At 63.4% G+C, this 57,671-nt stretch carries 50 protein-coding genes and 1 pseudogene (2 of these 51 only partly in view); 35 read left to right on the forward strand and 16 right to left on the reverse strand.

Annotated elements, in window-relative coordinates; translation table 11 throughout:
- On the forward strand, window positions 1-398 hold the 3' end of the coding sequence (locus tag OKW52_RS15680) for a molybdopterin-binding protein (protein ID WP_264506539.1). The gene continues 592 nt to the left of window position 1, outside the view; only the last 398 of its 990 coding nucleotides appear in the window; the start codon falls outside the window, past its left edge; it ends in the stop codon at window positions 396-398.
- 153 nt (window positions 399-551) lie between these two features.
- Here the strand turns inward: OKW52_RS15680 and OKW52_RS15685 are convergent, their stop codons facing one another.
- Complete coding sequence (locus tag OKW52_RS15685) at window positions 552-1,049, reverse strand: YciE/YciF ferroxidase family protein (RefSeq protein ID WP_264506540.1); 498 nt, start codon at window positions 1,047-1,049, stop codon at window positions 552-554.
- A 233-nt stretch (window positions 1,050-1,282) separates the two neighbouring features.
- Here OKW52_RS15685 and OKW52_RS15690 point away from each other — a divergent pair, with 233 nt between their 5' ends.
- The 5 genes from OKW52_RS15690 to OKW52_RS15710 all read left to right on the forward strand — a co-directional run bounded on the left by OKW52_RS15690 (window position 1,283) and on the right by OKW52_RS15710 (window position 5,656).
- Window positions 1,283-1,471 (forward strand): DUF3008 family protein, encoded by a 189-nt coding sequence (locus OKW52_RS15690; RefSeq protein WP_264506541.1) that lies wholly within the window; start codon window positions 1,283-1,285, stop codon window positions 1,469-1,471.
- 20 nt (window positions 1,472-1,491) lie between these two features.
- Window positions 1,492-1,851 carry a hypothetical protein gene (locus OKW52_RS15695; protein WP_264506542.1) on the forward strand — a complete coding sequence of 120 codons (360 nt, stop codon included), beginning with the start codon at window positions 1,492-1,494 and terminating at the stop codon, window positions 1,849-1,851.
- A gap of 135 nt (window positions 1,852-1,986) precedes the next feature.
- Window positions 1,987-2,502, forward strand: a complete 516-nt coding sequence (locus OKW52_RS15700) for a 2Fe-2S iron-sulfur cluster-binding protein (protein ID WP_264506543.1) — start codon at window positions 1,987-1,989, stop codon at window positions 2,500-2,502.
- On the forward strand, window positions 2,499-3,473 hold the full coding sequence (locus OKW52_RS15705) for an FAD binding domain-containing protein (protein WP_264506544.1): 975 nt from the start codon (window positions 2,499-2,501) through the stop codon (window positions 3,471-3,473). The genes OKW52_RS15700 and OKW52_RS15705 overlap by 4 nt, the downstream gene beginning before the upstream one ends.
- Window positions 3,470-5,656, forward strand: coding sequence for a xanthine dehydrogenase family protein molybdopterin-binding subunit (locus OKW52_RS15710; protein ID WP_264506545.1), 2,187 nt, complete (start codon window positions 3,470-3,472; stop codon window positions 5,654-5,656). Before OKW52_RS15705 ends, OKW52_RS15710 begins: the two co-directional genes overlap by 4 nt.
- Before the next feature lie 12 nt (window positions 5,657-5,668).
- Here the strand turns inward: OKW52_RS15710 and OKW52_RS15715 are convergent, their stop codons facing one another.
- The 4 genes from OKW52_RS15715 to OKW52_RS15730 all read right to left on the reverse strand — a co-directional run bounded on the left by OKW52_RS15715 (window position 5,669) and on the right by OKW52_RS15730 (window position 7,833).
- Window positions 5,669-6,193 (reverse strand): sigma-70 family RNA polymerase sigma factor, encoded by a 525-nt coding sequence (locus OKW52_RS15715; RefSeq protein ID WP_127107812.1) that lies wholly within the window; start codon window positions 6,191-6,193, stop codon window positions 5,669-5,671.
- 323 nt (window positions 6,194-6,516) lie between these two features.
- Window positions 6,517-6,675 carry a hypothetical protein gene (locus OKW52_RS15720; protein WP_264506546.1) on the reverse strand — a complete coding sequence of 53 codons (159 nt, stop codon included), beginning with the start codon at window positions 6,673-6,675 and terminating at the stop codon, window positions 6,517-6,519.
- Between the two features lie 165 nt (window positions 6,676-6,840).
- Window positions 6,841-7,428 carry an exopolysaccharide biosynthesis protein gene (locus tag OKW52_RS15725; protein WP_264506547.1) on the reverse strand — a complete coding sequence of 196 codons (588 nt, stop codon included), beginning with the start codon at window positions 7,426-7,428 and terminating at the stop codon, window positions 6,841-6,843.
- Window positions 7,429-7,563: 135 nt separating this feature from the next.
- Window positions 7,564-7,833 carry a hypothetical protein gene (locus tag OKW52_RS15730; protein WP_264506548.1) on the reverse strand — a complete coding sequence of 90 codons (270 nt, stop codon included), beginning with the start codon at window positions 7,831-7,833 and terminating at the stop codon, window positions 7,564-7,566.
- 206 nt (window positions 7,834-8,039) lie between these two features.
- Between OKW52_RS15730 and OKW52_RS15735 the strand changes: the two genes are divergently transcribed.
- Window positions 8,040-9,260: an MFS transporter gene (locus tag OKW52_RS15735; protein WP_264506549.1), complete on the forward strand. Its 1,221-nt coding sequence runs from the start codon at window positions 8,040-8,042 to the stop codon at window positions 9,258-9,260.
- An 84-nt stretch (window positions 9,261-9,344) separates the two neighbouring features.
- Here OKW52_RS15735 and OKW52_RS15740 read toward each other — a convergent pair whose 3' ends face one another.
- Together OKW52_RS15740 and OKW52_RS15745 are read right to left on the reverse strand one after the other, a co-directional pair.
- Window positions 9,345-9,920, reverse strand: coding sequence for a response regulator (locus OKW52_RS15740; protein ID WP_264506550.1), 576 nt, complete (start codon window positions 9,918-9,920; stop codon window positions 9,345-9,347).
- Window positions 9,921-10,137: 217 nt separating this feature from the next.
- The gene (locus OKW52_RS15745; protein ID WP_264506551.1) at window positions 10,138-10,488 is read right to left on the reverse strand and encodes a PRC-barrel domain-containing protein; all 351 of its coding nucleotides are present in this window, start codon (window positions 10,486-10,488) and stop codon (window positions 10,138-10,140) included.
- A 210-nt stretch (window positions 10,489-10,698) separates the two neighbouring features.
- On the opposite strand from OKW52_RS15745, the gene OKW52_RS15750 reads away from it, so the two are divergent.
- The 9 genes from OKW52_RS15750 to OKW52_RS15790 all read left to right on the forward strand — a co-directional run bounded on the left by OKW52_RS15750 (window position 10,699) and on the right by OKW52_RS15790 (window position 23,836).
- The gene (locus tag OKW52_RS15750) at window positions 10,699-12,807 is read left to right on the forward strand and encodes a catalase (protein ID WP_264506552.1); all 2,109 of its coding nucleotides are present in this window, start codon (window positions 10,699-10,701) and stop codon (window positions 12,805-12,807) included.
- A gap of 97 nt (window positions 12,808-12,904) precedes the next feature.
- Window positions 12,905-13,258 (forward strand): PRC-barrel domain-containing protein, encoded by a 354-nt coding sequence (locus OKW52_RS15755; protein WP_264506553.1) that lies wholly within the window; start codon window positions 12,905-12,907, stop codon window positions 13,256-13,258.
- A 151-nt stretch (window positions 13,259-13,409) separates the two neighbouring features.
- Window positions 13,410-14,405, forward strand: a complete 996-nt coding sequence (locus tag OKW52_RS15760; RefSeq protein WP_264506554.1) for a DNA topoisomerase IB — start codon at window positions 13,410-13,412, stop codon at window positions 14,403-14,405.
- 159 nt (window positions 14,406-14,564) lie between these two features.
- Window positions 14,565-15,569, forward strand: a complete 1,005-nt coding sequence (locus OKW52_RS15765; protein WP_264506555.1) for a PRC-barrel domain-containing protein — start codon at window positions 14,565-14,567, stop codon at window positions 15,567-15,569.
- Between the two features lie 522 nt (window positions 15,570-16,091).
- On the forward strand, window positions 16,092-16,319 hold the full coding sequence (locus OKW52_RS15770; RefSeq protein ID WP_264506556.1) for a hypothetical protein: 228 nt from the start codon (window positions 16,092-16,094) through the stop codon (window positions 16,317-16,319).
- 85 nt (window positions 16,320-16,404) lie between these two features.
- Window positions 16,405-18,651, forward strand: a complete 2,247-nt coding sequence (locus tag OKW52_RS15775; RefSeq protein ID WP_264506557.1) for an acyl-CoA dehydrogenase — start codon at window positions 16,405-16,407, stop codon at window positions 18,649-18,651.
- Complete coding sequence (locus tag OKW52_RS15780; RefSeq protein WP_264506558.1) at window positions 18,648-19,931, forward strand: acetyl-CoA C-acetyltransferase; 1,284 nt, start codon at window positions 18,648-18,650, stop codon at window positions 19,929-19,931. The genes OKW52_RS15775 and OKW52_RS15780 overlap by 4 nt, the downstream gene beginning before the upstream one ends.
- A complete protein-coding gene (locus OKW52_RS15785) occupies window positions 19,931-21,997 on the forward strand; it encodes a 3-hydroxyacyl-CoA dehydrogenase NAD-binding domain-containing protein (RefSeq protein ID WP_264506559.1) in 2,067 nt (688 codons plus the stop codon). Before OKW52_RS15780 ends, OKW52_RS15785 begins: the two co-directional genes overlap by 1 nt.
- A 3-nt stretch (window positions 21,998-22,000) precedes the next feature.
- Entirely contained in the window at window positions 22,001-23,836 is a 1,836-nt protein-coding gene (locus OKW52_RS15790; RefSeq protein WP_264506560.1) for an acetyl-CoA hydrolase/transferase C-terminal domain-containing protein, read from the forward strand.
- Here the strand turns inward: OKW52_RS15790 and OKW52_RS15795 are convergent.
- Window positions 23,807-32,173 (reverse strand): GH36-type glycosyl hydrolase domain-containing protein, encoded by an 8,367-nt coding sequence (locus OKW52_RS15795; RefSeq protein ID WP_264506561.1) that lies wholly within the window; start codon window positions 32,171-32,173, stop codon window positions 23,807-23,809. The genes OKW52_RS15790 and OKW52_RS15795 overlap by 30 nt on opposite strands.
- Window positions 32,174-32,214: 41 nt before the next feature.
- Window positions 32,215-32,385: an SH2 domain-containing protein gene (locus OKW52_RS15800; RefSeq protein WP_264506562.1), complete on the reverse strand. Its 171-nt coding sequence runs from the start codon at window positions 32,383-32,385 to the stop codon at window positions 32,215-32,217.
- 329 nt (window positions 32,386-32,714) lie between these two features.
- Here OKW52_RS15800 and OKW52_RS15805 point away from each other — a divergent pair, with 329 nt between their 5' ends.
- Complete coding sequence (locus OKW52_RS15805) at window positions 32,715-33,470, forward strand: cytochrome c oxidase assembly protein (RefSeq protein ID WP_264506563.1); 756 nt, start codon at window positions 32,715-32,717, stop codon at window positions 33,468-33,470.
- On the forward strand, window positions 33,467-33,943 hold the full coding sequence (locus tag OKW52_RS15810; RefSeq protein ID WP_264506564.1) for a CopD family protein: 477 nt from the start codon (window positions 33,467-33,469) through the stop codon (window positions 33,941-33,943). Before OKW52_RS15805 ends, OKW52_RS15810 begins: the two co-directional genes overlap by 4 nt.
- On the opposite strand, the gene OKW52_RS15815 is transcribed toward OKW52_RS15810, so the two are convergent.
- Window positions 33,907-34,428 (reverse strand): DUF2231 domain-containing protein, encoded by a 522-nt coding sequence (locus OKW52_RS15815; RefSeq protein ID WP_264506565.1) that lies wholly within the window; start codon window positions 34,426-34,428, stop codon window positions 33,907-33,909. The genes OKW52_RS15810 and OKW52_RS15815 overlap by 37 nt on opposite strands.
- An 81-nt stretch (window positions 34,429-34,509) precedes the next feature.
- On the opposite strand from OKW52_RS15815, the gene OKW52_RS15820 reads away from it, so the two are divergent.
- The 3 genes from OKW52_RS15820 to OKW52_RS15830 are packed head-to-tail and all read left to right on the forward strand — an operon-like array spanning window position 34,510 to window position 37,933.
- Entirely contained in the window at window positions 34,510-35,181 is a 672-nt protein-coding gene (locus OKW52_RS15820; RefSeq protein WP_264506566.1) for a cytochrome c oxidase subunit II, read from the forward strand.
- The gene (gene ctaD / locus OKW52_RS15825) at window positions 35,178-37,616 is read left to right on the forward strand and encodes a cytochrome c oxidase subunit I (RefSeq protein ID WP_264506567.1); all 2,439 of its coding nucleotides are present in this window, start codon (window positions 35,178-35,180) and stop codon (window positions 37,614-37,616) included. Before OKW52_RS15820 ends, ctaD begins: the two co-directional genes overlap by 4 nt.
- Complete coding sequence (locus tag OKW52_RS15830; RefSeq protein ID WP_264506568.1) at window positions 37,613-37,933, forward strand: hypothetical protein; 321 nt, start codon at window positions 37,613-37,615, stop codon at window positions 37,931-37,933. The genes ctaD and OKW52_RS15830 overlap by 4 nt, the downstream gene beginning before the upstream one ends.
- Before the next feature lie 11 nt (window positions 37,934-37,944).
- On the opposite strand, the gene OKW52_RS15835 is transcribed toward OKW52_RS15830, so the two are convergent.
- Entirely contained in the window at window positions 37,945-39,168 is a 1,224-nt protein-coding gene (locus tag OKW52_RS15835; RefSeq protein WP_264506569.1) for a glycosyltransferase 61 family protein, read from the reverse strand.
- 668 nt (window positions 39,169-39,836) lie between these two features.
- Here OKW52_RS15835 and OKW52_RS15840 point away from each other — a divergent pair.
- The 10 genes from OKW52_RS15840 (at window position 39,837) to OKW52_RS15885 (ending at window position 51,572) form a co-directional block, all read left to right on the forward strand.
- Window positions 39,837-41,153: a tyrosine-type recombinase/integrase gene (locus tag OKW52_RS15840; protein WP_264506570.1), complete on the forward strand. Its 1,317-nt coding sequence runs from the start codon at window positions 39,837-39,839 to the stop codon at window positions 41,151-41,153.
- A 224-nt stretch (window positions 41,154-41,377) separates the two neighbouring features.
- Window positions 41,378-42,571, forward strand: coding sequence for a DUF932 domain-containing protein (locus OKW52_RS15845; RefSeq protein ID WP_264506571.1), 1,194 nt, complete (start codon window positions 41,378-41,380; stop codon window positions 42,569-42,571).
- Between the two features lie 544 nt (window positions 42,572-43,115).
- Window positions 43,116-44,135 carry a hypothetical protein gene (locus OKW52_RS15850; protein WP_264506572.1) on the forward strand — a complete coding sequence of 340 codons (1,020 nt, stop codon included), beginning with the start codon at window positions 43,116-43,118 and terminating at the stop codon, window positions 44,133-44,135.
- 216 nt (window positions 44,136-44,351) lie between these two features.
- Window positions 44,352-46,481, forward strand: a complete 2,130-nt coding sequence (locus tag OKW52_RS15855; protein WP_264506573.1) for a ParB/RepB/Spo0J family partition protein — start codon at window positions 44,352-44,354, stop codon at window positions 46,479-46,481.
- 144 nt (window positions 46,482-46,625) lie between these two features.
- Window positions 46,626-47,669 carry a toprim domain-containing protein gene (locus OKW52_RS15860; protein WP_264506574.1) on the forward strand — a complete coding sequence of 348 codons (1,044 nt, stop codon included), beginning with the start codon at window positions 46,626-46,628 and terminating at the stop codon, window positions 47,667-47,669.
- 229 nt (window positions 47,670-47,898) lie between these two features.
- On the forward strand, window positions 47,899-48,825 hold the full coding sequence (locus OKW52_RS15865) for a DUF2493 domain-containing protein (RefSeq protein ID WP_264506575.1): 927 nt from the start codon (window positions 47,899-47,901) through the stop codon (window positions 48,823-48,825).
- Window positions 48,826-48,943: 118 nt separating this feature from the next.
- Complete coding sequence (locus OKW52_RS15870) at window positions 48,944-49,396, forward strand: hypothetical protein (protein WP_264506576.1); 453 nt, start codon at window positions 48,944-48,946, stop codon at window positions 49,394-49,396.
- Window positions 49,397-50,042: 646 nt separating this feature from the next.
- On the forward strand, window positions 50,043-50,381 hold the full coding sequence (locus OKW52_RS15875) for a DUF736 domain-containing protein (protein ID WP_264506577.1): 339 nt from the start codon (window positions 50,043-50,045) through the stop codon (window positions 50,379-50,381).
- Window positions 50,382-50,636: 255 nt separating this feature from the next.
- Window positions 50,637-51,008: a TIR domain-containing protein gene (locus tag OKW52_RS15880; RefSeq protein WP_264506578.1), complete on the forward strand. Its 372-nt coding sequence runs from the start codon at window positions 50,637-50,639 to the stop codon at window positions 51,006-51,008.
- Window positions 51,009-51,020: 12 nt separating this feature from the next.
- On the forward strand, window positions 51,021-51,572 hold the full coding sequence (locus tag OKW52_RS15885; RefSeq protein ID WP_264506579.1) for a caspase family protein: 552 nt from the start codon (window positions 51,021-51,023) through the stop codon (window positions 51,570-51,572).
- Here the strand turns inward: OKW52_RS15885 and OKW52_RS15890 are convergent.
- Entirely contained in the window at window positions 51,554-51,754 is a 201-nt protein-coding gene (locus OKW52_RS15890; RefSeq protein WP_264506580.1) for a hypothetical protein, read from the reverse strand. The genes OKW52_RS15885 and OKW52_RS15890 overlap by 19 nt on opposite strands.
- Window positions 51,755-52,017: 263 nt before the next feature.
- Here OKW52_RS15890 and OKW52_RS15895 point away from each other — a divergent pair, with 263 nt between their 5' ends.
- Entirely contained in the window at window positions 52,018-52,290 is a 273-nt protein-coding gene (locus tag OKW52_RS15895) for a hypothetical protein (protein ID WP_264506581.1), read from the forward strand.
- A gap of 76 nt (window positions 52,291-52,366) precedes the next feature.
- Complete coding sequence (locus OKW52_RS15900; protein WP_264506582.1) at window positions 52,367-52,915, forward strand: hypothetical protein; 549 nt, start codon at window positions 52,367-52,369, stop codon at window positions 52,913-52,915.
- A 49-nt stretch (window positions 52,916-52,964) separates the two neighbouring features.
- Here the strand turns inward: OKW52_RS15900 and OKW52_RS15905 are convergent, their stop codons facing one another.
- On the reverse strand, window positions 52,965-53,840 hold the full coding sequence (locus OKW52_RS15905) for a hypothetical protein (protein WP_264506583.1): 876 nt from the start codon (window positions 53,838-53,840) through the stop codon (window positions 52,965-52,967).
- A 24-nt stretch (window positions 53,841-53,864) separates the two neighbouring features.
- The gene (locus tag OKW52_RS15910) at window positions 53,865-55,754 is read right to left on the reverse strand and encodes a hypothetical protein (protein WP_264506584.1); all 1,890 of its coding nucleotides are present in this window, start codon (window positions 55,752-55,754) and stop codon (window positions 53,865-53,867) included.
- Between the two features lie 277 nt (window positions 55,755-56,031).
- On the opposite strand from OKW52_RS15910, the gene OKW52_RS23310 reads away from it, so the two are divergent.
- The gene (locus tag OKW52_RS23310; protein ID WP_406622275.1) at window positions 56,032-56,550 is read left to right on the forward strand and encodes an IS5 family transposase; all 519 of its coding nucleotides are present in this window, start codon (window positions 56,032-56,034) and stop codon (window positions 56,548-56,550) included.
- On the forward strand, window positions 56,456-56,656 hold the full coding sequence (locus tag OKW52_RS15920; protein WP_406622306.1) for a transposase: 201 nt from the start codon (window positions 56,456-56,458) through the stop codon (window positions 56,654-56,656). Before OKW52_RS23310 ends, OKW52_RS15920 begins: the two co-directional genes overlap by 95 nt.
- A 14-nt stretch (window positions 56,657-56,670) precedes the next feature.
- Here the strand turns inward: OKW52_RS15920 and istB are convergent.
- Both istB and istA read right to left on the reverse strand, forming a co-directional pair.
- Window positions 56,671-57,512 (reverse strand): annotated as a pseudogene (gene istB / locus OKW52_RS15925) (IS21-like element helper ATPase IstB).
- Window positions 57,502-57,671: the final stretch of an IS21 family transposase gene (istA, locus tag OKW52_RS15930; protein WP_264506586.1), read on the reverse strand. It continues 1,363 nt past the right edge of the window; only the last 170 of its 1,533 coding nucleotides appear in the window; its start codon lies beyond the right edge, outside the window; its stop codon occupies window positions 57,502-57,504. The pseudogene istB and the gene istA overlap by 11 nt, the downstream one beginning before the upstream one ends.

Below are 57,671 nucleotides of genomic sequence, written 5' to 3' on the forward strand. Positions count from 1 at the left end.
GCCTCGCGCCCGAATGCCTCGTCCCGCATGAGGAAGCCGCGCTGGCGCAGGCGCTTGCACAGGCCGCGGGTGATCTGATCCTGATCCTGACCGCCTCGGCCACCTCCGATATCCGCGACGTCGCCCCCTCGGCCCTGCGCCGCGCGGGCGGGACGGTGGCGCATTTCGGCATGCCGGTCGATCCGGGCAACCTGTTGTTCCTCGGCACCCTCGGCGCGCGCCCGGTTGTCGGCCTGCCCGGCTGCGCGCGCTCCCCGGCGCTGAACGGGGCCGACTGGGTGCTGGAACGGCTGATCTGCGGCGTGCCGGTCAGCGGCGCGGATATCCGCCGGATGGGCGTCGGCGGTCTGCTCAAGGATATCCCGACGCGCCCGCGCCCGCGCAGTGATCCCGGTTAACAAACCCTTAACGCCCAACTTTATGCCGGAAATATCCTGGGGGGTGAATGCGCGGCACGCGCAGAGGGGGCTAGCCCCCCTCCGCCTCGTTTCATCCCGATGCCGGAAGGCTGCAGGCGCAAAGCCGCGCACCTGCAGCGTTTTTTCAAACCCCTAGCCTGCCGCGACCGCTTCCCGGTTCGCGCCATCCTCGGCGATGCCGGTCAGGGTCTTGTCGGCCTTCATCTCTTCAGCCAGCGTTTCATCGAAAAGCGCCACCACCGCGCTGGGGTACAGCTCGACCGCCCATTGGCGCAGCGCACCATACCGCGCGATCTCGTAATGCTCGACCGCCTGCGCCGCGGCGATGAGCCCGGCGTCCATGGCAGGCGAGTCCTTGAAGGACGACAGATGCTCCTCGCCTTCCTCGATGATCCCGTCGATCGCCGGGCAGGTCTTGCCGCGTGCCGCCTTGCCAAGATGCTCGAACACTTTTTGCAAGCGCTCGACATGGGTTTCGGTCTCTTCGCGGTGGTCTTCGAATGCCGTGCGAAGCTCGGGCGATTGCGCCCCGCGCGCCATCTTGGGCAGCGCCTTCAGGATGCGCCGCTCGGCATAGTAGATATCGCGCAGCGTGTCGTAGAAAAGGGTTTCAAGGGTCTTGTCGGCCATGGGAAGTCTCCTAGGTGAAACGTCTGCTCCGGGGGCCCTCAGGCCCGCGCCGACACAACAGGGCTGACGCCCGGATGTTCCCGCCGTGTCTCACTTCCGCCTGCTGTCAGGGCGGACAGAACGCGGGTCGAAGGGCCTGCGCGCTGACAACGGATTGCGGGCCGCGCCGGGAACATTGCGCGCCGCTGGTTGGTTGACCCGGTATCCAACCTCTTTTTCACAAGGAGCCAGCCATGCCCGCCCAGTCAAAAGCCCAGCAGAAAGCCGCCGGAATGGCGCTGTCAGCCAAGCGCGGCGAGACGCCGAAAAGCGAGTTGAAGGGAGCCGCGAAGGAGATGGTCGAGTCGATGACCGAAGCCGAGCTTGAGGATTTCGCCACCGGCGCGCGCAAGGGAAAGCCCGAGCACAAGGCTAAGTCGTAACACGCCATCGGAGGCCGAGCATGACCACCCCGGACAACGATCCACAAGCGCCAGGCCCTGCGTCATCGGGCCCTGCCTCGTCGGGCCCTGCCGACGCCAGCCGGTTGCGCGACGCGATCGACCGCGGCGGTACCGGCGACAAGGTCGCGTTCAGCGATCCCGCCGCCGCACCGCTGGGAACCGATGACGAGGCGGCGGGCACCCCGCCCACGCCGCAGCAGGTCCGCACGGCGCGTTTGCACGAAGCCGGGCGCGCACAGCCCAAAGCCCACAAGCCGACACCCGCCGAGATCAACGGTGGCGTGCGGTGGTGGACGGCAGCCGTGGTTATCCTCGTCGCGTTGGCCGTCCTGGTGGCGGCGTGGGCGCTGATCGGCTGACACCGCCCCTGTTGCATCCGGGCCGCAAGCGCGCCCAGGGAGGGAACATTCCCAGGCCTGCGCTGTTGCCCTTGTATGGACCTCGCAACAGGAGCACCCGATGCCCTTAGCCACCCTCAGCCCCGCGCTGCAGCCATGAAGCTGTCGTTCAGTGTGAATGGAACCCCCCGGACGCTGGATCTGGACCCGCGCGTCACCTTGCTGGACGCGCTGCGCGAGCAGTTGCAGCTGACAGGCAGCAAGAAAGGCTGCGACCATGGGCAATGCGGGGCCTGTACGGTGATCGTCGGCGGGCGGCGGATCAACGCCTGCCTGAGCCTTGCAGTGATGCATGAGGGCGATGAGATCACCACCGTTGAGGGGCTTTCCGGCGATGGCCTGTCCGCGCTGCAACAGGCGTTCATCGCGCATGACGGCTTCCAGTGTGGCTATTGCACGCCGGGGCAGTTGTGCTCGGCGCAGGCGATGCTGGATGAAGTGGCCGCAGGCTGGCCCAGCCACGTGACCGAAGATCTGACGGCCCCCGCTGAACTGAGCCGTGCAGAACTGGCGGAACGGATGAGCGGCAACCTGTGCCGCTGCGCGTGCTATCCCGGCATCAACGCGGCGATCCTGCAGGCGGCGGGCACAAAGGCGGGGGGACCGGCATGAGACCCTTCGACTACAGCCGCGCCGCCGATGCCGACACCGCCTGCACTGCGGCCTGCGCGCCGGATGCCGCGTTTGTCGCGGGCGGCACCAACCTGATCGACCTGATGAAGCTTGAGGTGCTTGCGCCCAGCGCGCTGATCGACATCGGCCATCTGGGGCTGGACCGGATCGAGGAACAGGGTGACGACCTGCGCATCGGGGCGACGCTGACCAACGCAGAACTGGCAGCGGATCACCGCGTGCGTCGGCGCTGGCCGGTGTTGTCGCGCGCCCTGCTTGCCGGGGCCTCGGGCCAGCTGCGCAACAAGGCCACCACCGGGGGTAACCTGCTGCAACGCACGCGCTGTCCGTATTTCTACGATACCGACACCGCCTGCAACAAACGCAGCCCCGGGACGGGGTGCAGCGCCATCGGCGGCGAGCAGCGCAATCATGCCATTCTGGGCACGTCCGAGGATTGCATTGCCCTGCACGCCAGCGACATGGCGGTGGCGCTGCGCGCATTGGATGCGAAGGTCGAGGTGCGCACCGCCGGGGGCAGTCACCGCCGGATCGACCTTGCCGATCTGTACCGCCTTCCGGGCACCACGCCGCATATCGAGACCTGTCTCGCGCCCGGCGATCTGATCACGGCGGTGCATCTGCCCGCCGCGCGCGGTGACCGGCAGCAGTATCGCAAGGTGCGCGACCGGGCCTCGTACGCCTTTGCGCTGGTCTCGGTTGCGGCGGTTGTCGGCATGAAGAACGGACGGATCGACCATATCGCGCTGGCCTTCGGCGGGCTCGGCACGCAGCCATGGCGCGACCCTGACATCGAGGCGCTGCTGACCGGAGAAGTCCCCAGACCGGCCCTGTTCGAGAGGGCCGCCGAGACGTTGATGCGCGAGGCCAAGCCGCAGGGCGGCACGGCTTTCAAGGTGGCTCTGGGCAAACGGGTGCTCAAAGCGGTGCTGACGGAGGTGACGACATGAGCGTCGAGATGAAGATTGACGGTCCTGAGCAGGCGCAAGGCGATCAGACCGGGGCGCAGGCTGTGCTGGGACACGAGTCCGACCGGCCCGAGGGTGGCCTGAAGGTCACCGGTGCCGCCCCCTACGCCGCAGAGCCCTGCCCGCCGGGCATGGCGCATGGCTTTCTGGTCCGCGCACCCGGCTTGGGCAAGGTGCGGCTGACGAACCTTGAGGTGGTGCAGGGCATGGCCGGTGTGCTGACCATCCTGCGCGACGACAGGATGATCCGAAACGCCGCGCAGGGCACCAGCGAAAGCGCGCCGGTGCAGGGCGTCGATCAGGCCGACTATGTTGGCCAGCCCATCGCGCTGGTCGTGGCCGAGAGTTTCGAGCAGGCCCGCCATGCGGCGCTTGCCCTGCGTGTCGAAACCGCCGGGGGCGCTCTGGTGGTGAACCCGCAGGATGCGGTGGCCACGGATGACGACATCGACGAAACCGCGCAGGGGGATCTGGAGCGCGCCTTTGCCAGCAGCGTTCACCGGATCGACCAGACCTATAGCACGCCCTCCCTTATCTCGGCGGCAATGGAGCCGCATGCGGCGCTGGCCGAGTGGGATGGCGACAGGCTGGTGCTGCGTGCGTCGTTGCAGATGCTCAAATACAGCCGCACCGAGATTGCCGATTGTGTCGGGATCGCGCCCGAGGATGTCCGGGTGCTGGCCCCCTATGTCGGCGGCGGCTTTGGCTCGAAACTTGGCATTTGCGCCGAAGCGGTTGCGGCGGCGCTTGCCGCGCGCCAGCTTGGCCGGCCGGTGCGGGTGGTTCAGCACCGCCGGCAGGTGTTCGAGATGAACACAAGGCGCTCGGAAACCAGCCAGCGCATCCGGCTTTGCAGCGATGAGAACGGGCAGCTCACCGGGATTGGCCATCAGGCGCTTGTGTCAAACCTGCCGGGAGAGGATTTCGCCGAGCCCGTGCTTCAGGCCACCCATTTCGCCTATGCCGCGCCGAACCGTTTGCTGCGCCGCGCGGTGGTCCGCCTGCACCGTCCCGCTGCCGGATCGGTGCGCGCACCGGGCGAGGCCGTCGGCGTGACCGCCTTCGAGATCGCGATGGACGAGCTGGCCTGTGCTGCCGGGATCGACCCCGTGGCGCTGAGGCTGCGCAATATTCCCCGCGATGACCCCGAAAGCGGCCTGCCCTTCTCGTCGCACCGGCTGGCGGAGTGCCTGACGGATGGGAGCCGCCGCTTTGGCTGGTCCAAGCGCCCCACCGCCCCGCGTCAGCAGCGCGAGGGGGACTGGTGGATCGGCACGGGCATGGCCGCCGCGTTCCGGGTCAATTCGCTGATGGAAGCCGAGGCGCGGGTGGTGCTGTCCGCGCAGGGCGTCAGGGTGGAAACCGACATGACCGATATCGGCACGGGCAGCTACGCCATCCTCGGCCAGATCGCAGCCGAGCGGCTGGGCCACCCTTTGAGCCGGACGGAAGTGATCCTTGGTGACACGGATCTGCCGCCCTCCTCGGGCTCGGGCGGGTCGTTCGGGGCGGCATCGACCGGAACGGCGGTGTGGCTGGCCTGCGAGGAGCTGCGCCGCGTGCTTGCCGGCAGGATGGGCTGTGACATGGCGGATCTGACGCTCAAGGACGGCTATGCGCTGTGCGACAACCGGCGCCGCGCGATTGCGGAGCTGCTGGACGGCACGCCCGTCACCGGCCATGGGCATGTCCGGCCCGGCGCGGCGCGCGACAAGGTTCGTCAGGCGACGACCGGCGCGCATTTCGCCGAAGTTGCGGTCAGCGACGTGACCGGTGAGGTGCGCGTGCGCCGCCTTGCCGGAACCTATGCCGCCGGGCGCATCCTGAACCCGCGCACCGCGCGTTCGCAATGCCATGGCGGCATGACCTGGGGCATCGGCATGGCACTGACCGAGGCCCTGATCCACGACCGCCGCGACGGCCATGTGGTGAACCGCGACTTCGAGGCCTTCCATCTGCCGGTCAACGCCGATGTCCCCGCGCTTGATGTCGCCTTTGTCGAGGACCGCGACGACTGGCTGGGCCCGCTGCGCGCCAAGGGTCTGGGCGAGTTGAGCATTTGCGGCGCGGCGGCGGCGGTGATCAACGCGGTCCACCACGCCTGCGGTGTCCGCGTGCGGGATCTTCCCGCCACGCCGGACCGTGTGCTTGAGGGGTTGGTGTAAGGGCTGCGGCGCTTACAGCTCTTTGTCGCCGAGGTCCGCGATGATCATCGCGCGGGCCCGGTTGACCCGGCTTTTCACCGTACCGATGGCCACGTCGCAGATCTCGGCGCTGCTTTCGTAGCTTTCGCCCAGCATTACCACCAGAATGAACATCTCGCGGTAATGCAGCGGCAGGCGATCAACAGCCCGCAGCACTTCGTTGCCGCGGATTGCCCATTCCTGCGTTGGCGGCGTCGAGGCCTTGTCCGCGACGCAATCCGCCTCGCCGGGGCTTTCGCGCATGGCCTTGACGCGGGCATTGTAAAACGTGTTGCGCATGATGGTGAACAGCCAGGCGCGCAGATTGGTGCCATGGCGGAATTTGTGCTTGTGGCGGATCGCCTTGAGAAGCGTCTCCTGCACCAGATCGTCCGCCTCGGCGACATTGCGGGTCAGGGTGCGGGCGAACGCACGCAGGGCCGGGATCCATTCAAGGGTCAGATCCGGGTCCAGCGGCTGGTTCCTTTCCTCGAATTCCTCACGCTTTTCTTGCCGCATCGGCCCGCTTCTCCCTTGGCGCTTGATGAAGCGCACCGCCCCCGGACGGTTTTCGCTGCCAGACGATGGTGAAACGGCCTCACGGCGATACGGACATCGCGAAGGGAAGGCATCCGCGCCACGCAGCGCCGCGTTTCCCTGTGCCCGTGGCGTTCTTGGTACTGGCAGCACCCTCAGACACAACGCTGTCAGCGCTGTGGCGGTTCCACGGCGACGGTGTCTGTCTACAACTTTTTGGCTAGTTGGCGTTCAGCCATACCCGAAGGCTGCCTGCACAGCGCGGGTTGCGTCGGGCCAAAGCCGGGCCAGAGCCCGGTCAGCGATCAGGACCGGCCCTGGCGCAGCAGTTGCTGAAGCTCCGTCGCCAGCTTCAGAAGCCGCTCTGGCGTTTCCTCGCGCTCGATCTCGGCCAGATGTTTCCTGAGGGAAGCGTTTATTTGCGCATCAGCCTTTGCACCGGTCGCCTTGTCGTCCTCGCTCATGCTCTGGACCCTTTGCCGTCTTTTTCTGTCTGCGCCCGATACGCCGGAATGCCGCGTCTGGATCATAAAAACCATGGCAAGACAAGTGTACCATGATTTGCGGAGGTGTTCGACGATGGCTGTGAGGCTTCCTTTGCGGCGACGTCCGACACCGCGTTCCCCGGCCTAGCCGCTGAAACCGAGGTACACGGCCACCGGCACCACAGCGAGCAGCAGCGCCGACAGGATGACCAGCAAACCATCGCGGGTCAGCAGACCTGCGGCGCAGAGCGCGATTGCCGCCGCCGCAATCGAGCCGGAGGCCGGCACCAGTTCCATGAACGGCATGAAGAGCGTAAGCACCGCGATCAGCGACAAGGGCAGCCAGATCCACGGGCGGCGACACAGAAAGGTCAGCCGCGCCTTGAGCAGGCCTTCGACTTTGGCAGTCGGGCGTCGCACCGCCCGTAATCCCTTGCTCAGCATCGCGCGGCTGATTTCCTGACGGGTGATGATCTGCGGCAGCCAGACCCGGTCGCGATGCGCCATCATCTGCACCGCCAGCAGGAAGACGGTAACGGCGACCAGCGTTGTCACCCCCGGTATCGCGCTGGCCGGTGAGACGGCGATCAACGAAAAGATCAAAATCAGGGCAGGAAACGACTTTGCGCCCAAGGTTTCAACGATGTGCTCGACGCTTACCCTGTCGCCGTCGAGTGACGTTTCCAAGGTCTCCAGAACCTCCGACAGCCGCTGGTCTGCTTGCCTGGTCACGCGCAGGCCTCCTTTCTCTTCGCCACGAACGCTGCAGGGCAGGCAACACAAAGCGCAGCGCTCTGTTCCCGAGCGACCGCCACCCAGGCGGAAAGCGCGCCTGCTCCAGCGATTGATCCACCTGATGTCAGCAGGTTACGTCTTTTCCCGCGAATGGCGCACCAGCGCCAGAATGTCTTCCATTTCGGCGGCGCGGGTCATGCCCCCCAACGCGGCGGGGACACCCGCGATGCTCACGGCGCTGGGATCTTCCTGACCATCGGGGGCCATCGAGGTCTGAACCAGCCAGTCGCAGAGCGTCTGACACGCCGCGTCGGGCAACAGCGCCGCCATGCGCGCCACCACCGATTGCAAGGCTGCGACGCGGGTTCGCAGCGCCTGAAGCTCCATTTCTTGTGGTGTCATTGCGACCCTCCGGTGTTTTCTGGTAGCTGTTGCGAAGATCAACGCGTCCGGGCGTGATCGGGTTGCGTGCGCGCGCCCGGACGATCCCCACGCCCACCGACGCATCGGCGGCGACCGGAACAATACCACAGCTGGGCCGTTGACCCCGAACGCTCTGGCGGAAGCCGGGGTCTTGCCACGCAGAAAACGGAGCAACGACAGGTCTCGTGACACGCAACTTCATGCCCTTGGTGGCCCTCTTCGCGGGCACAGCCCTTTTGCTTTTCGCCGGTGGCATCAACGGGTTGATCCTGCCGATTCGCGGTGACGCCGAGGGTTTCAGCGCCACGTCGCTGGGGCTGCTGGGCACCGGCTGGGCCGTGGGCTATGTCGGCGGCTGCATGCTTACGCCGCGGCTGGTGGCGCGGGTCGGCCACATCAGAACCTTCGGCGCGATGTGCGCGCTGGCCGCCATCGCGGTGCTGGTGTCGCTGCTGGTGATCTCGTCGACCGTGTGGATACCGGTGCGCGCCGTGTCCGGCTTTTGTTTTGCCGGGGCGGCGATGATCGCGGAAAGCTGGCTGAACGAGAAAGCCGACGCGCGATCGCGCGGGCGGATCTTTGGCATTTACACGATGGTGAACCTTGCCGCGGCGACGGCGGGGCAGATGGTGCTGACGCTGGGCGACGCGTCGGGGATCTTCTTTTTCGTGCTGGCCGCCATTGTCTATTGCCTGGCGCTGCTGCCGACGGCCATCGGCGCGACCACCAGCCCGACCCCGCTGACCGAGGTCAAGCTGGACGTCTTCAGCCTGTGGGCCAACTCGCCGGTGGCGGTGTTTGCCGTGTTGATGGTGGGGATCTCGAATTCAGCCTTCGGGACGCTGGCGGCGGTCTACGCGGGCCGGGTCGGCTTTTCGCTGGGCGACATCGCGCTGTTTGCCAGCATCCCGATCCTGTCGGGGGCGCTGGCGCAGATCCCCGTGGGCATCGCATCGGACCGCTTTGACCGCCGGCACGTGCTGCTGGTCATTTCGGTGCTCGCCGTGGTGACGGATCTGTGTTTCCTGACCATCGGCAGCACCGATCCGACGCTGTTGCTGATCCTGTCGGGCTTTTTCGGCGCGACGGTGTTCGTCATGTATCCGGTGATCGTGGCCCATGCCAACGACCATGCTGCCCCCGGAACCTTCATTCAGGTCAGCGGCGGGTTGTTGCTGGTGTCGGGCATCGGCTCGATCGTCGGGCCGACGGTCGCGGGGATTGCCATGGCGTCGATCAGTGCCGCCGCCCTGTTCCTTGTCACCGGCATCTGCCACGTGTTCATCATTCTGTTCACGCTATACCGGCTCAAGATTTCTGCGGCCCCCACGGACAAGGGCAGCTTTCAGGCATCCCCGATGTCGCGGGGTTTGACGCCCGAAACCATTGCCCTCGCCGCCGAGTAAGCCCATGGGAAAGCGACGTCCCCACGCGGCACTCGCCCGGGTGGCACTGGCCTGCGCGCCTGTGGCTTGAACGAGAAAGCGCGGTCAGTTCAGATGGCGCGGGTAATCGTTGCGGATTTCCTGATCCAGCAAATCGTGCAGCCAGAATGCCATCCGGTCGCGGCGACGGGTCTCGATATCGGCCAGCGCGCGATGCAGGACGGATTCGACGATCCGCTCTGCCGCCGTGGTGTCGCTGATCCGCTGCCGGGCGCTGGCGAGCAGGTCGCGCACCAGGGTTTTAGCGGGTTCAGCGCCGGATCTTTCAAGGCTATGCGACAGCGAGGTCAGGAATTCGGTGCGCAGCGCGTTCAGCAACGCCGGAACGCCGATCGGCTTTGAATACAGCTCGATATGGGTATGGCGTTGCGGCAGTGTCACTTTTTTCAAGCCTGACACAAAGATGAAGGGAATACCGGCCAAGGCCAGCAGATCGGCCATCTCAAAACATTGATCGGCCCCGATCCAGATATCCAGAATAGCGGCATCCGCCTGCGATAGATGGCGGGCAGCTTGGGTCAGGGACGGAAACGGCCCGACGACGCTTTCACCGCACGCCCGGATCTCGCGCGCCATATCGCTGGCACTGTGGTGCTTGTTTTCCACGATCATGATCCGCACGCTGGACTACCCCTGCCTTCCTTTTGACTGTCTGTGTCGCGAACCAACGCCCAAAGCCGTTGTGCAGTTCCCCTGCCCCTGCGCAGCGCGGTGGGTCGCGGTGGGTTCTGGGCGCTGATCTGGAAAAAAACAAACCCCGGATCGCCAGCGATCCGGGGTCGTGGAGTGTGAAACCGGCAAAGCCCTCAGACACAGGCCGCCGGTCAAACGCGGTTGGTCAGATCCAGTACGGGGCGATCCCGTAGGCGCGGTGGGTGTTTTCTTCCCACGCACGGTCACCGTGCCATTCGCGGGCGGGCGTCGGTGCATCGTTCAACTGCTGCTCGGTGATGTTGGTGCGAAACCCGCCAAGCCCGGTGTCATAGGTCAGCGTGTTCCACGGCACGGGGCGTTCCGAGCCGCCGATGCCCAGAATGCCGCCAAAGGACATGATCGCGTAGGCGACCTTGCCGGATACCTTGTCAATCATCACCCGGTCGATGCTGCCCACCTTGCTGTCGTCTGCGCCATAGACAGCCGTGCCGGTGACGTCCGAGGCGGCAACGAGAGTCGCGTTGTGCGTAGCCATTGGTTTCTCCTTCTGAAGTTGAAACGCCGGTTGAAGCGTCGAGGGTAAAACAACCGTCTCGGCCCGATGTTCCCGCCCAAAGCACCGCAATGCGCGACACCGGCAAAGAACCGTCGCCCGCTGCGGGAACATATCGCGCGGCTTGCGGTTTCGAGGTCCGAGCGCGGCGCTCACGCATCCCCGCGTCAGCCCCCCAAACGGAGACACACGATGACCGACGAACCGCTCTATCGCCCGACCAGCGACAGCCAGACCGGCACCGATACCGTGGACCATCCGGTCCAGCGCGGCGACGGCGTTGAGCTGCATCAGCGCCCCGACGGTGACACGCCCCGCCTGACCACCGCGCAGGGGGTTCCGGTTGCCGATGACCAGAACAGCCTGAAAGCCGGGGCGCGCGGGCCGACGCTGATGGAAGATTTCCATTTCCGCGAAAAGATCTTTCACTTCGACCACGAGCGCATCCCCGAGCGCGTGGTCCATGCCCGTGGCTATGGCGCGCACGGCTATCTTGAAGTGACCGAGGCAATCCCCGAGCTGACCGCCGCAAGCCTGTTTCAGAAGAAAGGCAACCGCGTTCCCGCTTTCGTGCGGTTCTCGACCGTGGCGGGCAACAAGGGCTCGGCCGATCTGGCCCGCGACGTGCGCGGCTTTGCGGTCAAGCTTTACACCGATGAGGGCAACTGGGACATCGTCGGCAACAACATCCCGGTGTTCTTCATTCAGGACGCGCTGAAATTCCCCGACCTGATCCATTCGGTCAAGGCGGCCCCCGACCGGGGCTTTCCACAGGCGCAATCGGCGCATGACAATTTCTGGGACTTCATCTCGTTGATGCCCGAAGCGATGCACATGGTGATGTGGACGATGTCCGACCGCGCCATCCCCCGCTCGTTCCGGTTCATGGAGGGGTTTGGCGTCCACACTTTCCGTTTCGTCAACGCCGAGGGTCAGGGCTGTTTCGTCAAGTTCCACTGGAAGCCCAAGCAGGGCCTGCAATCGGTCGTCTGGGACGAGGCGGTCAAGATCATGGGGGCCGATCCCGACTTCCACCGCCGCGATCTGTGGCAGGCCATTCAGAACGGCGATTTTCCCGAATGGGAACTGGGGGTGCAGGTTTTTGACGACGCCTTCGCCGATGACTTCGAATTCGACGTGCTGGACGCGACCAAGCTGATCCCCGAAGAACAGGTGCCGGTGCGCATCGTCGCGCGGCTGGTGCTGGACCGCATGGTCGACAACTTCTTTGCCGAGACCGAGCAGGTCGCCTTTTGCACCCAGAACATCGTGCGCGGCATTGATTTCACCAATGACCCGCTGCTGCAGGGCCGCAACTTCAGCTATCTGGACACGCAGATCAAACGGCTGGGCGGGCCGAACTTCACCCATATCCCGATCAACGCGCCGAAATGCCCGTTCCACCATTTCCAGCAAGACGGCCACATGGCGATGCATAACCCCAAGGGTCGCGCCAATTACGAGCCGAACTCATGGGCGCAAGGCGGGCCGCGCGCCGATCCCGACGCCGGTTTCCGCTCATTGGCAGAGCCGATGGCGGGCGACAAGCGGCGGGTGCGGGCCGAGGATTTCGCCGATCACTACAGTCAGGCGCGGCAGTTCTACCGCAGCCAGACCGCTGTCGAGCAAGAGCATATCGCGTCGGCCCTGACCTTCGAGCTGTCGAAAGTCGAAACGCCCGAGATCCGCGAGCGGGTGGTGTCGCATCTGCCCAATATCGACACCGATCTGGCGAAGGCGGTGGCCAAGGGTCTGGGGCTGACCAAGATGCCCAAGGCGCAGAAACCGGCCAAGGAGCCGATCGACCTGCCGGTTTCCGACAAGCTGTCGATCCACAAGAACCAGCGCGCCAACTTCAAGGGCCGCAAGCTGGGGCTGCTGGTCAGTGACGGGGCCGATGCCGCGCTGGTCGAGGCGCTGACCAAACCGGTCAAGGCTGCGGGCGGTCTGGTCGAGGTGGTCGCGCCGGTGATCGCCGGGGTCACGCTGTCCGATGGCACCCTACTGGCGGCGCAACAGAAGGTCGATGGCGGGCCGTCGGTTCTCTATGACGCGGTGGCTGTGGTGGTCACGGCAAAGGGTGCCACGCAGTTTGCCGCGATGCATCCGGCGAAAGCCTTTGTCGCGGATGCCTATGCGCATGCCAAGTTCATCGCCTATTCACCCGAGGCCGAGACGCTGTTCGATGCCGCCGGCGTCCCGCAGCGCGGCGACGGCATGGTGTCGCTGGACGCAGCGGACGAGGCCAAGGCGTTCCTTGACGCCTGCAAGGCGCTGCGGTTCTGGGATCGCGTGGCCTGACCGCCTTTGCGCCGCACCGGAACAATTGCCGGGGCGGTGTGTTCAGCCAGTGACAAGCGCGGCCGGAAAGCCCGACGCGCACCAACGGGAGAGTACAATGGCAGAGCATTCGTCGACTCTGGTTTCGGCCAGCGATGTGACCGGAGCCACGGTTTATGGCCCCGACGAAAGCAAAATCGGGTCGATTGACCGGGTGATGATCGACAAGACGACCGGCAAGGTCGCCTATGCGATCATGAGTTTCGGGGCCATTCTGGTCGGACTTGGCGGACAGGAACGCCCGGTGCCCTGGGGTGCCCTGCGCTATGACCCGTCGCTCGGCGGGTTTCGCACCGATGTCACCCAGCAACAGTTGGCCGACGCGCCCGAGACCAAGGAGCGCTGGCAGAATGACCGCGACTGGGAGGAACGCACGCATCTCAGCTTCGGGCTTGCGCCCTACTGGGCCTGACCTTGTGGCGATGTGACAGACGCCCCGCCCGCTTGGGTGGGGCGTTGTCTTTCCATCGTGACGGCCCGGAAAAGGATCAGCCGATGCACGCCAGTACCCCGATGATACCCCCGCGAACGGGCACGTCCCTGCCCCGGAGCGGCTAAGCGCGATGGCGTCCCGGCGGGCCGCGCTGGTGTACTACCCTGACGACCAGCCCGGTATCCGCCGACAGCGCCGGGGTCGCGGGTTCAGCTATTACGCCCCGGATGGCATGCTTATCCGCGATCCGGCCGAGCGCGCGCGCATCGCGGCGCTGGCAGTGCCGCCTGCCTATACCTCGGTCTGGATCAGCCCCCAACCACAGGGGCATCTGCTTGCCACCGGACGTGACGCCAAGGGACGCAAACAATACCGCTATCACCCGGAATGGGCCGAACACCGGGCCCAGAAGAAATACGACAGCCTCGCCACCTTCGGGCGCTGCCTGCCGCGTTTGCGCGCGCGCATCGCGGCGGGTCTTTGCGCGCCTGCCGGGTCGAGGGATCTGGCACTTGCGGCGGTGCTGGCGCTGCTGGACCGCGCCGCGCTGCGCATCGGAAGCGCGGATTACGCCCGCGAGAATGGCACCCATGGTGCCACGACCCTGCTGGCGAAACACATCCGCTTCGATGCCACCGGCATCACGCTGCATTTCCCGGCCAAGCGCGGCACGCCGGTGACGTGCCATCTGCACGGGCCACGGCTGCAACGCGCGCTGCACAAGGTTCAGGACCTGCCGGGCGCTGACCTGATCGCGTGGTCTGACGGCGACGGTGTCGCGCACCCGCTGCGCTCGGACGAGGTGAACGCGGTGCTGGCGGAAATCTGCGGTGCGGGAACCAGCGCCAAGACCTTTCGCACCTGGAACGGCACGATGGCCGCTTTCGCCGTCGCGGCGCAGGACGGCCCGCTGACCATCCACGACATGGCGACGGCGGCAGCCGAACGGCTGAGCAATACCCCGGCCATCGCGCGGAAAAGTTATATACATCCGCAGGTTATCGCTCTGGCCCAGCTGAAAGATGCCGAACGCGCCCGGCTGTTGCGCAGGCTGCACCCCCCGCCGCTGCACCGGCTTCGCACCCATGAAGGTGCGCTGATCGCCCTGCTCGACACGGCGACTTGAGCGTCGCGACGCCTGCCGCAGCCAGACGGAATTTGCCCGCCGCATCCCCCCGCCGCCAAAATTCTGCGCGGAAAAGTTGGAACATCCCCGCGCCTCGCCGGTTTACCATGCATCCCAGGCACATGTCTGGAGAACGTTTCTTACCTACTGGAGGATACCATGAAGAAGCTGCTCCTCACGACGGCCGTGGCCGCAATTCTCGTCGCCCCGGCTTATGCCCAAACCACGACCCAGCCGGTCGGTGACGCCACCCAGCAACCCGCTGAACAGATGACCGGCAGCGCTGCGACCGATCTGACCGCGCAGGCCAGCAGCCTGAACGCGCAGGCCAGCAGCAACATCACCATGATGGGCGGCGGCGAAGTCAGTGCCGATGAACTGATCGGTCACCGGGTGCACGCCCCTGACCCTGAAGCGACCGAAAGCTCGGATCTCACGGTCGGCATCGCGGATGCGCCCGACGGCTGGGAAGACATCGGTGAGATCGGTGACGTGATCGTCGACGGCTCGGGCGGTGTCAGCGCGGTCGTGATCGACGCGGGCGGGTTCCTGGGCATGGGTGAGCACCACGTGCGCATCCCCTACAGCGACCTTCAGTTCGTGGCCGACAGCGACGACGAAGATGACTACTATGTCGTTTACACCGGCAACCGTGACCTGCTCCAAGACGCGGATGAATACGATCCCGCGACCGAAGAGACCGGCATGATGTCGCTGCGTGACCACTCGGCCATGTCTGATGACGCGGCAGGTGGCACCGGTGCGATGACCACGATGCCGGCCGAAACCACGATGCCGAGCGATGCCGACACCAACACCACGACCGACCCTGCCGCGATGGACGATATGGAGCGTCCTGACCGCGACGGTCTGATGGCTGTCGATGTCGCGACGATCACCGCGGACGATGTTCAGGGTGCGCGCGTCTATGGCACCGAACAGGACTGGATCGGTGACGTGAACGACGTGGTGCTGGGCGATGACGGTCGTGTCTCGCAGGTCGTGCTGGATATCGGCGGCTGGTTGGGCATCGGCGAGCATCAGGTTGCGCTTGGTTTCGACCAGGTTGACCTGCGCCGCGACGGCGACGGTGGTGCTGTCTACGCCTATGTGGACTTCACCAAGGAAGAACTGGAAGCGATGCCCGAGTGGGAAGCGCAGTAACGCCTGCTTTGGTAGCGTGAAGGCTGGCCGTCGGCACGCCCGATTGATCAGCACGGTTCACGGAAAAGGGGTCGCCTTGGGCGGCCCCTTTTTCTGCCTCGATCACCCCAAAAAACGGGATCGGCCGGAAACTTTTGCCGCGCTTGCGGGTTTTGTTTTCAGCGCGGCAAGCGCCGCCGGACTGTCTCCCTCGTTCCCGAACTGTCTGTGAACAGACACGGCCTCACCTTGGATGGTGGGGCCGTTTTTTTACCAAACGCTTTCGCACTATTAGGTATGAAATACGGGAACTTAACCCGTAGACGCCGGTTGAATCCATAGATGTCGATGCCCTGTCAACCGGGCGCGACGGTACGAAGAACACGGTGGTTTTCCCGGTTTCACACCGTGGCCAACGCAACGGCAGTCGAGCTTCTGTCCCGTCGGGTATCGGCATCTTTCCACCTCTTGCGGTTGTACCGTCAACGGAACATTTGGCGGCCTGCGTGGTTTTCTCTGCAAGAGCAAAGAAAGGAAACCACGATGTCCGCACCCGACACCAACCCCAAAAAGCAAGCCCGCCGCCATGTAGGCCCCTTGATCGGGATGGCTGTTGCCGTGTTGGTCGGCGTCCTTCTGATTTTCTTCTGGATCTTTGAAGAGACCGCCGAATCCGACCCGCCCGCGAACCCGTCAGCCCAGCAAACCGAGGTCGCACCGCTTCCGCAGGCCGTCGAGCCTGAACAGATCACCCGGCCCGAAACCGAGTGATCCGAGCGCCGGGCAGCGGCACCGCCCTGCCCGGCCAAGGAACTTTTGTGCCCTGGGGACGTTTTTCTACCTTGGAGGACATGACATGACGAGTATTCGCGCGCGCATTCTAACCAAGCCGATCCATCGCTGGGCGATGAAGGTCCTTCCCCAACTTTCCGAGACCGAAAGCGAGGCGTTGGAGGCCGGCGAGGTGTGGTGGGAGGCCGAGCTGTTCTCAGGCAACCCGGACTGGGCGCAGCTGCACAACGTCAAGCGTCCGGTGCTGAGCGATGAGGAACAGGCGTTCCTTGATGGGCCTTGCCGCGAGCTGTGCGCGATGATCGACGACTGGTCGATCAATCAGCTCGACGCCGACCTGCCCGCCCCTGTCTGGGACTTCCTGCGCCAGAACCGGTTCTTTGGCATGATCATTGCCAAGGACTACGGCGGTCTGGGGTTTTCAGCCTATGCGCATTCCGAAGTGATCCGTCTGATCTCGACCCGCTCGATCGCGGCGGCAGTGACGGTGATGGTGCCCAATTCGCTGGGACCGGGCGAGCTGCTGCACATGTTCGGCACGCAAGAGCAAAAGGACACATGGTTGCCGAAACTGGCACGCGGTGACGCGCTGCCCGCCTTTGGGCTGACCAGCGCCGAGGCGGGTTCGGATGCCAGCGCGATGGTGGATGAAGGCGTCGTTGAAAAGGGGCTGTGGCAGGGCAAGGAGGTTCTGGGCATCCGCCTGAACTGGTCCAAACGCTATATCACCCTTGCGCCGGTCTGCACGGTGCTGGGCCTTGCGTTCCAGCTGCGCGACCCCGACGGGCATCTGGGCGGCGAGGCCGATATCGGCATCACCTGCGCGCTGGTGCCGACCGATCTGCCGGGCGTCGAAACCGGCCGCCGTCACATCCCGTCGGACACGATGTTCATGAACGGGCCGACGACCGGCACCGATGTGTTCATCCCGCTCGATCATATCATCGGCGGCACCGATTATGCCGGGCGCGGCTGGATGATGCTGATGAGCGCGCTGGCCGCCGGTCGCGGGATCTCGCTGCCGTCGATGTCCTGTGCGGCGATTGCGCTCTGCGCCCATACCTCGGGGGCTTATGCGCGTATCCGCGAGCAATTCGGCCTGCCGATTGGCAAATTCGGTGGCATCCAGGAGCGGCTGGGCCGCTTGGCCGCCGATGCCTACGCGCTGGACGCCGCGCGTCGGCTGACCTGTGCGGGGCTGGATGAGGGACGCTCGCTGTCGGTCATCTCGGCCATCATGAAGGCCCATGCGACGTTCCGCATGCGCTCGGCCATCGACGACGCGCTGGATGTGCATTCGGGCAAGGCGGTGATCGACGGGCCGTCGAATTACCTGCTGCCGCTGCACCGTGCGGTGCCCATCGGCATCACGGTCGAGGGCGCCAATATCGTGACCCGCTCGCTGATCATCTTCGGGCAGGGCGCGATCCGGGCGCATCCGCATTTGCTGGACGAGATGAACGCGCTGGCGATCAAGGATCACGACGAGAGCCTTGCCGCGTTCGACACATCGTTCTGGGCGCATGTCGGCCATACCACGCGCACCGTGTTCCGGGCGCTGGGGCGCGGCTGGAGCGGTGGGCGGATCGGCCCTGCCCCCGATGCCGGGCCCGTCACCGACATCTACCGCCAGCTGTCGCGCTGGTCTGCCGCCTATGCGCTGACCGCCGATATGGCGTTCCTGACCATGGGCGGCGCGCTCAAGCGCAAAGAGATGATCTCGGGGCGGATGGGTGACATTCTGTCCGAGATGTACATCCTGAGCGCCACGCTGAAACGCTGGCAGGATGAAGGCCAGCAAGTCGCCGATCTGCCAGTCGTGCGCTATTGCGCCGAGCGCAGTTTCGCCAAGATCCGCCAGTCGCTGAACGAAGTGCTGGCCAACTTCCCCAGCCGCTTTGCCGCTGGTCTTTTGCGCGTGATCACCGTGCCGGGTGGCAATGCCGCCGGGCCGGGCGATGCGCTGTCCGAGGACTGCGCCGATCTGATCTACGAGGCCTCTGCCGCGCGCGACCGTATCCTGGGGCAGACGCCCGGCGGCGTGGCGCGCAACGGGGTGAAGGTGCTCGACGATTGCTACGCCATGGTCACCCGTTGCGCCCCGCTGATGAAGCGGCTGCGTGAGGCTGGGCAAGACCCCGATGCCGGGCTCAAAGCCGGGACCATCACGCAGGGTGACCGCGACACCATCGCGCAGATGCAGGCGCTGGTCGCCAAGGTGGTCGCGGTGGACGACTTCACGCCCGAGGCGTTGAGCACGCTCTATCCCCGTCTCGATACCAGTGAACCCCAGCGCGAGGCCGCAGAATGAGCCGTCCTGTCTATCTGGTTGATGGCGCGCGCACGCCGTTCCTCAAGGCGCGTGGCACGCCCGGCCCCTTCACGCCGGTGGACCTTGCCGTGCAATGCGGTCGCCCGCTGCTGGCGCGGCAACCCTTTGACCGGCGCGTCTTTGATCTGGTCATTCTGGGCTGCGTCAATGTCATTCAGGATGAGATGAACCCGGCGCGTGTGGCCGCGCTGCGGCTTGGACTGGGGGCCGAGATGGTTGCCTTTACCGTGCAGATCAATTGCGGATCCGGCATGCAATCCATCGATACCGCCTACCGCTATATCCGCGATGGCAGCCATGAGATGATCCTTGCCGGCGGGGCTGAAGCGCTCAGCCACGCGCCGCTGGTGCTGCGCCAGTCCGCTGCCGAATGGTTCGGCGGCATGGCGCAGGCCAAGGGGATTGCGGCGCAGGCCAAGATGCTGACCGACCTCAGGCCCGAGTTCTTCAAGCCGGTCGTCGGGCTGGAACGTGGGTTGACCGACCCGATCACCCATCTGAACATGGGCCAGACGGCCGAGGTACTGGCCCACCGCTTCGGCATCGACCGCCAGACCGCCGATGCCTATGCAATGCAAAGCCACCACCGGCTTGCGCGGGCGCAGAGCGAAGGCTGGCTGGACAGCGAAGTCATGCCCGCCTTTGCCGACGAGGGCACGGCCTATGACCATGGCGACGGCGTGCGCCCCGACAGCGACATGGCCGGGCTGGCCAAGCCGAAACCGGCATTCGAGCGCCCCTATGGCAAGGTGACGGCGGGCAATGCCAGCCAGATCACCGATGGAGCATCCTGGGTGATTGTCGCGTCCGAGGCGGCGGTGGAGAAGCACGGCCTTACACCGCTGGCGCGGATTGTTGACAGCGAATGGGCGGCGCTCGACCCGTCGGTGATGGGTCTGGGGCCGGTGCTGGCCTCGACCCCCATCGCGCAGCGGCAGGGGCTGAGCCTGTCGGACATCGACCTGTGGGAACTGAACGAGGCCTTTGCCGCGCAGGTGTTGTCTTGCGTCGAGGCTTGGGCGGACGAAGGGTTCTGCCGCGCGGTTCTGGGGCTTGAGGGTGCCTTCGGTCGCATCGACGCCGAGCGGTTGAACATCGACGGCGGCGCGATTTCGCTGGGCCATCCGGTCGGAGCCAGTGGCAACCGCATCGTGCTGCATCTGGCCAACGCCATTAAACGGCTGGGAAAAACCCGTGGCATTGCCACCGAATGCATCGGTGGTGGTCTGGGCGGTGCAATGATGCTGGAGGTGGCGTGATGACGGGACCGGTCTTGCAACATCTCGGCACAACCAAGCTGGAACTCGGCCCGGTTGGCCCCGGTGACGGCCCGTGGCGGCGCGGCGAGGCGGATGGCATCGTCTGGCTGGTGCTCGACCGCGCCGATGCGGCCGTAAACACCGTGGATCGCAGCGTGATGACCGGGCTTACCGCCGAACTCGACACGCTGGAACGCACCCCGCCCCGCGCCGTGGTGATCCGGTCGGGCAAACTGGCTGGCTTTGCCGCAGGGGCAGACATCACCGATTTTGACGCGATGAGCGCCGACGGCGCCGCCGATCTGCTGCACCAAGGGCATGACGTGCTGGACCGGCTGGCCGCGCTGAAGTGTCCTACGGTGTGTGTGGTGCATGGTGCTGCCTTGGGCGCGGGCTTCGAGATCGCGCTGGCCTGTGACTGGCGGATCGCCGTTGACGGCGCGTCCTTTGGCTTTCCCGAGGTACAGCTGGGCCTGCATCCGGGCCTTGGCGGCACCTTCCGCCTGCCCGCGCTGATTGATCCGACCGAGGCCATGACGCTGATGCTGACCGGCAAGACCGCGCACACGGCGAAGGCGAAGGCGCTGGGGATTGCCGATATCGTGACCCAAGAGCGGCATGTCCGGGCGGCAGTCGATGCCATCGTGGCGGGCGATGTCGAACGGGGCCAACCGGGGCTGAAGGCACGCGCTTTTGGCCTTGATGCGGCGCGCAGCCTTGCCGCGCGGCAGATGCGCAGCGAGACCGAAAAGAAAGCGCCCAAGCACCACTACCCCGCCCCGCATGCCTTGATTGACCTGTGGGAAAAGCACGGCGATGACCCCAAAGCCCTGCAAGCCGCCGAAATCGACAGCTTTGCGGCGCTGCTGGAGACCGACACGTCACGCAACCTGCGACGGGTGTTCTTCCTGCGTCAGGGCCTGAAGGAGGGCGCACGTGACGACGACGCTATTGCCCATGTCCATGTGATCGGCGGCGGCGCGATGGGGGCCGAGATTGCCGCCTGGGCCGCGATCAAGGGCAAGAGCGTGACGTTGGGGGATGTCCAACTCGACCCGCTGGGGCGCGCGATCAAACAGGCGCGCGAGACCTGCAAAGGCCAGCATCTGAGCGGCATCGAAACCCGTGACGCGCTGGACCGCCTGATGCCGGACCCCAGGGGATACGGCATCGCGCGGGCCGATCTGGTGATCGAAGCGGTGCCTGAATCGCCTGAGCTGAAGGCCAGGATCTATGCCGATCTTGCCGGTCGGATGAAGCCGGGTGCCATACTGGCGTCGAACACTTCAAGCCTGCGGCTGCGTGATCTGCAGGCGTCGGCACCCGATGCGGCGCGCTTCGCCGGGCTGCATTTCTTCAATCCGGTCAGCAAGATGCAGCTGGTCGAGGTGGTTCGCCACGACGGTACGGACCCGGCCGTGGTCCAACGGCTCGCGGCTTTCTGCGGTTCGCTTGACCGTTTGCCGGTGCTGGTGACCGACTACCCCGGCTTTCTGGTGAACCGCGCCCTGACGCCCTATCTGATGGAAGCGATGGTTCTCATGGAGGAGGGCGTCGCCAAAGAGACCATCGACGCCGCCGCGATGGATTTCGGCATGCCAATGGGGCCGGTCGCGTTGAGCGATCAGGTGGGTTTGGACATCTGCCTGCATGTGGCCGAAAGCCTAAAAGACACGCTGGACAAGCCGATGCCCGAGATCAGCCGCCGACTGCGCGACAAGGTCGAGGCGGGCAACCTGGGCAAGAAGACCGGGCAAGGGTTTTACGACTGGTCCAAGGGCACGCCGCGCCCACAGGCCGCAGGCGAGACGCCCGAGGATCTGATCGACCGGCTGATTCTGCCGATGCTCGACGCCTGCGTCGAATGTCTGCGCAAAGGCGTGGCGCGCGGTGCTGACGATGTGGATGGCGCGATGATCTTCGCCACCGGCTTTGCGCCGTTCCGGGGCGGCCCGCTGCACTACGCCCGCGCGCGCGGGGTCGCGGGAATTGAGCAACGGCTGACGGACCTCGCCGAGCGCCACGGTGCGCGCTTTGCCCCCGATCCGGGCTGGAAGGACCTTTGATCCGTGCAACGTGACACCGACGCCGATGCCATCGTCCGCGAGATCATCGCGCGGACGGGTGGCGATATCCGTCTGGCGCTGCCGCTGGGGTTGGGCAAGCCGGTCACGCTGCTCAATGCGCTGGTGCAGGCCGCCTGTGACGATCCCGGCGTGACGCTTGCGATCTTCACAGCCCTGACGTTAGAGCGACCTGCCCCCGGCTCGGACGTGGAACGGCGGTTTCTGGAACCGGCGATGGACCGGCTTTTCGGTGCCTACCCCGAGATCCTCTATGCCCGCCTGAGGCGCGAGGGCACGCTGCCGCCCAACATCAAGGTCAGCGAATTCTTCATGCTGGCCGGGCGCTGGCTGGGCCATGAGGCGGCGCAGCAGGCCTATATCTCGGCCAATTACACCCATGCGCGCGACGTCTTGCTGCGCCAAAAGCCCAATGTCCTGATGCAGCTGGTGGCCGAAGAAGACGGGCGCTTCAGCCTGTCGTCGAACACCGATATCTCGGCCGATCTGTTCCGCTTCCGGGCGCAGGGCGAGGCCGATTTCATCACCGTCTTCGAGACCCATCCACAGCTGCCGTTCCTGCAGGGTCCGGGCGCAACCCTGCGTGTCGATGAGGTCGATCTTGTGCTGGACCCCGTTCAGCCGTTCGAGCTGTTCTCGGCCCCCCGCCGCCCCCTTGCGCTGGAGGATCACGCCATCGGCCTGCATGTCGCGCGGCTGATCGTTGACGGTGGTACCTTGCAGATCGGCATCGGAACCCTTGGCGATACCGTCGCCAATGCCTTGCTGCTGCGCGACCGGGGCGAGGCCGCAGCTGTTCAGGCCGACTGCCCCTTCCCCGTCATGCAGGACGCGGGCGCACCCTTCGCGGACGGCCTCTACTGCGTGACCGAAATGCTGGTTGCCGGGCTGATGGCGCTGTTCGAGGCCAAAGCGATCCGGCGCGAGGTGGACGGCTGTGCGATCCACGCCGGTTTCTTTGTCGAGACCCGGGATTTCTACGCCAACCTGCGCAGCCTGCCGCCCGAACGGCGCGCGAAGATTGGCATGATGCCGGTCAGCTTCACCAATGCGCTCTACGGCGACGAGGCGCAAAAGCGCGCGGCACGGACCGACGCACGCTTTGTCAACGCGGCGATGAAAGTCTCGGCGCTGGGGGACGTGATGTCCGACAGCGTCAAGGACGGTCAGGTTGTCAGCGGTGTCGGCGGGCAGTTCAACTTCATCGAGCAGGCCTTCGCGCTGGACGGCGCGCGCTCGATCATCACGCTTGCCGCGACGCGGATCAGCCATGGCAAGGTCGAAAGCAACATCAGCTGGGCGCTGCCCAGCGTCACCGTGCCGCGCCACATGCGCGATATCGTGGTGACGGAATATGGCATCGTCGACCTGCGCGACCGGACGGATGCCGAGGTGATCGCCGCCCTGCTGGCGATCACCGACAGCCGTTTTCAGGCCGACCTGATGGCCAAGGCCAAGGCGGCGGGCAAACTGCCAAAGGACTATCAGATCCCGCCCGCGCATCGGCGCAACCTGCCGCAGACGGTCGCCGACTGGCTTGTGCCGCACCGCGCGGCGCTGCCCGATTTCCCCTTTGACAGCGACTTTGACGCAATCGAGCGCGTCCTCTTGCCCGCGCTGCAAGAGCTGGCAAACCTGTCGCCCACGCTGAGCGGCAAGGCCCGATTGCTGGCGGCGTCGCTGACAGCCGCGCCGCATCCGCAGGAAGATGAGGCGATGGCCCGCATGGGTTATAAGGATGATCGCGGGCTGACCGCGCGTGCACTGCGCGGGGCCTTGCGCCGCGTCGCCTCAGCCAAGCGTGACAACCAGATCCTGTGAGCCGGGCTGGACGGGCAGCGTCAGGACGCCGTCTGCAACGGGCAAAGCCGCGCCGTTCAGCACCGCCGCGCTGACACCCCGGCCCTTGCCGCCGGTGTTGCGCACCACCACCGTCACGACCATGTCACCCAGCGTGACGCGCAGGCTCACCTCGGGCCAGTCCGGCGGCAGGCAGGGATCGAGCGTAAGCGCATCGCCCTGCCGGGTCAGCCCCAGGATCCCCTCGATCCCCGCCCGGTACATCCACCCCGCCGAGCCGGTATACCACGTCCACCCGCCGCGCCCGGCATGGGGTTCGGTGGAATAGACATCGGCAGCGATCACATAAGGTTCGACCTTGTAACGCGCGGCCTCGTCGGGCGTGCGGGCGTGGTTGACCGGATTGAGCAGGGCGAACAGGGACTGTGCCGCCGCGCCGTTGCCTTGCCGGGCGAAGGCCAGAATGGCCCAGAGCGCCGCGTGCGTGTACTGGCCGCCATTCTCGCGCAAGCCGGGCGGGTAGCCCTTGATATAGCCGGGGTCTTTGGGTGTGCGGTCAAAGGGCGGGGTGAACAGCAGCGCGATGCCCGGATCAGGGCGGATCAGGTGCGTTGTGACCGACTCCATCGCGGTTTTGGCCCGCTCGGGGTCGCCCGCCCCCGACAGCACCGACCACGACTGCGCGATGCTGTCGATCTGGCATTCGTCGGACTCGGCCGATCCCAAGGGCGTGCCATCGTCGAAGGTGCCGCGCCGATACCAGGCGCCGTCCCATGCCTTGCTCTCGATCGCTTCATGGACGCGGTTTGCGTGCTCCAGCCAGCGCTCTGCCCGCGCATCACCACGCGCTTGGGCGAAGGGGGCCATGCGGCGCAGCGTGGCGATCAGCAGCCAGCCGAGCCAGACTGACGTCCCCTCCCCCGCTTCCCCGACCCGGTTCATCCCGTCATTCCAGTCGCCGGTGCCGATCAGCGGCATGCCGTTCTCGCCGGTCAGGGCGATGGCCTGATCAAGCGCGCGGGCACAGTGTTCGTACAGGCTGGCGGCCTCGTCCGATTGTGTCGGCGCGAAGAAATCATCATGCGCGCCGGGGGCCAGTTCGGGGCCTTCGATGAATGGAATGACCTCATCCAGAATTGCCGCGTCTCCGGTCACCGCGATGTATTGCGACACGCCGTAGCCCAGCCAGACGCGGTCATCCGAGATGCGGGTGCGGACGCCCTGCCCCGAATGCGGCAGCCACCAATGCTGCATGTCGCCTTCCGGGAACTGCCGCCCGGCGGCGCGTACCAGGTGGTCGCGGGTCATGTCGGGTCGGCTGAAGGACAGCGCCATGCCGTCTTGCAGCTGATCGCGGAACCCATAAGCCCCGCTGGCCTGATAGAACCCGGCGCGCGCCCAGATCCGGCAGGCCAGCGTCTGATAGAGCAGCCAGCCGTTGAGCATGATGTCCATCGCGCGGTCCGGCGTCTTGACCTGCACCGCCCCCAGGAGGCCGGTCCAATGCTGCATGACCGCGTCCAGCATCGCGTCGACAGGGCTGTCGCGCATCCGCTGGATCAGCGCGCGGGCGTCCTCGATCGTTTCGCATTGGCCGAGCAGGACGACCACATCCACCGAGTGTCCGGGCGCAATGCTCACCTCGCGTTGCAGCACGGCGCAGGGGTCGAGCCCGGCCCCGACCACGCCGTCAAGCGGTTTGCCCAGGCCCATCGGGGCCGAGCGTCCGCCCAGATGGCCGAAAAAGCTGGCCCTGTCAGCGGTGTAGCCGGTAACCTGCGCGCCCATATCGGCAAAGGCGACGCGCCCGGCAAAGGCCGTCGCCCAAGGGTTACGCGCCATCAGCGCGCCGGTTTCGGGGTCCCGTTCGGTGGTCACATGGGCCAGCGTGGCACTGCGCGAGGTGCCCAGAACCCATTCGGCATAACTGGTCACGGAAATGCGACGCGGGGTCTGGCCGGTGTTGGTCAGCGTCAGCCGCGAGACCTTGACCGAATCGTTCAGCGGCACGAACTGGGTCAGCGTCGACGCGATGCCGCCCCGCGCATACGAGAACCGGCTGTAGCCGAAGCCGTGGCTGGCGGTATAGGTTCCCGGCCCGCGGATCGGCTGGGCGGTGGGGGTCCAGACCTCGCCGCTGTCGAGATCGCGCAGATAGAGCGCCTCGCCCGCCGGATCGGTGACCGGGTCGTTGGACCAGGGCGTCAACTGGTTCTCGCGGCTGTTTTCCGACCAGGTGAACCCGCTGCCCTCGGCCGAAACCTGAAAGCCGAAGGACGGATTCGCGATGACGTTGATCCAGGGCGCGGGCGTGTTGGTGCCGTCGCGCAAAAGCGTGGTGTATTCGCGCCCGTCTTTGGCAAAGCCGCCGGTGCCGTTGAAGAACTCCAGATCCTGTGCGGGGTCATCGAGCTCGTCGGGTTGCAATGCCGGTTGCAGGGCGGGGACCGCCTTTTCGCGCGGTCTGGCCATCTCGGCAGCCGCCTGTTGCGCCACGCGTCGCAGGGCACCGAGCTGCGCGCCAATCGAGCCGCGGCTGGCCACCAGTACAACCCGCGCCACGGCCATCAGCAAGGCGCGCGTGGGTGCCATCATCAGATCCGAGCGCAGCACATGCACCGTGCCATCTGCCCGCGTGTCCGAGGCGCGGGGCCGCGTTCCGGCCGAGCGCACCGCCGCCTCGATCAGGATCTGCAGATCCTGCACATAGCTGGACGAGCGGTCATTCACGATGACCAGATCAACCGCCATCTGCCGCGCCCGCCAGTATTCATGCGCGGCCAGAACCTCGCGCAGCGCGCCTGCGTCCTGCGCATCGTCGATCAGGAACAACACGATCGGCAGATCGCCCGAGATACCGTGCGCCCAAAGCCCCGATTGCGGCCCGGCCCCGGCGATGATCCGCTCTGAGCCCGGACGCAGGCGCGAGTCGTTGCGCAGGATCATCCCGGCCAGCCGCTGAAAATCCGCGGCCTGCGCATGCGTTATGCCCAGATGCCGCAACTGCACCTGCGCTTCGGTCCAGGCCAACGTGCTGGCGCGGCCAAAGGCCGACGGGTCGCGGTGCCGTTCAAGCAGGTCGAGCAAGGCGGCAGGGGTCTGGGCGACGATGGTCCAGAAGGTCACGCGCGCCATGCCGCCTGCTGGCACCCTGACGCGGCGGCGGATCGCGAAAATCGGGTCCAGCACGGTGCCGGTGGTGCTTGATAGCGGCGCGTCAGCCATCACCGGATTGGCCATCGAGCGCCCCCGGCCGATGAAGCGGGCGCGGTCGGTCTCGTATTGCATGGGCGCGGTTTCCGCACCCTCGACCACGGCGATATGCGCCGCCCAGACCGAGGCATCGTTGCCAGAGCGCGGACGGCGGGTGGCGATGATCGCGCCCAGTTCGGGAAAGTGATCGGTGACCACGAACATCTTGGAAAACGCCGGATGCGCCAGATCCGCCGCCTGCGGGGCCAGCACCAGTTCGGCGTAGGACGTCAGGTCGATCTCGCGCGCCTGATGGCCGGTGTTGGTCAGCGTCACGCGGCGCGCTTCGCTGTCATCCTCGGCGGACACGACGACCTCGGTGGTTGTGGTCAGGCCCGCGTCCTTGTGCGTGAACTCGGCATGATGCTCGCAGAACACCGCGCTGTGCGTGCCACCCGTCTGCGGCAGCGGGCGCATCGCGGCGGACCATGTCTTGCCGGTGGCGACATCGCGGGCATAGAGGAACGTGCCCGGTGCGTCCTGCGTCGTTTCGGGCCGCCAACGCGTGATCGCCAAGTTGCCCCAGCGGCTGTAACCGCCACCCGGCGGGGTGAGCATGACGCCATAGCGCCCGTTCGACAGCAGATGCGCGGTGGGGATGGTGTCTGCGGGCCGGTCGAAGCGCCGCAAGGCCGGCGTCGTTTCCACCGTCTTGGGGCCAACGAGCACATCCTCGGCGCGCGGCGGCGCGGCGACGGCGTGGCGCGGCACCCGCTCTTGCAGCAACAGCTCGACCGATTGCACCATCGGGTCGGCGTGGAACCGCGCGCGCAGCAACCCGTCGCGCACCGTGTTCGCGATGGCGGTGATCGTCATCCCCTGATGATGCGCCATGTAATTGCGCACGATGGCGACCTTGGCCCCGGCGGGCAGGCGCGAAGGGCTGAAATCGAGCGCCTCATAGAACCCATAGCGGCCTTCGGCGCCCAGCGCGGCCAGCGCGTGATAGTTGTGCAAAGCGCCGACGGGGTCGACCATGCTGGCCAGACCGGTGGCATAGGGGGCAATCACGCGGTCCTCGCTCAGGCCGCGTTTCAGGCCCAGCCCCGGCACGCCAAAGTTTGAATACTGATAAGTCATTTCCAGATCGCGGGCGTTGAAGGCGGATTCGGAAATGCCCCACGGAATATCCTTGGCCTTTCCATAGGCTTGCTGACGCGCGACGATGGCGCGGTTGGTGCGCTCTAAAAGCGAGCCGGCAGGCGCGCGCATCACCAGCGACGGCATCAGATATTCAAACATCGACCCCGACCACGAGATCAGCGCCGTATCAGTGCCGACCGGGGTGGCGGTGCGGCCCAGCCGGAACCAGTGACGGGTCTCGACATCGCGCTTGGCGATGGCAAACAGACTGGCCAGCCGGGCTTCCGAGGCGAGCAGGTCATAGCAATTGGGGTCAAGACGGTTGGTATCGGCGGCATAACCGATGGAGAGCAGCTTCTTCTCGGGATCGACGAGGAAGGCGAAATCCATCTCCATCGCGAAGCGGCGGCAGAGCGCCTCGATCCGCGCGAGCCGGGCAAGGTCCGTGCTGTCCCCGATATGATCGCGCAGGCGCTGCCGGATCGCGGCGACCCAGTCGGCGCTATCATCGTCTGCATCGGTTGCCATCGCATCGGCCAGCGACAGCAGGTGGTCCGCACCAGCACCGGCGGCCAGTGCTGCGGCAAATGCGGCGGTCTTGCCCGCGACCGGGGCGCCCTGAAGGCCCAGCGCATCGGTCAATCCATCGCGCAGCACGTCGTCCGTGACCGGCTGCTCGCCCCATGCGCGACAGCTTTGCGCGACCGCAATCAGATGACCGGCCAGATTTCCGCTGTCTACCGATGACACATAAGGCGGTGTCAGCACCCGCAGATCGCGGGTGTCGTACCAGTTATAGAAATGTCCCCGATGACGCGGCATGCGCTGCATCGTGGCAAGGGTATCCTCAAGCCGGGTGAGTGCGGTCGATTGTGCGATCCAGCCCATGTCGCGGGCGGTCACGGTGGACAACAGGTACAGACCAATATTCGTCGGCGAGGTGCGATGCGCCACCACCGGGCGCGGCGTTTCCTGAAAGTTATCGGGCGGCAGATAGTGCTCTTGCGGCGTTACGAAGGTTTCAAAGAACTGCCACGTGCGCCGCGCAATCTGCCGCAGGGCGAGACTGTCGGGCGCACTCAGAGGCTCGGCCACCTGCGTGGCCCCCGGCGCGCTGAGACGCCGCACAACCGCCGGGGCACTGAGCCAGAGGGCAAGGAAGCTCAGCGCCAGCGGCCAAAGCGGTGGGTTGACGGCCAAGATCACGGCGACAAGCGTGATCGACACGACAATCCCGCCCAGCATCAGGCGGTACTGGCCAAAGGTGCCGAGACGCGGCGCCCCTTCGGCCGAGGCGGCGGTGACCCATTCCAGCAAATGACGACGCGATACGCCGAGGCGATAGAGGGTGCGCAGGATCGCATCCATCATCAGCACCGCCGTATAGGGCAACAGCAAGACAGACAGCGCAAGGTTCAGAGCCGCTGACAGCACATCGCGGCCATAGGCGTTGAGCTGCAGGGGCGAAAACTGCGAGCGCCGCACGGGGATGAGCGTCGAGAGCAGCGGCAACACATAAGGGACGGCCAGCAGCCCCAGCAACACCCCTGTCCAGACCAGCGCGACCGGCAGTGGCAAGGCCCAGCCCGCGACCAGCGCCAGCAGCGTGAGCGGCGCGGTCAGCGAGCGGCGCAGGTTGTCGATCAGCTTCCAGCGGCCCAGCGGCGGCACGCCATCGCCGCGACGCCCGGTAATCCACGGCAAAAGCTGCCAGTCGCCGCGCACCCAGCGATGCTGGCGCTTGGCGGCGACATCGTAGCGCGAGGGGAAATCCTCGATCACCTCGATATCCGAGGCCAGCGCGGCGCGCGCATAGACGCCCTCGAACAGATCGTGGCTCAGCATCGTGTTTTCGGGCACCCGCCCGGCCAGCGCCGCCGTGAACGCGTCGACGTCGTAAATGCCCTTGCCCGCAAAAGACCCTTCGCCAAACAGATCCTGATACACATCCGAAACCGCAGCAGCATAGGGATCAATCCCGCCATTGCCGGACTGCAGCCGCTGGAACATCGAACCCGCTGCCCCCATCGGCAGCGCCGGGGTGACACGCGGCTGCAGGATGCCGTAGCCGTCGGTCACGCGCTGCACGGCGGGATCAAACACCGGCCGGTTGAGCGGGTGGACCATCTTGCCGATCAGGCGGTGCACCGTGTCGCGCGGCAGGCGCGTGTCGGCGTCGAGGGTGATCACATAGCGGATATCGTGCGGGACCGGGGCATCGCCGGGCAAAAAGCCCGTATCAGTCGCGCCGCGCAGCAGCCGGTTCAGCTCTTCCAGCTTGCCGCGCTTGCGCTCCCAGCCCATCCAGCGGGACTCGCCGGGGTTATGTTTGCGCGCGCGGTGCAGGAACAGGAAGCGGTTGCCTGTGCCGTTGGGGTAGCGTGCGTTCAGCGCAGCAATCGCGGCGCGCGCGGCGCTCAGCAGCGCGTCATCACCCGGCGTGTCGGCAGCGTCACTGTCGGGACCGTCCGAAAGGATGGCGTAATGCACAGCGCCCGGCGCGCTGGCCAGATAGTGCACTTCCAGCCGCTCGACGATCTCGGTCAGGGCGTTTGTGCCCGACAGGATGACCGGAACGGCCACCAGCGTGCGGTAATCATCGGGGATACTCTCAGACAGATCGAGCGCTGGCAGGCGCTGGGGGGCCTTCAGGCGCGTGACCAGCAGGTTGACCAGCGCCGTTGCCGCCTCGGCTGCGGGCATCAACAAGAGCACCCCCAGCCCGAGGAGCGGCCAGACCGACAGCCCGGCCGCAACCAGGGGCAGCACAAGGGCGATAAGCGCCAGTGTCACCACCCCCAACGACGCCAGATACCCGCCGAGCCCGACCCGCGCCACGCTGCGCGACAGACGCAGGCTTGCGGGCGGTGTGTAGCCGATGCTGGCGGCAAACGGCTGACGGTTCTTCCCGATCAACCAGTGCCCCGAATCGCGCTCTCGCGCGTTCAACCCGGCGGCAGTCTGCGTCACAAGCGCCTGCGTGATGGCGATCTCGTCGTGCGGCGCGTGGCGGGCCAGCGTTTCGATTTCATCGCGGTAGCGGTTGCGCGTGGCAAAATCCAGCGCGTCGAAACCGGTGGTCTGGCGCAGCAGCGCGTCAACCAGACTGACCTGCTCAAAGAATTCGGCCCAGTCCAGTTCAGACAGCACGCGCATGCTGGCAACCAGATTGCGCATGGTGACATTCGCGGCGCTCTGTTCGTGCTGCACCCGTTCGACAACCGCGTCCAGAGTGGTGCCCTGACGCCGCAAGCGATCATGCAGCCACGGCAACAGCGGCGTCGTATCCGGGTCGAACCCGCGCAGCCGGTTGCCGATCTGGGCGGCCAGAAAATCGGGCAAAGGCGCGGCTTCATAGGGGGCGACGGCTTGATGCAGGGGTGTCGGCGCGCGCTCGGCATCGCCCAGCACGCTGTCAACCAGAGCATCCGCCGCCCCGTGCAGCGCATGGGCGCGGGTGATCTGCACGACAATGCGGCGCATGTTCTCGACCAGAACGATGCGCAAGGTGATGGCCAGCGCCCACAGTTCACCGATGGTGAGCGGCTGAACCGTCTGATACGCCGCGACAAACCGCGCGAGGACAGACCCCGCGACCAAACTGTCGGTATGCGCGACATAGGCCCAGGCAATGCCAAAGACGCGCGGGTAGCCGGCGAAAGGGCCTGAGGCCAGTTTAGGAAGCTGGCGGTAGTAGCCGGCGGGCAGATCCTGGGTGATCTGGCGCAGTTGCAGTTCGACCAGATGGTAATTGTCCAGCAGCCATTCCGCTGCCGGGGCGACCGTCTCGCCGCGCCGCAGGGCATCGGCGCTGAACTGATAGGCCGAGAGCAGCTCGGCCGCGTTGTCGCGCAGCCGCCGGGCAAGGTTGGGCACAGCCACGGGGCGGTGTGCGATGGGCTGTTCGGCGGCCAGACTGATGGCGTGGTGTTCAAGCCGCTCGACGCCGAACAGATCGCTGCGGATCGGCGCGGTATCATCCCACAGTGCAGGGCCGCGCGCGCTGGGCAGTACGGCGTGCAAAACGCCCTGCCATGCGGCAGGGCGTTTCCGGGGCGACCCCCTCATTTGTCAGCAGCTACGGCGTGCAGTGTTGCTGCCTCCGGCCGTGGCATCGCCGTTTGCTGCCTGCGGCTGGTGATGCTTGTGGAATCCCGGATCACCGTGATGGATCCCGGCGGGGATGCGCGAAGCGTCATCTCGGCCCATCGCTTTTCGATTTCCAACCAGTTCATGGCAGAACCCCCTGTGTCGGCATGTGTGACTGTGGTGCTTGGCAGTGCATGTACCGGTTGAACAATGCTGCTGCCCGGAAGTTCCCGCCGCGCAGAGCCTAAACGCCTGTGCACGCGACGGGTCCAGCCGGGCAGGCGGAAGTCCGCCCGATCTGTCCCGCACCCCACCAAATCGCGCTGGATTCGCCCCATCTACGGCGACACCACACCAACCATCAGGATTGTGGGTGATCGCACGGAACAATCGCGCAGATGCGGGGTTGCCTTGATACCGCGCGCGGTATCCCGCGTCCGCCGAACCGACCTGACCGCCGAAAGTTGGTGCGCCTATGGAACAGCTGAGTTTTCCTGACACGCCTGGGCGGTTCTCTCAGCCTGTTCCGTATTGCGGCCCGGCCCCTTCGCCCGGCGCGCTTTGGCTCGACTGGAACCTGTCGCCGGTGCTGGTGGCCCTCCTGACCGCGTTGCTGGCTGCCGGTCTGTGGCGCGCCACCCACCGCGGAGCCTTTGCTTTGGGCTGGGCGGGACTGGTCATCGCCTTCGTCTCGCCGCTCTGCGCGCTGACGACGGCGCTGTTTCTGGCACGCACCGGTCATCACCTTGTCCTTCTTGCCCTCGCCACGCCTGCGCTGGCCATCGGCTGGCCGCTGCGCTGGCCCGGCCGCGTGCCCGGCTTTTTGATGACAGTGGCGGCGCTGGTGCTCTGGCACCTGCCTGCGGCCTATACGCTCGCCTGGGACAGTCACGCGGCCTATTGGGCGCTGCAAGGCGCGCTGCTGGTCGGCGGCTGGAGCTTCTGGTCCGCCGTGCTGGCCCCCGATCAGGCGCGCGGCGACTCGGTGCTGGCGGATACGGCGTTCGTGCTGGGTCTGGGCAGCGTGATGAGCCTGCTGGGCGCACTGCTGACCTTTGCCCCACGCCCGCTGTACGGCGAGCATCTTGCCACGACCGACCTCTGGGGACTGTCGGCGCTGGCCGATCAACAGGCCGCGGGTCTGGTGATGTGGGTGCCGGGCATGGTGCTGATGTCGGCGGGTGTCGCCCTCACGCTGGTGCGCGCCTGGCGGCGGAGCGCGGCCGCATGATCGCTGCCCTGAAATTCGTGCATCTGGCCGGGATCAGCTGCTGGGCGGCCGGGTTGATCGCGCTGGCGCTGTTGATGCTGGTGTTCGGCACCACCAATGATGAGGACGATTACGTCGAATATCGCCTGTTCACCCATGTCACCTATATCTCGTTCGTCACGCCCGCCGCGCTGATCGCCATCGCGTCGGGCACAGCGCTTTGTTTCGCGGCGGGGATCTTCGAGCCCTGGCTCTTGCTGAAACTCGCCTTCGTCGCCGGGATGGTGCTGGTTCATACGTGGCTGGGCCATCTGATCCAGCGGTCGGGCGAAGAGCGGCGCAGCAAATGGTTCACCGCGCCCTTCGCAGGTCTGGCGCTGGTGCCGCTGATCTGCGCGGTGATCGGCCTTGCGCTGATCAAACCGCAGGCCGCCACGCTGAGCGATCTTCTCCCGGCTCAGCTTTTGTCGGTACGCGAGGGGGCCGCGCCATGAGCCTCGTGCCCGCCCAGACCGTAGTCGAACACCAGCTTGCCACCGTGCCAGCCTGTCATGCCGATGAGCGCGGCGGACAGCGCCGACAGCAAGGCACCCCAGGGCAGGATATCACCGCCCTGCAGTCGCAGGCCCCAGTTCACCCCCAAAAGCCCCAGCAGCATCACCGCCAGAATGGAATGCGTCCAGCTGGCGGCCCGGATGCGGATACCGGCCACCAGCAGCAATTCGGCAAGGCCGGTCAGACCAGCCAGAATGCCCATGACGAAACTGCCACCCGCCGCCCACAGCCCGGCCCGCAGCCAGAAATCATCCCCGCTCCACCAGTAGAGCGCATCTGCTGCCAGCGTGGAAAAACCCAGCGCAATGGGGAATGCCACCAGCATCGCGTGAACCGGGTGGCCGGCGATGGCGACGCGCGACTCGGTCAGATGAAAGACGCGGTGGTGATGGATCGGATCGCGGAAGCGGCGGCGTGGGGGCATGGGGAACCTTTGTTGGCGCGGGCCAGCGCCCGGTCGGCGCGTGTGTACAGTCAACGGGGTGCGGCGCTGTTGGTTCCCTTCATGCTGGCCGGATGCGAGGGCGCCCTGTCAACCCTTGCCCCGCGCGGGCCCGAGGCCGAGGCGATTGCCACCCTGTGGTGGATCATGCTGGCGGGCAGTGTGGCCATTTCGCTCATGGTGTTTGCCCTGCTGGGTCTGGCGTTCCGCAAGAACCGGCGCCCGCTGTCCGACCGTTTCTGGACGCATGGCATGGGGCTGGGTTTCAGCTTTTCCATCCTGAGCGTTCTGCTTGCCGCTGCGATCATCACCGGCGACCGGCTGATCGCCCGCCACCAGAGCGCCACGGTGCGGGTCGAGGCCATCGCCAGCCAATGGCAGTGGCGCTTCGTGCAACCCGGCCCCGATGGCGCGCCGGTCGAAACGCAGGGGCGGCTGTACATCCCCGCAGGCGTGCCCGTCGAGGTGATGATCCGCACCGAGGACGTGATCCACAGTTTCTGGGTGCCGCAGCTTGCCGGAAAGCTGGACGCGATCCCCGGGCATGAGAACCGCCTGCGCTTTGAGGCGCCCGAGCCGGGTGTCTATCAGGGGCGCTCGGCCGAATTCTCGGGCGTGGGCTACGCAGACATGCTGTTCGAGGTGCTGGCCTATCCGCCCGATGACGTGCCCGCGCAGTTCACCAACCGGGGCGAGACCGCCCCCGCAGCACAGGCCGGGGAACCCGACGAATGACGCTGATCCCCCACCCACCGCAACGCGCCCTGCCCCTGCACCGCGAGATGGAACGCGTCTGGAGCCGCCCGCCGGGGCTCAAGGGTTTTCTGACCTCGGTCAACCATTCCGAGATCGGAATGCGCTTCATGGCGCTGGCCGGGATCTATTTCGGCATCGGCGGCATCCTTGCCATGCTGATCCGCACCCAGCTGGCCACGCCGCAGGGCGCGTTTCTGGATACCGCGCTGTATAACCAGATCTTCACGATGCACGGCAGCATCATGATGTTCCTGTTCGCCATTCCCATGCTCGAGGGGCTGTCGATGTATCTGCTGCCCAAGATGCTGGGCACGCGCGACATGGCCTTTCCCCGCCTCTCGGCCTTTGGCTGGTGGTGCTATCTGTTCGGTGGCCTGATCCTGCTGGTCGCGCTGGCCGCCGGCATGGCCCCCGATGGCGGCTGGTTCATGTACACGCCGCTGTCGTCGCGCACCTACACGCCGGGTGTGAATGCCGATGTCTGGCTGCTGGGCGTCACCTTTGTCGAAATCTCGGCCATCGCCGCCGCTGTCGAGATCACCGTCACCATCCTGCGCCTGCGCGCGCCGGGGATGCGGCTGACGCAGATGCCGCTCTTTGCGTGGTACATGCTGGGCACCTCGGCGATGATGCTGGCCGGGTTTCCGCCGCTGATTCTGGGATCGGTGCTGCTGGAGCTCGAGCGCGCCTTTGACTGGCCGTTCTTCGACGTGGCGCGGGGCGGCGACAGTCTGCTGTGGCAGCACCTGTTCTGGCTTTTCGGCCACCCTGAGGTCTATATCATCTTCCTGCCCGCTGCCGGTGCGATCTCGACCATCCTGCCGGTGATGTGCCGAACCAAGATCCTGGGGTACGAGGCCATTGTTGCCGCCATCGTCGGGCTGGTTTTTCTCAGCTTCGGGCTTTGGGTCCACCACATGTTCACCGTGGGCATTCCGCAGATGGCGCTGGCGTTCTTCTCGGCTGCGTCAACGCTGGTGGCGGTGCCGACGGCGGTGCAGATCTTTGCCTGGACCGGCACGATGTGGAAGGGCACGCCCCGGCTGACCCTGCCGATGCTGCACCTGCTGGCTTTCTTTGGCACCTTTGTCCTTGGCGGGCTGACCGGCGTGATGCTGGCGGTCGTGCCCTTCAACTGGCAAGCACATGACACCGCTTTTGTCACGGCACACCTGCATTACGTGCTGATCGGCGGGTTCGTTTTTCCGATGATGGCCGCCGCCGTCTACTGGCTGCCGCTGATGTCGGGCCGGGTCCGGGTGCGCGGGGTGGGCGAAGTCGCCTTTGCGCTGATCTTCATCGGCTTTCACGGCACCTTTCTTGTCATGCACCTGACCGGCCTTCTGGGCATGCCCCGGCGCATCCCGGTCTATCCCGACAACCCCGAATGGGCCTTGCCGAACCTCATCAGCACAGTTTTCAGCTTCATGATGTCGATCGGCTTTGTGCTTTTCGCGCTGGATCTGCTGCTGCACGCCCTCTTCGGTCGGCGCAGCACGCGCGATCCGTGGCAGGCGAACACGCTGGAATGGAAAATGGCTCTGCCGGTGCCCAGCTACAACATCGCCGCCCTGCCCGTTTCGACCGACATCTCAGCCGTCGCGCTCGCGCGCGGTGAGGGGGCGCTGCCGGGCGCGCCGCGGGGTCGGCGCGAGGTTCTGGCGGTCTCTTCCCTTGAGGGCAAAGCCCAGCATGTCGCGGTCCTGCCGGGGAATACCCTGCTGCCGGTGGTGACGGCGGCAATGGTGGGCGTCTTTGTGCTGCTCATGCTGTTCGGGGCGTATATTCTCGCCTGTGCAGCGTTACTCGGCGTGCTGGTTTGCGGCTGGACGTGGCACCGGTTTGGCCGCGATCTGCGCCCGGCGCAGATCGAGGTGACACCGGGACAAACCCTGCCCGATCAGACAGGCGTCGAGGGGTCGCTGACCCGCAGCGGCATGATCGCGCTGATCATCGCTGACGCCTCGCTGTTCGGTTCATTCCTGTTTGCGCTGGGGTTTCTGAGCGTGATCGCCCCGGGATGGCCGCCCCCTGACAGCGGGCTCGGCCTTGGCGCGCTGGTGCTTGGCGGCGGGACGTTGAGCGCGCTGGCCGTGGCCTCGGGGCTTTCCCGCTGGAGCCGGGGACCGCTGCCCGCTGCGCTGGCGGGCGTTGTGGCGCTGGTCACGGTGCTGGGCGTGGCGTGGCTGCTGGACGACCCCACGCGCCACGCGCGCGATGCCTTGCGCGCGGCGGCCACGGGCTATGCGGCGCTGCATATCGGCATCGCTGTGCTGCTGGCGCTGATCGCCCGGACACGAGCCCCCGCGACGGCAGCGGCAAGCCGGTCCCTCTGGCGGCTGTGGCAGGATTTCACGCTGATTACTGTGGCGATCCTCGCCCTGCTCGTCGTCGCGCAAGAGGTCCTGTCGTGATCTGGCTTTTGCGCGTCATCGCCGGGCCGTTGGTCTGGGCGGCGGGCTTCTCGGCGGTCTATGCGCTGCACGGGATCGGTTGCGCACGGGGCTGGCCGGGCGTGGCAACCCCTTTGGGACCGCTGCATGACGCGGCGCTGATCGGCGCACTGGTCGTCGCCCTTGTCGCCGCCGCCCTGATCTTTGTGCGCCGTCCCCGCCCGCCGATGGCACCCGAGGACCGGCTGATCACCTATGGCGCGTGGATCGGTCTGATCTCGGTCGGCTTCACGCTTTTCCCGGTGGTCGCGGTCAGCACCTGCGCCGTCGCTGGCTGAGGTTAGGGCGCTCAGTCGATACGCGTCACGCCGGCAACAATCTGTCTTACGTCAGCCTCAAGATGGCCAAGACCCGCGTCCTTCAGTTGGTCGATCACGTCGTCTCCGGTGCCCGTTGCCGGATGGTTCTTGTTGCGCAGACCGTGGATTCCGCGGACCCACGCCAGGATCGCGTCGTCCTGCGCTTTCGCGAAGGCGGTCTGATCCCACAGGCGTTTCAAGGGCAAACCGATGGCGTCGAAATACGTCAGGACGGCGTCGACATCATAAAGGGCGAGCGCGCGAAACAGATCGCCGTCACCGGTATCGGTCTTGAATGTCAGATTCCGCGCCGTGGCAGAAACATAGGTCAACGCATCACATCGTGGGGCGAGCTGATTGACGGCGAATTTCTTCTTTTTCTTGCGCCGCTCCAGAATGTCTATGTGCTGCGGGAAACGGCCGAGAAGCTGGCGCCCGTGAAGCGCAGACCCTTCGGCAAAGATCAACCGCTTGGCACCGGCGTACAGCGCGAGTTGCAGGCGCAACGGACTGCGTTCCGGATAGAGAATTCTGACGCCAGCGGCCTCAAGCAACGTGCAAAGATAGCTTTCACCGGCGTGGATCCCGTAACCGGGCCGCAGTTGCGCGCGCGAAACGTAAACGTAGTCGCTATCGATACTTTCCAGACCATTCCGAACGTAGAGAGCATCGAGCAGGTCAAGATACGCGTCATACGGTCGCGCGCCGTTCAGGTGTTCGGCCTGTGCCGCTACATGCAGCCGGTCAAAAACCGTCGGCGCAGTGATGATCTTGACGCGCTGTTGATCGATCCCGAACCAGCCAAGAAGCGCAGACATCACCGGCGTCGGCGTCGTTTCCTCTGCATGGCCCAGCCTTCCCGTCAAAATGAACGGCAGGTCGGGGTGGTCTGTTTTGCTTTGCAGGAAGCGCGGCACGATTTCCGCACAGCTGTGGCCGAAATGAGAACCGTTTGCCCCCAGGAAAACCGCCTCACCGCGGAACCGAACGGGCGGCTCTTCAGGCGGCTCTGGCCGTTCGCAAATCGGAGCGCCGTTGCGAAAGTGCCGTTGAAGGCCGTCAGCCTGAAAATTCGGCCAGAACACGCCGGGAGAAAACGCGCGCGCGTACCCTTGGACGAGCACGTTGTCGAAGGACACCATCGCCGGCAAATGGTGCAAACGGGCATCGGCTGCATCCGGCTCTTCCCGTCTGGGCTGGCTCATATCGGGCATGCGATGTGTTCCTTACTAGAACCGCGTGACGGGCGCGGATTCCCGGTCGATCCAGCGTTGTGGCAAGTGCGCGCCCGAACCCCTGACACGATATCGCCGAGTGCCAGAAGTTTCTAGGCTCAGGACCTGCTGATTTTGACCGCCCTGCGTGATTCAGGTTCCGCGATGAGACCTGCCGGTAAGCACTCTAGTTTTTGGCTGACCGACGCGCAGACAGCGCAGCGTCACCCCTTCTTTGCCAAAAGCCATGGCACCCCGCCGGTCGATGATCGACGCGTGGTAAGCGGCCTGGCTTCACCCAACGCTTTGAGAGGCGATGGCGCGCCATGGGCGTGTTGGCCCGGTTTCTGGACGGGCTGGTCGCAGATCCACGGATCACAAGACATGCGTTATCCCTGCAGGCGATCGCCCAACATCTTGGAATTGCAAGGGGAATGGTGCACCCAAGAGGATTCGAACCTCTGACCTCTGCCTTCGGAGGCGCTATTGACACCTTTCCTAATTGCGCGATAGAGCGCGACGGAGCACGATAAGATACTGAATATATTTGTATTTCCGTTTCGCTGTTCCGAAGCTTCTATCCAGAAACAGGTCGCAGCTTTCGCCCGTGTGCTTACGTAGTGCTTACGTGAGAAGGCTGTCGGCCGATCGGAAAGGTCTGAATTCGGATGGCAAAACTTACGAAACGTTTCGTCGATGCGGTCGAGATCCGCGACAAGGACTATGTCGTATGGGATGATGAGTTGCCTGGCTTCGGGCTGCGCGTGTTCGCTTCAGGAAAACGCAGCTACGTGATACAGTATCGTGCAGCCGGTCGTTCGCGGCGCTACGCGATCGGCCTTCATGGAGTCTGGACGCCCGAGACCGCCCGAAGGGAAGCGATGGCACAGCTCGGCCAGGTCGCCCGCGGTGAGAACCCTGCCGAGAACCGGCAGCTCGATCGCAAAGCGATGACCGTAAAGGAACTGGCCGAGCAATACGTCAAGGCCATGGAAGCCGGGCTAATCATGGGCAAAGGCGGACGCCCAAAGCGACCGTCCACGATTTATACGAACATCGGTGCTTTGAACGGACACATCATCCCCCTGATCGGCCAACGCCGCGTGCGTGACCTCACCAAGGCAGACGTGACGAAAATGATGAACGACGTGATTGCCGGGAAAACGCGCGCTGTCAAAAAGACTGGCAAGAAGCGAAGTGTTTCTATTCTGCGCGGCGGTCGTGGAACGGCGAGCAAATGCGTCGGCCTGACAGGCTCGATGCTTACTTATGCAATTAACATCGGGATCATCGAACACAACGTCGCCCATGGTATTCGAAAGCCGAAAGATCAGGTGCGAGATCGGCGCTTGAGCGATGACGAATACCGTGTGCTTGGCAGGATGCTTCGCGAGGCTGGCGAGGACCATGAACTCGCTCCTACAATCGCTATCACACGGCTTCTCGCGCTCACCGGCTGTCGACGCGGCGAGATACTTGGCCTGAAATGGAGCGAAGTCGATTTTGAGAACAGCTGCCTGCGTCTTGCGGACTCAAAGGAAGGTGCATCGACAAGACCGATCGGACTACCTGTCATCGAATTGCTCGAAGAACGCCGAAAGACGGTTTCTGGCGACTACGTGTTTCCTGGAACACGAGGGTCACAAACCTTCGGGAGCTTTCCGAACCAATGGAACAGGATCTTCCGCGGCTCCGAGCTTCCCAATTTCACCGCTCACATCCTTCGACACAGCTTCGCCAGCACTGCAAATGATCTTGGCTTCACAGAAAGCACAATTGCTGCCCTCGTCGGCCATTCGACGGGATCGATTACAAGCAAGTACATCCACTCGGTTGACAGCGTCCTCATAATGGCTGCGGATACAATTGCAGGCTATATCCAAGGCCTCCTTGACGGCGTCGAGTTCAGACACACTGCCTACGCTCTGGATCGAGCTGCGCGACGCGAGGCCCTGTCGCGGTTCATAGCGCAATCAAGCGCTTAGAACGGCTGCGACGCTCAACCAGACGAAGATAGCTTCCAGACTGGCCGGGCTGCCTGTGGAGGAAAAGTCAGAGCGAGAATTTCGACGCGTGAGCTATCCGTCGCGTTGAGGTCTCTGGATTCTCAACGATTGCGTAAAAAAGAGCAAGAGTTCGGCGGCTTTCGCCGTGACGGGTTTGGAGGTCGAGAGAGAGGCTTTCGGCCGCCCGTCGCGGGAGAAAACCCATGAATACCGAAATTATCGATGCCGGGCGTGACATCAGCGGCGGCTACAAGGTGGATGTGTCGCGCGGCACGAATGTGGACCGCGTGTCGTCCGAATGGTTCTCCCGGCCGGATGACGAGCGGTATCTGTCGCTCGACGATCTGTTCGCCTCGGTCAAGGGCCGGGCGGAGCGGAGCCGGACGCGGACAGTGGAAAGCGCCGCGATCCGGGTCGAGGCGCATCGGGACAACCCGGAAAAGCTGGGGCTGGTCCTGCCCGGTGCGGATGAAACCATCGCGCCGACGCATTGGTCCTTTGGCCAGCTCTCGAGCCTCGTCGGTGCGCCCGCGGCCTATCTGCGGCAACTGCCCGCGCCGCTGGCGGGGATCAACCTGCAATACGGCCTGACCAACCACCGCGCGGAGCAGATCAAGACCATGGAAGTCGCGAATGGCCGCACGGAACTGCGCGCCGTGACCGGCCCCGATTATGGCCGCATCTACGACCATGAACTGGTCTCCGCCGTGCAGCGCATCGCGGGCAACGGGACAGGCGACACGCGTTGGAAGGTCCCCGGCGTCCTCGACTGGTCCACCGGCATCTACAACCCGCGCGTGGACGTCACGAAGGAGACGACGACGCTCTACGCCTCGGACCGCGACGTTTATCTGTTCCTCGTCGACGATCTGAACCCCATCGAAGCGGGCCTGCTGCCCGATGGCTCGCCCGACCTCTACTTCCGGGGGTTCTACTGCTGGAATTCCGAGGTCGGCGCCAAGACGCTCGGCATCGCCAGCTTCTATCTGCGTGCGGTGTGTCAGAACCGCAACCTCTGGGGCGTCGAGGATTTCCAAGAGATCACGATCCGGCACTCCAAATACGCCGCCTCCCGGTTCGCACATCAGGCTGCTCCGGCGCTGAGCCGCTTCGCCGAGTCCTCGCCCGCGCCTTTCATCGACGGCATCCGCGCGGCGCGCGAGAAGATCGTCGCGCGGTCCGACGAGGACCGTCAGGATTTCCTGCGCAAGCGCGGGTTTTCGAAGGCTGAAACCGGGCGGATCATCGAGACTGTGCTGGCCGAGGAAGGCCGCCCGCCCGAAAGTGTCTTCGACTTCCTGCAGGGGATCACCGCGGTGGCTCGGTCGAAGCCGCAGCAGGATGCGCGGCTGGTGATGGAGGGGAAGGCGAAGGCTTTGTTGGACAGGGTGGTGTAGGCGCCTAGTTCGACGGCAGTAAAGGCATTTCACTACCGCCAAACCTGTGTGTTCGCTGGTAGCGAGGAGCCTTGACCACGAATTCGTCCAGATGAAGCGAACGGTCGCTCCCGCGACCCGCCTCAAGCGTGCTACCGCCACTATTGCTTGGCCCATGGTTTCTCTCCGGGCTAACCTGCTAACGTGGCGGCATGACGATAGGAGGTTCAGAAACGGCTGTTTCTGTCGATACGACCATCATGTTCATTGCTCTTGTCCGATCAAAAAACTGTTGCATCGATACACAGTGCCAGAAAAATGGATAAGCGGATTAAGATCTCTAGAGCACTCAGAGCACTTTGTGAAGTTGGGGCATCATCATACGTGATTCTTGAATATATTCTCGCTCAGAAGACCAAACCGCTTAGCGAGATACCAGGATTAGTCATGACCACGACATCTTCAAATCACTAATACTATTAGTTATCCTCATCGAATAAGTGGAATGGCTAATGTTCCGGGAACACCCAAATTGAGTTTGACGCATGGAGAGAATTAGGGAAGAATGGACGGTGAAAAATTGGGTTCGTTAAGGCCAACAATATTCTCTTACATTGCTCTTGCGGCAATGGGGCTGCCGTTTCTTGCATCAGTCATATCTTCTAATGGACCGTCCGGAACTCCTGCGCCATTTTCACCCATTTCGGTGTTTCTCTTCGGCTACAATCCAAGTCTGTATTTTTTTCATTCATCTTTCACAATCATGCTAACGTGGCTTGATTACTTTCTTTTTGTTGGTGTAATTACAATTCCGTTCGAAATCGCCATACAGACCCGGAGATCTAGGATCGCCGATCAGAACGCCAAAAGGTTAGATGTAAGAAACTTTCAGGTCGATGCGGCAGGTGACCAGTTTCTTCTTTGGCTTCGCCCATTTTCTTTGGATAATAGGTTAAGCATATTTTCACTTCCTGAATTTCCACATGCGGTATATGTTTCTTTTTCAGATCGAACCCGATCGATTCCAATATTTCCGACAGAGGTAAGCCTCTATGATATGTTTAGATCATTTACTACCGCCAGTGTAATTCACATTTCTGAGGGTGGTAACAACCTTCCTGGTGGGGGCGGCCTGACCTACGGCGAGGATGAGTGGAGGGCGAAGGTTGAGCTGGCAATAAGGAGCGCCAAAACGGTTGTTTTTCAGCCACTTGACACTCAATCGATGCACTTCGAGCTTGACCTTCTCAAGCGTCTTCGCGGACTAGACGATATCGTATTTTTCTTCCCAGTGATTGAAACTCAGTACTCGTATAGAAGACTCTTTCGCACGCGAGTGAAGACTGTTGAGCACCTTAGATACGGTTTTTCCTCAAAAGACCCCGATAAAGAGATTGATGAAATCAATAGATCAATTATGAGGTTCTGCGAAAAGTCAGAAATTGATTACCCCAAGGGATTACCTTTTCCGGCACTAATTCGATACCATAAGGGCGGGGAGATTGATGCGATCTGCTCACTGTATCTTGATCGCAAGTCGATTTCAAACTTTGTTGATGGCGTATACGAATTAGAGGTATCGTAAAGAAGCTTTTTTTCGGAGAGCATCGGTATTCGTAGGCCCAAAAGCCGCCCTCCGGGGTAGGTCCGCTTAGTCCGTATGAAGTCAATGCATCCGCGTGGCAGCTTCCGCCTATCCTCAACCGTCCCGCCCTCGAGAGTGAAAGTTGGCCGGGTTTTCCGTGACGGGTTTGGAGGTCGGGAGAGAGGCTCCCGGCTGGCCCGTCGCGGAGATATCCCGATGACCAAGCAACAGAAAATCACCCTCAGCGCCTCACGCGACATCCCCTTCAACAAGCTCATGCTCAGCCAGTCGAACGTGCGCCATGTCAAGGCGGGCGTGTCGATCGAGGAACTGGCGGAGGACATCGCGCGGCGGACATTGCTCAGCTCCATCACCGTGCGGCCCGTGCTGGACGACAGCGGCGCCGAGACCGGCATGTACACGATCCCCGCCGGTGGGCGGCGGTTCCGGGCGCTTGAGCTGCTCGTCAAGCAGAAGCGCATGAACAAGACCGCGCTGGTGCCCTGCATCGTGCGCACCGACGGCCTCGCCGAGGAGGACAGTCTCGCCGAGAACGTCCAGCGTGCGCCGCTGCATCCGCTCGACCAGTTCCGCGCCTTCCAGGCGATGCGGGAGAAGGGCCGGACCGAGGCGGAGATCGCCGCAGCCTTCTTCGTCTCGGCCAGCGTGGTCAAGCAGCGGCTGAAGCTGGCTGCCGTCGCGCCGTCGCTGCTCGACGCCTATGCCGAGGAGGAGATGACCCTCGACCAGCTCATGGCCTTCACGGTCAACCCCGATCACGCGCGGCAGGAGCAGGTCTGGGAGGCACTGCAGCGGCATTATTCCCGGCAGCCCTATGAAATCCGCCGAATGCTGACCGAGGGCGCGGTGCGGGCCTCGGATAAGCGGGCGCAGTTCGTCGGACTCGACGACTACGTCGAGGCCGGAGGCGAGATCCTGCGCGACCTGTTCCAGCAGGACGACGGCGGCTGGCTGCAGGACGCCAGCCTGCTCGACGTCATGGTGCGCGAGAAACTGGCCGAGGAGGCTGAGGCGGTCCGCACCGAGGGCTGGAAATGGGTCGAGGTCGATAACGAATACCCCTACGGCCATACCTTCGGGATGCGCCGGGTTCATGGCGAAGCGGTGCCGATGACTGACGAGGAAGCCGCCAGCTACCAGGCGCTGAAGGCCGAATACGACGCGCTCGAGGCCGAGCATGCGGAGGCCGACGAGTTGCCCGACGACGTCGATACCCGGCTGGGCGAGATCGAGGAGGCGATGGAAGCACTTGAGGCACGTCCGATCCGGTTCGAAGCCGACGACCTCGCGCTGGCCGGGGCCTTCGTCAGCATCGACAGTTCCGGGCGGCTGCGGGTCGAGCGCGGCTACGTGCGGCCCGAGGATGAGCCAGTCGAGGAGGTGGAGGATATCGGCGAAGCCGCACCGGAAACGGCTCCGGCCGAGGACACCGACAACATCGTTACGTCGGCCTCGGACGAGGAGGAAGAGGATGACGGCCTCAAGCCGCTTTCTGACCGCCTCGTGATGGAACTGACGGCCCATCGCACCCTGGCGCTGCGCAATGCGCTGGCCCAGGATCCGCAGGTCGCTTTTCTCGCGGCCCTGCACGCGTTGGTCTTGCGGCTTTTCTATCGCTACGCCGTCGACAGCTGCGTCGAGATCGAACCGCGCAATACCGCCTTCGGATCGCAGGTGCCGGGTCTCGGCGACACGGCCTATGCGCAGGCCATCGACCAGCGCCACGAGACCTGGGCGCGCAACCTGCCGAAGGCATCCGAGGAGCTCTGGGAGGCGCTGACCGAGTTCGACAGCTGCAGCCGCGAGGCGCTCTTCGCTCATTGCGTGGCGATGAGCGTGAATGCCGTCCACGATCCCTACCAGCGCCGTCCCCGCGCCATCGCGCATGCGGATGTGCTGGCCGGGACCGTCGGCCTCGACATGGCCAAGGCGGGCTGGACAACGACAGGCGACAGCTACCTCGGCCGCGTGACCAAGGCCCGCATCCTCGAGGCCGTGTCCGAGGCGAAGGGCGAAGACGCCGCTGATCGGATCGCGGGGCTGAAGAAGGCCGAGATGGTGACGGCAGCAGAGGACCTGCGCTTCGGAACCGGCTGGCTACCGGACCCGCTGCGAGCACCGCCGCTGCCGGAAGAGGACGCACCGGAGATCGAACTGGTCGACCATGCGGACACCGCGGATGAAGAGCCTTCGAACGACGATCCTGACAGCGGCGAAGCGCAATCGGCGGAAGACGGCGACGAACCGGCTATCGGAGATTCCGACCCCTCGGGGGAAGATGATCCCGTCGCCGGTGACGCTTTCGTCCGAACTGCCGCTGAGTGACCTTCGAGCAGGTCGGAGCGTTCGTGCCCTGGCAAAGGTTCCCCGGACCTTTGCCGGCCGGGCACTCACCCCCCGAGTTCCGGCAGCCGGGGTCCGCCAGAAATGGCGGGCCCCTTTTTCTATCCACGACAGGAGGCCCAAAGCATGCACAGCCCCGCCGCCGACATTGCCCGCCGCCTGGCCGAGGATGCCGAGGCCGTCTGCCGTCACTACCTCATGAACGGGCGCAAACAGGGCCGCTACTGGATCGTTGGCGATGTGCAGAATACGCCGGGCCGCAGCCTCTACGTTCGGCTGACCGGTCCGATCTCTGGTCCCGGTGCGGCTGGCAAGTGGACTGATTCCGCAACCGGGCAGCACGGGGACCTTCTGGACCTGATCGCCCTGAACATGGGGATCACGACCCTGAGGGACACGCTGGACGAAGCGCGCCGGTTTCTCAGCCTGCCGCAGACGGACAGGTACCGCGTGACCGGCCGGCCAGCCTCTCGCGGCTCACCTGAGGCGGCGCGGCGGCTCTGGGCCATGGGCCACCCGATGTCGGGCACCTTGGCCGAATGCTATCTCGCCGGACGCGGCCTCACCGGGCTGGGCCATCTCGACAGACTCCGGTTTCACCCAAGTTGCTTTTACTGGCGCGAGGATCACGCACTGACAGACCCGCCGGAGACCTGGCCTGCCCTGCTCGCCAAGGTGACGGACCTCGATGGACGGCTTACCGGCCTGCACCGCACCTGGCTTGACCCCACCACTACGGACAAGGCCCCGGTCAGTACACCGCGCAAGGCGATGGGCAATCTCCTCGGCCATGGTGTTCGCATCGGTAAACCGGTCAGCGTGCTGGCCGCAGGCGAAGGGCTGGAGACCATGCTCTCCCTGCATCTGGCCCTGCCGGAGTTGCCTGCGGTGGCGGCTCTGTCCGCCAACCATCTCGCAGCCCTGCAACTGCCCGCCGATCTTCGCCGCCTCTACATCGCCGTCGATGCCGATCCGGCAGGCCTGTCCGCCGCAGACCAACTGGCGTATCGGGCTAGAGAGGTCGGGATCGACGCGATCCACCTCTCCCCTCGTCTCGGCGATTTCAATGACGATCTGCGAGCCTCTGGCCGCGACGAATTGCGCGCGCATCTGCGTCCGCAACTGGTGCTCCAGGATTCTGTGGACTTCCTCGACCACGCCAACGATTGATCGGAATCGGCGCAGCCGGCCAGCGCCTCCGCGATCAGAGCCACGCCTTCCGGCCTTCCGAGAGCGGGCAAAACGGAGCAGAGCCCGGACGGGCCCGCAACGGCCATGGCCGTCCTCCGCTTTGCTTCGGCCGCCGCCGGAGCGGCGGTGCAGACCCGTCCTGCCCCCGCTTTTCCGTTGCCCGGGAAGGCCGCGAGAGGCGCGGGCTTCGACAAACGGAGACGACATCATGACCGAGACACATCTTCAAACCCGATCCTCCACCGCCGTCGTACTAGAGGAACTGCAGCTCTACGGCTGGCGCGCCTTCACCGACGAACCCGATCCCCGCCCCTTGCCGGAGCCCGACGCCATTCGCACCGCCGTCGCCGACATTTTCGACGCGCTCGTCTCGACGCTGTCCGACACGCGGTTGGAACCCGACCTCGAAGACCTCCTCTGGTCCACCACGAACCTGTTTCACCGCATGGCGACGCGGACAGGCCGGGATCTCGACAGCAACGAACAAGCGCAGAAGCGGTCGCAACGCGAGCAGGACGGCTCCGAGGTTCGCTCGGTCGAACTGGAAACCCTGATCGCGGAAGGCATCACGCTCATCGAGCGGCGCAATGCCTTTGAGGCCATGCGCGATCTCGCTGCCGAGTTGTTCGAGACCCATCTCGGCCGGACCTGGCACCCGCGCACGGGCAGCCACGTGAACCGGCGTACCTTAACTGCGTCCCTGATTGACAGCCGCGATCATCTCACTGCGAAGCGCCGGGCCGATCTGGAACCGCTGCTGCCGCAAGGCGCGAAGATCGCCTTCAGCGGCGGGCTTGACTGCAACGATCACACGGCCATCTGGGCGGCCCTTGACCGCGTCCACACGAAACATGCCGACATGGTCTTGTTGCACGGCGGCGCGCCGTGCGGGGCCGAACGGATCGCCACCGCCTGGGCCGACAACCGCGGCGTGACGCAGATCGTCTTCAAACCCGACTGGACGCGGCACGGCAAGTCGGCTCCCTTCAAGCGCAACGACCAGTTGCTCGACACCCTGCCCATCGGGCTCATCGTCTTCCCGGGCTCGGGCATCACCGAAAATCTCGCCGACAAGGCCCGCACGATGGGCATTCCCCTCTTCGACTTCCGGCCGAAAGCCGCCCCACCGGCATGACCGGATTTCCGCCGACGCCCGCCCCGGACTCTCCCGGGGCGGCTCGTTTTCTGCTATGATCTGCTTGTGCCAATGGAGGAGGTGGCGGCGCGATCCTTGTTCTCGAAAGGAGTGCCTCATGTTTTTCTCCACCCTCTTCACGCTGTTCGGCCTCGGTGCCCTCTGCTGGATCCTGTTCAACCTGGCCGTCTACGCCCTGCCCTTCGCAATTGGGCTGACGTCCGGCATGTATCTGTATGAAACGGGCCAAGGCGTTTTCCTGTCGATCATTGCGGGCCTCTTCATCGGCGGCTTCATCGCGGCTCTCGGAGAATTCGCCTTTGACCGTATCCGGTCCGTCCCTCTCAAACTCGCCATCGGCCAGATCTACGCGGTACCCGCCGGGATCGCCGGGTTTCATGCCGCCAAGGGCCTAGCTGAATTTGGCGGCTCCAGCGGCCCGACCATCACCCTTCTGTCTTGGATAGGCGCGCTCGTCGTCGGCGGGACGGCTTGGGCGCGGGTCTCCGGCTGGTCTGAGGCCAACGCCATATCAGGCGGACCTCCAAACAACACTTTGGAAAATCGCTGAAACGCACATCAAGGCCCTGAGCGGGCGATCTGCCTCTATCGCCTTCGCGTGCGTGCACGGGAGCCAAACGAGGCAGAAAGTCTCTGTGTTCGACTTCATCAGATCGTACCGGTTAGGCAAGAGCGGCGCGGTTGGACGGGTCGCCAAAACTCAAATCGCGGCACATGGCCCCCGGCGCGCATGCACTTGAAGTACCGGCATATCAATCACCACGGCAGCCAAATAGAGACGCGATGGGACGGGGCAATCCCGGCATCTTGGATTATGCCCGGACATGCACTGTTTCCGACTGCACGCCAAAGCCTGTCTTTGCGCGACGCGCGCTGCCAGTGTCTTGCGCGGCCCAATGGAACCCTGTGATCTCTCTCCCATAGCTTGCGCCACACGTCACTCGCGGGCCTCTCAGCGGCTGATCTGACCGGGATCGGCTAACGCCTCGACCGCCTTGGACGCAACGGTGCGTCCGGACTTTCTTCCCTTGGCGGACAAGCCGCCATTCCTCGCGGGACAAGAAAGACCGGCCTTGCCGTCCTCCGCTGGCGCTGCGGGCCACTGAAGGGCTGCGTCGGCGGATCGCCCCGGTCCTGACGATCGCCATCGAGGCCGCGATGGGCGCGGGCTCGGACAAGCCAAAAGGAGACATCACATGGCCACAATCGGAACCTTCAAGAAGACCGGCAGCGAATACGTCGGAGAAATCGTCACCCTCAGCGTGCAGGCGAAGAACGTCCGCGTCGTGCCCGAAGACACCACGGGGAACGGCAATGCCCCCTCCCACCGCGTCTTTGTCGGCCGTGCCGAGATCGGCGCCGCCTGGTCCAAGCGCTCTACCGAGGGCCGCGACTACCTGAGCCTCAAGCTCGACGACCCGAGCTTCACTGCGCCGATCTACGCCAATCTTTTCGATGACACGGTAGTCGAAGGCGGCGAAGAGACCTTCAACCTCATCTGGTCGCGCCCCAACACCCGCCGCAACGGCGACTGACAGCAGACCGCCCCGCCCGGGATCACCGGGCGGGGCAGTCCAAGCCCAACCCTTGTCAGAGTGCCAATGGGCCGCGCGCCAGCGCATCGACGCGGCCGGCCCTTCGGTCACCAGCACCATCGCCGAGAAGGCTTTACGACGACCGAAGATAACTTGCGGTTAAAGCGGCCAAAGTTGACCTTCGTACACGCTTGCGCTTTAGTCTGATACTGTTAATCTACTGCAGGATGTTAACACTTTAGTGGAGGTAGTTTAGTGGCAGACAAAAAAGTCATATTCATCGCATTTGCAATCGATGACGAGCGTCAGCGAGATTTCCTTAAGGGCCAGTCACTGTCTCCACGAGCACCGTACGAGTTCATCGATATGTCGGTAAAGCAACCATACGACAAGGAATGGAAGGACCGGGTGCGGACACGAATTAAACGGTCTCATGGCGTAATTGCGTTGGTCAGTAAGAATTCGTTGAACTCAAGCGGCCAAAAGTGGGAAATTGAGTGCGCTATGGAAGAAGGCAAACCTATCCGAGGCATTTATGCCTATACAGACGACCGTACCAACGTTGCCGGTGTCGCCACCTACACCTGGACCGACAAAAACATCTCTGACTTCATCGATTCCCTTTAGTCAGGTTAATCAATGTCAACGCGCAAGGCAGTGGTCATCGGGATTAATCACTACGATCACCTTCCAATTCTCAGTGGGTGCGTGAATGATGCACAATCTGTCGCTAGCATTCTAGAGGAGCATTATGATGGGACGTCGAACTTTCTAAAGCCCCACTTGATGGTTGCGGATGGCGCAGCGACGGCCATATCGAAGGCCGATATCAAGGATGCGGCACGTGAGTTGTTTGAGGATCAAAGTGAGGTTGCGCTCTTCTACTTCGCTGGCCACGGAGACTTGGATGACGAGTCAAGCGGCTATCTGTGCGGTAGTGAATGCAAAGCTGGAGACGACGGTGTTCTTTTGGCTGACATCATGAGGATGGCGACTAAATCTCCCGCAATAAACAAGGTCGTAATCTTGGACAGTTGCCACAGTGGGCTTGCCGGTAACCGGGACGGAGTGGACGACGTCGCTGAGATAAAAGAAGGCATGACCGTTCTTACCGCATCTACCGCGAAGCAGTCTTCTTTCGAGGTAAGGGGGGTGCGGGCGTGTTCACTTCGTTATTTCTTGACGCACTGAATGGCGCAGCAGCCAATCTCACCGGAGATGTGACGCCAGGAAGCGTTTACGCCCACATTGACCAATCGCTCGGCAATTTTGGTCAGCGCCCGCTTTTCAAGACGAATGTGAGGAGATTTATCTCCCTTCGCAGGGCGAAGCCGCCGATCGCTCGAGATGAACTGAAGCAACTCGCCACGCATTTCGCGACTCCTGACTATCGTTTCCAACTCGATCCTTCGTTCGAACCTAAACGTTCCAGCGAAGAGCTTGCTAATCGGAGTATCCCACCTCCTAACCCGACCAATACCGCAATTTTTGGCGTGCTTCAGAATTACGTTAAAGTGAACTTGGTTAGGCCTGTAGGTACGACACATATGTATGATGCCGCAATGGAATCGAGGTCATGCGAGCTGACCGTTCTCGGACGGCACTACCGTGACCTAGTGGCTGAGAAACTACTTAGATGAAGAAGGAAGACATAGAGCAACAACTTGTTGAAAGCATTGATATGCTCGCGGCGGTCGAACATCAACGATGGGCCCACTGGCAAAACTATCTGCATAGCGAGGGCACAAAGCTTGCGGACGGGTCGCTTATGCTACCACCCGATCTCGTCGCGAGGTGGGAGAAGCAGATACAAACTCCCTTTGAAAAGCTAAGTGATGATGAAAAGGAAAGCGATCGCGAGCAAGTACAGCAGTACATTCCCGCCGTCGCACAAATCTTATCAAACTGATGGTTTTCAAGGAAACCAATATAAGGTATGAGAAAGCAGAAATCTTTATGTCGCGGCCAGACACCTCGGAGAGCGGATGAAAGTACCTGTATTTTTAAGTCGACCAACGCCGCATCTCGAAGCGCAGATTCAGTTCGTGGATGAATTGAAAAGGGAGTTGAGCAATCGTGGGTTCGACCCCCATACGTTAGGCCCTGGTAGTAGCTATGACTACGACGCCCCCTTAATAGGTATTCGCCGAATTCTTACTCATTGCTGCGGGTTGGTCTCCATAGCATTCCGCCGCACCCACGTGACATCAGCAACAAAGCATCTTGGTGCGGATACCGCAGGCCGAACTGAGGAACCTTCGAGCGACATTTGGTTCACCAGCCCTTACTGCCAGATCGAGCCCGCAATGGCCTTCCAACTCGGCCTACCCATCCTGATCCTGCGTGAAGAGGGCGTCCTCGCGGAGGGGGTGCTCGAAAAGGGTGTGACCGGTCTATATTTGCCAGAGTTCAGTCTCGAAGCTTCCTCTTCCTTCATCACCAGTGACGAATGTCGTCGATTGCTTGATCAGTGGAGCGGGTATGTGCGTACAGTCCATAAACGGCGTGGTGATCCACCTATGCTATTTACTTAACGAAGTTTAGCATAGGGTAATGCAACAGGCACCGAGTGACCTCGCTCAGCTACAGGATAGCTTCAATGATTGCCTTTGCAATACGCTCGTCGCTCAAATAGCCTGCAATGCTATGTGGATTTTCCGGCCCATTCTCAACGTCAGAGAAGTTTTCTATATCAGGACCAAAGTCTGCTACAGCGAGGACAGGACGCAAGGCTACAAAATCCTCAGGATCAGCTGCGTTTACCCATCTCGAGATATCGGCGGGGCGGACTCGTGGCTTAGCAAAACTTTTTCGAACCACGTCGATTCCGAGTGGTGATCCCAGCGTAAGCCAAAGTGGCGATTGCCGCGGTCTACCGTTCCGAGCAAACTCTCTCAACAGCGCGTATGAGACAATTGTTCCTAGCGAATGCGAAACAATAATTGCAGGCTCATCATCTTCAAATATTGGGCGAACCTTTTCGTTGACCAAATCGTGTACATGTTGATTTCGAATGTATGCGTGGGCCTGCCCAAGCACCCGCAAGGCAATTGTTCCCTTGAGAGGTGAGACTTTCTCGATGGTTCTAACAATTGCCTTAAGCCATTTTTTGTGTGGCCCACTACCCATTGGCACGGTGGTTTCCGCTGCCTCGGCCTCGATCTCCCTTCTAGTGACTCCAATTGTGGTTGCCATTTCCTCCAGTGCATCAACGGCAAATTCATCAAAATCATCGCTCGCCGCTTCAGCACCCATCGCGAGGGTCTCCGATTTTAGCCAAGGCGAACTGTTTGAAGCAAGCAAGTCTCCATAAAATACCGCCTCGATTCGGCTTAGACGGCCAAGCGGATCGTTACTTTGCTTGGCCAAAGTCGCGCGCAATGGTGCCAGCCATTCATCTAGAATACCCTTCTCGCTTTTGCCCTCCTGCGAAATTCCGTGAACGAATATCATCCGCATAGTGTAGTCCTCCAAGTGGATCGATCATTCGGTGGCTTCGAATGAAAGAATGTTTTTTCTGCTGCTGGCTATGCCGGCAAGCGCGAGTAGTGCGTCTCGCCCTTCCCGCTTCACCAAGCTAAATGGTCCCGCGCCAAGGTAAGGCAGTGCAGACAACGCTAGCGCGCGCCATTCTTCTGCGCTTTCGTGGCAATCAGCGGTTTCAATGGCTCCCCATGCCTGACGCATCCAAGGGACCCGTCCCGCAACTGGGTGATTAACGACTTCTTTGGTAGCTCTGAAAGTATAGTTTCGCTCGCGCTCAACTTCCGAACGAGCTTCCCTCTCGGGCGTGGCAGGAACGTCGGCGTATAGAACACCATCCCTGAAAAACAGACGCCCTCCGCCGAACAAAACGATGTCGAGCGGGATAGGTTGACTGTTTTGCGCATAGAATGCCGCAATGGAGCGTAAACTCTCGGTATCGCGTATTGAATCGTAGAACTGTGAGGCGACCGCGCCCACTGTTATTACCTCATGTTTTCCCCATCGCAGAAACGCAGCGGCATCAACGATCTCGCCTTCGGTGAGCAACCCAGCCTGCATCCTGCCGAGCAGTGCAATAATGTCTCGACCCTCATCTACGGGTGCAAAAAGTTTTCGATGCAGTACATTCGTGCTGCCGTTCTCGAAAACATGCATAGCAGTGATAAAGTTCTGAACGATGCAAGCAGAAGAAAAATTTCCGTCGGCGAGCTCAACAACAGTGTCCGCCCACAATAATGGATCGAGGTCGTTGCTGAGTTTAAGACGATACCAGTTCGGAGGTAAAAAGTCTCGCGTGAGCGATCCCCGTGAAACGCGGACTTCGCTGATTGCGGCGCCAGTAAAACAAATACCGCAACCAGTCTCGAAATGATCGCGAACGTCGGCATCGGCCGCCGCCGCATAGTCGCGCTCATTTTCAAGACGCTTGTCCTCAAGCGCTTCGGCAAGACTGCCTACAAGGGTTTGCTCGGACCGGGCAGTTAGCATTACTCTAGGCACAGTTCTGCCGACTGGTGAACGACCCTCGTCAAGATCGGTGGATTGAATGAGACGGTCCCTAGCTAATCCGCGCGCTCTTGGTGGCTTTGAGCTAGCTGCCATGCTGGGTTCCGGTAATGAGTAGTAAATTCGATCGGTGTAGAATCCTGGGCGCGGGCGTGGGTCCATACGCACGCCGTACTTGCCTGCTTCAATTGCCAGATTGTCTTTCAGATACATTGCCAGCGTCTGACTTGTCACGTGGCGACTGCCATCGATCGTCTCGAAGTATTTCTCGGGGGCATCGCCTTCCAATGCGTCAAGCATTACCTCGGTGAAAAGACAAAAAGCGTCTTCCTGGCCACTCGCTTTTATCATGAAGGCTTGGCTGCCTGCGTCGACTGGAAAAAAGCGATCGAGTTCGTAATCCCGACGCTCTTCGTCGGGCTTGTCGAGAACGGGACTACCGACGACCTCGATAAACTTGGCCGAGAATTCTTGGCACGCATCGCCAATAATTGTCACTTGTTCTGGGCCATAGTATTCAAGCATGCGCTGCAATGAAGAAACCTTCACGGCTTCGGTTGGACGCTTATCCCAGTTGCTAAGCATCCAACTCTGGTCGTCGATGCCAAGGGCAGCACCATGACCCGCGAAAAAGATGACTAACCGACGCAGTACTGCTCGACTGGTAACTTCCTCAATTACCTTCGAAATTTCATTGCGCAGCAATTCTGTTGTGACTTCTGGGAAAACCTTATCGTTAATCAGCAAGGGGATGTACTCGTTGGCTTCGGCCCAAGCTGCCATCCGCTCAGATGCCTTGATCACCCCCGGCAGCGCACTGAGGCCGCCGTCGGGCTTAGAGACTGCGATGGACACAAATATACGTTTCGGACTATCAGACATTACATCGCCCTATTTGGTGCCAAATTAACAAGGACGCTACGAATAGTAGAAGCACACTTGCGTATAGCGTGCGCCACTCTAATCCACTTCGGCGCACTAACCCCAGTAACTGTAGTTATTGAATGCTCAGAAAGCTATTCCCTATGTGTCTGCTTTGACCATGCAGGTCTGATCGGTTCGCATTCGCTGCGAACGACCGCTTCCCGCCGTTCGCTAGGGTCAGGACCCATTGATTTTCCGCTTACGGCGTGATTCAGGCTCCGCAAGGAGATGATCAATGAGCAACCTTTTCTGGCTGACAGACGCTCAGATGGCGCGCCTGCAACCCTTCTTTCCCAAGAGCCATGGCAAGCCGCGCGTCGATGACCGGCGTGTTCTCAGCGGAATAATCTTCATCAATCGTAATGGCTTGCGGTGGTGTGATGCGCCTAAGGAATATGGCCCGCCGAAGACCCTCTACAACCGTTGGAAGCGATGGGGCGACAAGGGCGTCTTCGCGCGCATGATGGAAGGCCTGGCCTCCGAGGCGGCCACTCCGAAGACAGTGATGATCGACGCCACCTATCTGAAGGCGCACCGCACGGCCTCCAGCCTGCGGGTGAAAAAAGGGGTCTGGCGACCAGCGGGGCCGCTTGATCGGCCGCACGAAGGGCGGGTTGAACACCAAGCTGCACGCAGTGACGGACGCCAAAGGTCGTCCGATCCGGTTCTTCATGAGTGCAGGTCAGGTCAGCGACTACACCGGTGCGGCAGCTCTGTTGGGCAGCCTGCCAGCGGCAGAATGGCTGCTGGGTGACCGGGGTTACGATGCCGACTGGTTCAGAGATGCATTGAAAGACAAGGGTGTTGATTTGCACTCAGAACTGAGCCGGTTTTTTCACCGAGAATTGAGCCACCTCTGATTATGGTTTTTGGTTCATGCTGGGGTCAAGATCTGTGTTGTCTCCTTCTTTCTCTTTGCTGCGGATGCCGCAGCTGAACTTGCCTTGAATCGGAAGCTGTCGTTTCCGGTCTCCAGGATGTGACAGCGGTGGGTAAGACGGTCGAGCAAAGCCGTGGTCATCTTGGCATCACCAAAGACCGTAGCCCATTCGCTGAAGCTGAGGTTGGTGGTGATCACCACGCTGGTGCGTTCGTAAAGCTTGCTAAGCAGATGGAACAGCAAGGCCCCACCAGACGCGCTGAACGGGAGGTAGCCCAATTCGTCAAGGATCACGAGATCGAGCTTAGTCAAGGCTTCCGCGATCTGGCCTGCTTTGCCTTTGGCCTTTTCCTGTTCGAGGGCGTTGACCAGTTCTATCGTGGAGAAGAAGCGGACCTTGCGGCGGTGGTGTTCGATCGCCTGTATGCCGAGGGCGGTGGCAACATGGGTCTTGCCGGTGCCCGGCCCGCCAATCAGGACGACATTCTGGGCGCCATCCATGAACTCGCAGCGGTGCAGCGTTCTGACGGTCGCCTCGTTGATCTCGCTGGCGGCGAAGTCAAAGCCCGAGAGGTCCTTGTAGGCCGGGGTGAGGAGGATCAGCAAACAGTCCGGGGGACTGTTTGCCCGACGAACGCTGACTTCATGTGATAGGCGATGGTGCGCACCTCGCGCTCGGCCAATTCGGCCTTCAGCAGTTGCGACAGCATCGGGATTGCAGCTTCAAAGGCCGGTGCGCCCTGCTCGATCAGGTCCGTGACGGCTTGGGCAATGCCATACATTTTGAGGCTGCGCAGCATGATGACGATGGCGCCGGCAGCTGGATCATGACGCATGGTGGCCTCCGGCGTTCTGGCTGCGCAGGCCGTCGTAACGTGCGACATTGGCCTTGGGTTCGCGGTGCAGAGCCAGCGCTTGCGGCGTGTCCAGCGGTGGCCCACCGATCACCTTGCCGTCGACCAGCCGGTGCAGCAGGTTCAGGACATGGGTCTTGG

It is taken from the genome of Pararhodobacter zhoushanensis, assembly GCF_025949695.1.
GTDB lineage: Bacteria > Pseudomonadota > Alphaproteobacteria > Rhodobacterales > Rhodobacteraceae > Pararhodobacter > Pararhodobacter zhoushanensis_A.

Coding starts and splice junctions, on each gene's coding strand:
- OKW52_RS15685 (WP_264506540.1), bottom strand. CDS start 1,049: ATGGCCGACAAGACCCTTGAAACCCTTTTCTACGACACGCTGCGCGAT.
- OKW52_RS15690 (WP_264506541.1), top strand. CDS start 1,283: ATGCCCGCCCAGTCAAAAGCCCAGCAGAAAGCCGCCGGAATGGCGCTG.
- OKW52_RS15695 (WP_264506542.1), top strand. CDS start 1,492: ATGACCACCCCGGACAACGATCCACAAGCGCCAGGCCCTGCGTCATCG.
- OKW52_RS15700 (WP_264506543.1), top strand. CDS start 1,987: ATGAAGCTGTCGTTCAGTGTGAATGGAACCCCCCGGACGCTGGATCTG.
- OKW52_RS15705 (WP_264506544.1), top strand. CDS start 2,499: ATGAGACCCTTCGACTACAGCCGCGCCGCCGATGCCGACACCGCCTGC.
- OKW52_RS15710 (WP_264506545.1), top strand. CDS start 3,470: ATGAGCGTCGAGATGAAGATTGACGGTCCTGAGCAGGCGCAAGGCGAT.
- OKW52_RS15715 (WP_127107812.1), bottom strand. CDS start 6,193: ATGCGGCAAGAAAAGCGTGAGGAATTCGAGGAAAGGAACCAGCCGCTG.
- OKW52_RS15720 (WP_264506546.1), bottom strand. CDS start 6,675: ATGAGCGAGGACGACAAGGCGACCGGTGCAAAGGCTGATGCGCAAATA.
- OKW52_RS15730 (WP_264506548.1), bottom strand. CDS start 7,833: ATGACACCACAAGAAATGGAGCTTCAGGCGCTGCGAACCCGCGTCGCA.
- OKW52_RS15745 (WP_264506551.1), bottom strand. CDS start 10,488: ATGGCTACGCACAACGCGACTCTCGTTGCCGCCTCGGACGTCACCGGC.
- OKW52_RS15750 (WP_264506552.1), top strand. CDS start 10,699: ATGACCGACGAACCGCTCTATCGCCCGACCAGCGACAGCCAGACCGGC.
- OKW52_RS15755 (WP_264506553.1), top strand. CDS start 12,905: ATGGCAGAGCATTCGTCGACTCTGGTTTCGGCCAGCGATGTGACCGGA.
- OKW52_RS15760 (WP_264506554.1), top strand. CDS start 13,410: ATGGCGTCCCGGCGGGCCGCGCTGGTGTACTACCCTGACGACCAGCCC.
- OKW52_RS15765 (WP_264506555.1), top strand. CDS start 14,565: ATGAAGAAGCTGCTCCTCACGACGGCCGTGGCCGCAATTCTCGTCGCC.
- OKW52_RS15770 (WP_264506556.1), top strand. CDS start 16,092: ATGTCCGCACCCGACACCAACCCCAAAAAGCAAGCCCGCCGCCATGTA.
- OKW52_RS15775 (WP_264506557.1), top strand. CDS start 16,405: ATGACGAGTATTCGCGCGCGCATTCTAACCAAGCCGATCCATCGCTGG.
- OKW52_RS15780 (WP_264506558.1), top strand. CDS start 18,648: ATGAGCCGTCCTGTCTATCTGGTTGATGGCGCGCGCACGCCGTTCCTC.
- OKW52_RS15785 (WP_264506559.1), top strand. CDS start 19,931: ATGACGGGACCGGTCTTGCAACATCTCGGCACAACCAAGCTGGAACTC.
- OKW52_RS15800 (WP_264506562.1), bottom strand. CDS start 32,385: ATGAACTGGTTGGAAATCGAAAAGCGATGGGCCGAGATGACGCTTCGC.
- OKW52_RS15805 (WP_264506563.1), top strand. CDS start 32,715: ATGGAACAGCTGAGTTTTCCTGACACGCCTGGGCGGTTCTCTCAGCCT.
- OKW52_RS15810 (WP_264506564.1), top strand. CDS start 33,467: ATGATCGCTGCCCTGAAATTCGTGCATCTGGCCGGGATCAGCTGCTGG.
- OKW52_RS15815 (WP_264506565.1), bottom strand. CDS start 34,428: ATGCCCCCACGCCGCCGCTTCCGCGATCCGATCCATCACCACCGCGTC.
- OKW52_RS15820 (WP_264506566.1), top strand. CDS start 34,510: ATGCTGGCCGGATGCGAGGGCGCCCTGTCAACCCTTGCCCCGCGCGGG.
- ctaD (WP_264506567.1), top strand. CDS start 35,178: ATGACGCTGATCCCCCACCCACCGCAACGCGCCCTGCCCCTGCACCGC.
- OKW52_RS15835 (WP_264506569.1), bottom strand. CDS start 39,168: ATGCCCGATATGAGCCAGCCCAGACGGGAAGAGCCGGATGCAGCCGAT.
- OKW52_RS15840 (WP_264506570.1), top strand. CDS start 39,837: ATGGCAAAACTTACGAAACGTTTCGTCGATGCGGTCGAGATCCGCGAC.
- OKW52_RS15845 (WP_264506571.1), top strand. CDS start 41,378: ATGAATACCGAAATTATCGATGCCGGGCGTGACATCAGCGGCGGCTAC.
- OKW52_RS15850 (WP_264506572.1), top strand. CDS start 43,116: ATGGACGGTGAAAAATTGGGTTCGTTAAGGCCAACAATATTCTCTTAC.
- OKW52_RS15855 (WP_264506573.1), top strand. CDS start 44,352: ATGACCAAGCAACAGAAAATCACCCTCAGCGCCTCACGCGACATCCCC.
- OKW52_RS15860 (WP_264506574.1), top strand. CDS start 46,626: ATGCACAGCCCCGCCGCCGACATTGCCCGCCGCCTGGCCGAGGATGCC.
- OKW52_RS15865 (WP_264506575.1), top strand. CDS start 47,899: ATGACCGAGACACATCTTCAAACCCGATCCTCCACCGCCGTCGTACTA.
- OKW52_RS15870 (WP_264506576.1), top strand. CDS start 48,944: ATGTTTTTCTCCACCCTCTTCACGCTGTTCGGCCTCGGTGCCCTCTGC.
- OKW52_RS15875 (WP_264506577.1), top strand. CDS start 50,043: ATGGCCACAATCGGAACCTTCAAGAAGACCGGCAGCGAATACGTCGGA.
- OKW52_RS15885 (WP_264506579.1), top strand. CDS start 51,021: ATGTCAACGCGCAAGGCAGTGGTCATCGGGATTAATCACTACGATCAC.
- OKW52_RS15890 (WP_264506580.1), bottom strand. CDS start 51,754: ATGCGTGGCGAGTTGCTTCAGTTCATCTCGAGCGATCGGCGGCTTCGC.
- OKW52_RS15895 (WP_264506581.1), top strand. CDS start 52,018: ATGAAGAAGGAAGACATAGAGCAACAACTTGTTGAAAGCATTGATATG.
- OKW52_RS15900 (WP_264506582.1), top strand. CDS start 52,367: ATGAAAGTACCTGTATTTTTAAGTCGACCAACGCCGCATCTCGAAGCG.
- OKW52_RS15905 (WP_264506583.1), bottom strand. CDS start 53,840: ATGCGGATGATATTCGTTCACGGAATTTCGCAGGAGGGCAAAAGCGAG.
- OKW52_RS15910 (WP_264506584.1), bottom strand. CDS start 55,754: ATGTCTGATAGTCCGAAACGTATATTTGTGTCCATCGCAGTCTCTAAG.
- OKW52_RS23310 (WP_406622275.1), top strand. CDS start 56,032: ATGAGCAACCTTTTCTGGCTGACAGACGCTCAGATGGCGCGCCTGCAA.